Genomic DNA, 56,174 nt, shown 5'->3' with positions numbered 1-56,174 from the left:
TCCTCGGCGAGGCCCGGGCCGCCGTGCTGCACCACCACGAGCGGCTGGACGGGAGCGGGTACCCCTACGGCCTGGTCGGCGGTCAGATCCCCGAGTTCGCCCGGATCGTCGCGGTCGCCGACGCCTTCGACGCCATGACCTCCACCCGCTCCTACCGCCGGGCCCGCCCCGTCGCCGCCGCCCTCGCCGAACTGCGGCGCTGCGCGGGCGCCCAGTTCGACCCCGCCATGGTGTCGGCACTGATCCGCGCCCTCACCCGCCACGGCTGGACCCCGACCGTCACCGCGACCCCCAGCGGAAACGTCCCGCCGGGTGGGGCGCCGGGGGCGGCGGGGCCGGGGGAGGAGGTGCGGGGGCCGGGCGCGGGGACGGCGGAGGTGGCCGGGGGGATGGAGACCGGCCCTCGGGAGGACGGTGCGCAGGCGGATCTCGCTCCGGCGGACGATGGGCGGGCACGGGGCCGTGGTGGTGAGGGGCGGGTGTCGTGAGGCTGCTCCTAGGGTTTCGCTGTCTCGCCGGGGGCCTTGCTCTGCCGGCCCTCGGGCACACCCTCTGGCACGGTCTCGACGACCCCGGTGTCGCACTCGCGTTCGGGGTGCTTGTGGGCGCGGGGGAGCTGTCGCGGTGGCGCGGGGCGGAGGGGCGTGATGTGGCGCCGCTCGGGGCGGCCGGGGCGCTGGCGTACGCGCTGCTGGGGGAGAACGCCGGGCGGCCGACGGGGCACGGAGTGCCCCAGGTCGTCGCCGTCGTCGTCGCGGCCGCGCTGCTGGGATGCGTCCCGCATGTGGCCCTGGGGCACGGGTCGACCGTCGATCACCTCACCCGGCGCGTGCTCACCGTCGCCTTCGCCGCCCTCTGCTTCCAGCCGCTGCGCCACCGGGCCCTGCCGCCGGAGTGGAGCGGCCCCTCGTACGCCCTGCTGCTCGCCCTGCTGCTCGTCCTGACCGCGCTGTGCGACGCCGTGCTGGCGGCGGCCATGGCGCACGCACGGACCCGGTGGCCGTTCGGCCCGCTGCTGAGGGACGAGCTGCGGGCGCTGCCCGGCATAGGGTCGGCGGTGTGCGCGACGGGGGCCGTCATGGCCCTCGCGATCGGTGTGGCCGGGCTGTGGGCGCTGCCGGTCTTCTCGCTGCCGCTGCTGCTCACCCAGCTGTCGCTGCGGCGGTACGCCCATGTCCGTGCCACCTACCGGCAGACCATCGCCTCCCTCGCCCGCGCCACGGAGATCGCCGGGTACACCCCGGCCGGGCACGCCCGGCGGGTGGCTCTGCTGAGCCGCGAAGTGGGCCGTGAGCTGGGGCTCGGCGAGTCCCAGCTGACCGTCGTCGAGTACGCGGCCCTGATGCACGACATCGGCCAGCTGAGCCTCGTCGACCCCGTCCCCGCCGGAGCCACCGCCGGGCTCCCGGCGGCCGAGCAGCGCCGGATCGCGCTGCTGGGCGGTGCCGTCGTACGGCAGACCGGGGTGGACGCCCAGGTCGCCGTGGTGGTGGAACGGCAGGCGGATCCGTACCGTGAGCAGCCGGTCGGCGCGCGAATCGTGCGTGCCGTGAACGCATACGAGGAGAAGGTCCGGGAAGCAGGGCCCGAAGGACCGCTCAGGGCGCTGGAGGAGCTGCGGCTGGGCACGGCTCGGGACTATCACCCGGAGGTGGTGGAGTCGCTCGCGCGGGTACTGTCGAGAGACTGTCTGACCTTGCCCGCGGTGGGGTAACCCATGGGTAATGAGCGGCCCTCCATCCGGTCGTGGTTGGATGCGAGGGAGAGGGTGTACCGGGGGCGACGGCCAGCCCACTCCGACGGAACTGGCAGGCGGGAACCGTAACTGGCAGGCGGGAATCGTGAGGATCTTCGGCAAGGGACGGCATCGGCCCTCCGCCTCCTGGCGGCAGGCCACCGATCGTGCGTTCACGCTGATCGGCGACGGTCGGTACGAGGACGCGGGGGCGCTGCTGACACGTGCCGCGGACCTGGAGCCGTGGCTGTCCGAGTCCTGGTTCAACCTGGCGCTGCTGCACAAGTTCCGGCACGACTGGGAGCAGGCGAGAGCGGCCGGCCTCAGGGCCGTCGCGCTGCTCGACCGGGAGACCGGCGCACCGGACTGGTGGAACGTCGGCATCGCCGCGACCGCCCTCCAGGACTGGCCGCTGGCCCGCCGGGCCTGGCAGGCGTACGGACTGCGGGTGCCCGGGGGCGCGTCCCGGCCGAAACCCGGAAGCGGACCCGGCGACTCCGGTGAGCCGGTGGGCATGGACCTCGGCAGCGCGGCCGTACGGCTCTCACCCGAAGGCGAGGCCGAGGTGGTCTGGGGGCGGCGGCTCGACCCCGCCCGGATCGAGGTGCTCTCCATCCCGTTGCCGTCCTCCGGCCGGCGCTGGGGCGAGGTCGTCCTGCACGACGGGGTGCCGCACGGCGAGCGGACCACGGCCGCGGGGCACGCGTATCCGGTGTTCGACGAGATCGAGTTGTGGGCGCCGTCCCCCGTGCCGACCTGGGTGGTGCTGCTGGAGGCCGCGACCGAGGCGGACCGGGACGCGCTGGAGCGGCTCGCGGCGGACGCGGGGTTCGCGGCGGAGGACTGGTCGTCGTCGGTGCGGTTGCTGTGCCGGCTGTGCTCGGAGTCGCGGATGCCGTCCGACGAGGGCGACGGCGAGCATCTCGATCCGCACGATCACAGCGAGCCGGGGCATCCCGGGCCGCTCGGGCACGTGACGGACGGGCAGCTGTGGGCGCCGGAGCGGGAGTGCGGGGTGGCCGCGCCGGCCTCGCTGGTTCGGGGGCTGCTGGACGGGTGGGTCGCGGACAGTCCGGATTCCCGTGATTGGCGGGATCTGGAAGAGGTTTGTTAGGGGGCTCGCGGTTCTCTTCCGGCCGCCGGCTCGTCGTGGTCGCTCGCGCAGTTCCCCGCGCCCCTTACGGGGGCCCGATCCCCGTACCCTGTATCAGCAACTTCATCGCTTGTTGTTTTGAGGAAGGCGTACGTCTGTCATGGCCCAGCAGGACACCGATCAGCAGCACGTGGGCGTGCTCCCCGTCGATGACGAGGGGTTCGTCATCGACACGGAGGACTGCGAGGAGCGCGAGCAGGCCTACCGCGAGCGCGGCACGTCGTTGCCGATCACCGTGGTCGGGAACCCGGTGCTGCACAAGGAGTGCAAGGACGTCACGGAGTTCGGCGACGAGCTGGCCAAGCTGGTGGACGACATGTTCGCCAGCCAGCACACCGCCGAGGGCGTGGGCCTGGCCGCGAACCAGGTCGGCGTCGACCTGAAGGTGTTCGTGTACGACTGCCCGGACGACGAGGGCAAGCGCCACACCGGTGTCGTCTGCAACCCGAAGCTGGTCGAACTGCCCGCCGAGAAGCGCCGGTTGGACGACAGCAACGAGGGCTGCCTGTCCGTGCCGACGGCGTACATGCCGCTCGCCCGCCCCGACTACGCCGAGGTCACCGGGCAGGACGAGAAGGGCAACCCGATCAAGGTCCGCGGCACCGGCTACTTCGCGCGCTGCCTCCAGCACGAGACCGACCACCTGTACGGCTACCTCTACATCGATCGGCTCTCCAAGCGCGACCGCAAGGACGCCCTGCGGCAGATGGCCGAGAACGAGCCCCGCTACCCCGTGGTCGCCAACGACTGAGCCGGGTCCCCGCCGCCCTCAGGCGGCCTCCGGGCCCCGGAACGTCCGGCGGTAGGCCTGCGGGGTCGTGCCCAGCGACCGGACGAACTGATGACGCAGGGCGGCGGCGGTGCCGAAGCCGGTGCGCCAGGCGATGGCGTCCACCGTCTCGTCCGTCGCCTCCAGCAACCGCTGGGCCAGCAGTACCCGTTGGCGCAGGATCCAGCGGTACGGCGTGGTCCCGGTCTCCTGCTGGAAGCGGCGCGCGAAGGTGCGCGGGGACATGTGCGCGCGGGCGGCGAGCTGCTCGACGGTGACCTCCTCGTCGAGATGCCGTTCCATCCACACGAGCACCTCGCCGACCGTGTCGCACTGCGAGCGCGGCAGCGGCCGGTCGATGTACTGGGCCTGGCCGCCGTCGCGGTGCGGCGGCACCACCATCCGCCGGGCGATCCTGTTCGCCACCTCCGGCCCCTGCTCCTTGCGGACGATGTGCAGGCAGGCGTCGATACCGGCCGCCGTGCCCGCCGAGGTGATCACCGGGTCAGCGTCCACGTACAGCACGTCCGGCTCGACCATCGCGCGCGGATACTGCCGGGCCAGTTCCTCGGCGTGCCGCCAGTGGACCGTGCACGGCCGGCCGTCCAGCAGCCCGGCGGCGCCGAGCACGAAGACGCCCGAGCACACGCTCAGCACCCGGGCGCCCCGGTCCGCGGCCCGGCGCAGCGCGTCGAGCAGCTCGGCCGGGTAGGTCCGGTGCACATAGCTGTCGCCCGCCGGTACGACCACCAGGTCGGCCTCTTCGAGGCGGTCCAGGCCGTACGGCGTGGAGACGGTGAACCCCGCGTGCGTCCCCAGGGTCGGGCCCTCCGCCGACGCGACCGCGAAGTCGTACACCGGCAGGCCCTCGTCGCTGCGGTCGAGCCCGAAGACCTCGCAGACGACGCCCAGTTCGAAGGGATGCACCCCGTCCATGAGGATGGCGGCCACGTTCTTCAGCATGCTGCCAGTGTGCCTCCTCAGTGGCAGGAATTCGAGGGGGTGCGGCAGTCCTGCCACTGTTTGTCAGGAGCGTTCGGCGCGACAGTAATGTCCATGGATACGACACAGCTGCAAGGACTCATCGGAACACTGGCCGTCCTCGGACTCCTCGCCCTGGTGGTGCTGCCCGCGGTCGTCGGCGTCGTGCACGACCGACGCGTCGACCGGCAGCTCAAGCGGGCGGAGGAGCGGCGGGCCTCGCACCGCGTCGCCCGCCCCGCCTGACCAGGGGCGCCCACGCCGAGGGCAGGGGGACGTCGGCGCACGGTCGAGGGCCCCGGTGCCTCCCGCTAGAAGTCCTCGTCCAGGTCGACGGTGCCCTCCACCGCGACCTGGTACGCGGACGGGCGCCGCTCGAAGAAGTTGGTCAGCTCCTGGACGCCCTGCAACTCCATGAAGGAGAAGGGGTTCTCCGAGCCGTACACCGGGGCGAAGCCGAGGCGGGTCAGGCGCTGGTCGGCCACGCACTCCAGGTACTGCCGCATCGACTCGGTGTTCATGCCCGGGAGGCCGTCACCGCACAGGTCGCGCCCGAACTGCAGCTCGGCCTCGACGGCCTCCCTCAGCATGTCCGTGACCTGCTGCTGGAGCTGGTCGTCGAAGAGCTCCGGCTCCTCCTTGCGGACGGTGTCCACCACCTCGAAGGCGAAGGACATGTGCATCGTCTCGTCGCGGAACACCCAGTTGGTGCCGGTGGCCAGACCGTGCAGCAGACCCCGGCTGCGGAACCAGTAGACGTACGCGAAGGCGCCGTAGAAGAACAGGCCCTCGATGCACGCCGCGAAGCAGATCAGGTTGAGCAGGAAGCGGCGGCGATCCGCCTGGGACTCCAGCCGGTCCAGCTTCTCCACCGAGTCCATCCACCGGAAGCAGAACTCAGCCTTCTCCCGGATGGAGGGGATGTTCTCCACCGCCGCGAAGGCCGCCACCCGGTCCTCGGGGTCAGGGAGGTAGGTGTCCAGCAGCGTCAGATAGAACTGGACGTGCACGGCCTCCTCGAAGAGCTGGCGGCTCAGATAGAGCCGCGCCTCAGGGGAGTTGATGTGCTTGTAGAGGGTCAGCACGAGGTTGTTCGCCACGATCGAGTCGCCCGTCGCGAAGAACGCGACCAGACGGCCGATCAGGTGCTGCTCCGCGGGGGAGAGCTTCGCGAGGTCGGCGACGTCCGAGTGGAGGTCGACCTCCTCCACGGTCCAGGTGTTCTTGATCGCGTCCCGGTAGCGCTCGTAGAAGTCCGGGTAGCGCATCGGGCGGAGAGTCAGCTCGAAGCCGGGGTCGAGGAGATTCTGGTTGCTGGGCATCACTGACAGGCCTCGCAGGACTCGGGGTTCTCAAGGGAGCAGGCGACGGCATCCGGGTCGGCCGCCTGCTGTGCGGCTGACGCCGTCACTTCGTCGACGGGGATGGTCTTCTCGGGCTGCTGAGCCCGGCCCTGGCCCTGCGCCGCGCGGGCGATGCGGGTCGCCGGGCGGGAGCGCAGGTAGTACGTGGTCTTCAGGCCCGACTTCCAGGCGTACGCGTACATCGAGGAGAGCTTGCCGATGGTCGGCGTCTCCAGGAACAGGTTGAGCGACTGCGCCTGGTCCAGATACGGCGTGCGGGCGGCGGCCATGTCGATCAGGCCACGCTGCGGGATCTCCCAGGCCGTGCGGTACAGCGCCCGGACCTCGGCCGGGATCCACGCGAAGTCCTGCACCGAGCCGCCTGACTCGCGCAGCGCCTCACGGGTGCGGGCGTCCCAGACGCCCAGCTCCTTCAGGTCGTTCACCAGATACGAGTTGACCTGGAGGAACTCGCCGGACAGCGTCTCGCGCTTGAACAGGTTGGACACCTGCGGCTCGATGCACTCGTACACACCGGCGATCGAGGCGATGGTGGCCGTCGGCGCGATGGCGAGGAGCAGGGAGTTGCGCAGGCCCGTCCTCGCGACGCGCTCACGCAGGGCCGCCCAGCGCTCCGGCCAGGTGAACTCGACACCGTAGTGGTCGGGGTGCAGCACACCGCGCGCCGTGCGCGTCTTCTCCCAGGCCGGCAGCGGGCCCGTGCGCTCGGCGAGGTCGGCGGAGGCCTCGTACGCGGCGAGCATGACGCGCTCGGCGATCCGTGTGGACAGGGCCTTCGCCGCCGGGGAGTCGAAGGGCAGCCGCAGCTGGAAGAAGACGTCCTGGAGACCCATCGCGCCGAGCCCGACCGGACGCCACTTGGCGTTGGAGCGGCCCGCCTGCTCGGTCGGGTAGAAGTTGATGTCGACCACGCGGTCGAGGAAGGTGACGGCGGTGCGGACGGTCGCGTCCAGCCGCGCCCAGTCCATGTCGCCCGTCGCCCGGTCGACGAACGCGCCGAGGTTCACCGAGCCCAGGTTGCAGACCGCGGTCTCCTCGTCGTTGGTGACCTCCAGGATCTCCGTGCAGAGGTTGGAGGAGTGGATGACGTGGCCCGGCTCGGCCGTCTGGTTCGCCGTGCGGTTGGCCGCGTCCTTGAAGGTCATCCAGCCGTTGCCGGTCTGCGCGAGGGTGCGCATCATCCGGCCGTACAGGTCACGGGCGGCGATGGTCTTCTTCGCGAGGCCCTCCGCCTCCGCCCTGCGGTACGCGGCCTCGAACTCCTCGCCCCACAGGTCGACCAGCTCGGGCACGTCGGACGGGGAGAACAACGACCACTGCTCGTCGGCGTCGACCCGGCGCATGAACTCGTCCGGGATCCAGTGCGCCAGGTTCAGGTTGTGTGTACGCCGGGCGTCCTCGCCGGTGTTGTCGCGCAGCTCCAGGAACTCCTCGATGTCGGAGTGCCAGGTCTCCAGGTAGACCGCGGCCGCGCCCTTGCGCCGGCCGCCCTGGTTCACGGCGGCGACCGAGGCGTCCAGCGTCTTCAGGAACGGCACGATGCCGTTGGAGTGCCCGTTGGTGCCCCGGATCAGCGAACCGCGCGAGCGGATGCGGGAGTACGACAGGCCGATGCCGCCTGCGTGCTTCGAGAGGCGGGCCACCTGGTGGTAGCGGTCGTAGAGGGAGTCCAGCTCGTCCAGCGGGGAGTCGAGGAGGTAGCAGGACGACATCTGGGGGTGTCGCGTACCGGAGTTGAAGAGCGTGGGGGAGGAGGGGAGGTAGTCGAGGCGGCTCATGAGCCCGTAGAGCGCGGCGACCTCGTCGAGGGCGCGGACGCCCGCCTGCTCGTCGGCCCCCGTCTCCTCGGCGAGGCCGGCGGCGACCCGCAGCATGAAGTGCTGGGGCGTCTCGAGGACCTTGCGGGTGAGGGGGTGCCGGAGCAGATAGCGGCTGTACAGGGTGCGCAGGCCGAAGTAGCCGAAGCGGTCGTCGCCCGCCGGGTCGATCAGGGCGTCGAGGCGGTCGGCGTGGGTGCGGGTGAACTCGGCCGTGCGGTCGGCGACGAGGCCCTCACGGTGCCCCACGGCGATGGACTCGGTGAACGTCGTGACGCCCTGCGAGGCCGCCTCGGCACGGATGCCGATGGCCAGCAGCCGGGCGGCCAGTCTCGAGTAGGCGGGGTCCTCGGAGATGAGACCCGCGGCCGCCTCCGTGGCCAGCTCGCGCAGCTCCGCGACCATCTCGGCGGAGGACGCGCGCACCGACCGGCCGCGCAGCGCGGCGGCGGCGACCCGACCGGGGTCGGCGTCGGGGAGGTCGGCGGTCAGCTCGGTCAGGGTCCGCAGCAACGCGGTACCGGGAGCGTCGGTCTCCGTCGCCGGGGCGGCCGGCACCGGCTCGGCTGGAACCGGCTCGGCTGCAGCCAGGTCGGCTGACACCGGATCGGCTGGCGCGATGGTCACGTGGGGCTCTCCCTCGCTCGGCTGGAGGCCCTGCGGAGGGCAGGCGGCAGCACACGAGCGCACGGGGGCGTCGCGTCCACCGGCCCATTCCACGAGGCCCGGACGTCAGGGCACCCGGACCGGACGGCCGGGCGCACTGTCGGCAGGTGTTCGGACTGAACAGGCGTGCGCACATGGTGAGGTGTGCACGCAAGTACACCGTTGCGGGACAGTTCCGGATTCACACCGGATTCCCCTGCGGCGACAGCGAGCATGAGCATACATCTAGTGCTGGGGCGCGATGTCACCCCCACATGTTGTGTCGCCTACGGCTTCGCATGGTGTCAGAGCGTCAGCTCATGAGCGGCTCTCCTGATCGTGATGTCCATGCGTCGCAGTGTGCACGAGCGGCGGCTCGGCGCGGCGGCGGTTGTCCACAGGGGGGTGCCGCCGGTCGGACAATCGGATCTCGTCAGGCTGTCGCCGGCCACCTGGGCAGCGTCGCCACGAAGTCCTGGGTGAAGTCCCGCGTGCCCGGGCCCAGCGCGACCCGGCCGGTGGCGCGCAGGCGGGCGGTCAGGCCGGGGGACTCGGAGTAGTAGACGCGTCGGGCGGCGGTCGGCACGAACACGGTCTGGCCGCGGGTGAGTTCGCTCGTGCACTCCACGACGACGGCCCCGTCGGCGGCCTCGACGAACGCCTCGTCGCCGCAGACACCCACCGCCAGCGGGTCGTGCAGTGGGCAGGTGCCGTCGCCGCCGTGGCGGGCGTAGGCGTCCATGTAGGTGCGCATCAGCCGGGCGGCGAGGGCCGTGCCGGGGCCCGCGGCCTCCAGCGCGGCGAGGTCCGCCGGGCGGAACAGCCAGCGGTGCGAGGCGTCCAGGTCGACCATGGTGAACGGGATGCCGGAGGAGAGCACGATCTCGGCGGCGTCCGGGTCGGCCCAGATGTTGAACTCGGCGACCGGGGTGAAGTTGCCCGGCACCTGGGCCGCGCCGCCCATGAACACGAACTTGCGGACCCGGTGGGCGAAGTGCGGGTCCTCCAGGAGGGCGATGGCCACGTTGGTGAGGGGGCCGGTGGCGCAGACCGTCAGCTCGCCCTCGTGCTGCCTCGACAGGCGGAGCAGGGCCTGGGCGGACGACTCCGTCGGGTGGGGGGCCGTCGAGTCGGGGAGGGTCTCGTCGCCGAGGCCCGCGGGGCCGTGGAAGGCGGATGCCTCGCGGTAGGGGAGGCGGGAGAGGGGGCGGCCGGCGCCTCTGTGGACCGGGATGTGGGGGTCGATGCGGAGGGCTCTCGCCAGGGCGCGGGCGTTGGCGTACGTCGCCTCGGCGGGGAGGTTGCCGCCGGTGGAGGTGTACGCCTTGAGGTCCCACAGGCCGGTTCCCAGCAGGTACTGGAGGGCTACGGCGTCGTCGATACCGGGGTCGCTGTCCAGGACGATCGGGGGGCGAACGGTCACCGCTTCAGCGTAGCCGGACGTTTTCCGCCCCCGCCGCCCCTACCCGTCCCATCCCCAGGGGCTGCGCCCCTTCGACCCCAGGCGTCCGTCCGGTGGGGCTTCTCGCGCAGTTCCCCGCGCCCCTTAAGAAGTCATCTCATTTGGTGTTCGCGGGTGGGCTGTTGGTCGTGGTGGGGATCGTTGAGCGGCTGGTGCCAGACGAGTTGTGGGTGCTGTTCCAGCGGGTGGTGCCGGAGGCGCCGTCGCGGCCTCAGGGCGGTGGGCCATGAGTTTGCTGAGCTCCGCCACCGCCTGGTCGCGCTCGACCCCGTCCAGGTCCTCCAGCGGTGTCTCGATCCGGCTCTGCCAGACGGCCTCGTGCCGCACCCGGAGCCGCTCCACCTAGTCCTGGCCGGCCGTCGACAGTTCGGACGCGCTGCGGCCCAGCCGCTCCAGCTCACGGCTCTCCCGCACCGCGTCCCCACGCCCGAACCACTCGGCGACCCGGCCCCGAAAACCGTTCCACAGGTCAGTCCCCGCTGCCTGGACCACTGCCAGATCCGCCCGCCGCCGCTGCCGCCGATACCAACTCGTCCAGCATGGCGCCTCTTTCAACTCCCGTGGCCCTGCGGGCATTACGACCCTGGCGCGCGAAGGGCGCCCGCGGAGGGAACTCGCACCTGGTCGGTGCCCGGCAAGGTCGACGCCTCGATGGCGTCAGCCGCTGCGGTACGGAGCAGCCCAGCGCCGCGTGGGACCACCTCGCCTCGGTAGTCCCCTGAGCCGGTCCCCGCCCCGTCTCCCGGCCCTCTCCGCCGCGTTGGGTACGTCCTGCTTGCTTTGTGGGCTCACCTCGACCTAATATCGTCATCGTGACGATAACCGCTCAGTGGTCCCCGCTCCCTGCAGGCATCGACTCCAGGGGCTTCGAGTCCCTCCGCGGACTCGAAGCGCGCAAGTACGTGGCCCGCGGCCCCGCCGTCCACCTCAATGCGCTGCCCGCGGCCGTTCCGGGCTGTGGGGCCCACGGCCACGTTGGGATCGGCGACGGCCTCAGCACGGAGAAGTGATCATGTTCGAAATGCCGGTAAATCCCTTTGAGCTCTCCGAAGAAGCGCTGAGCCGAATATCTGCCGATGACTCATGGACCCCGATCGAATTGGAGATCCCAAAGGCCAACGCCAAGGTGATTCGCCATTTCCTCACTCCGGCCGAAGTGGAGGTGTTCGCGACCGAACTGGCCGCCCAGCGCTTTGCCCCGGTGGGCCGAGACGGCATTGCCGCCAACTATGCAGAGGGAGATCCGGTCGCTCATCTCCGCGCCACGGCCGAATCCACATCCCTGGCGGCAGAATTCTACCGCAGGCTGCGGACGCTTCTATCGCTTGAAGTGGGATCGGACGATCCGACGGATTCGGACGGAAGGCCCTGGAGGCCGGCGGCCGTCAATCCGCGTATGCGCTTCATCACGTACGAACACGGCGGATTCATTGTCCCGCACTACGATTCGCCCTATTTCGCTCCAGACGGAAGGCGCACTCTCCTGACGGTCGTCGTCTACCTGTCGTATGAGGCCGTGGGCGGAGAAACGCGGTTCATCGCCGATAAGCAGAACGATCTTCCCTTTGCGCAACGTGACTTCTCTGACTGGCCGCGGCTCGCGAAGCCTGAGGAAATAGTGAGTGCCCACCGCCCCGAACCGGGCGATGCGCTCCTCTTCTGGCATCGGACGCTTCACGACTCGGCCCCGCTTCTTGAGGGTACGAAAACAATACTCAGAACCGACGTGCTCTACGAGCCCGTAGATGTGCCTTGAGCAGCGGTAAGGCCACCGTCGCGTTGTCCCTCACCCCGGAGACCGACGTCCGGCACGCCGTGATCGCCCACCTCCGAGCCGGGCGGCATCGGGCCGTGCCCGCGGCCGGACATCGAATCCACTCGCACCGAACGGCAGGGAGAGCAGCATGACCAACGGGAGGATCCACACCGACTGGGTGGAGACGGTGTCTCAGGACGGCCTGCACCTGATGCAGACGCGCTTGGAGGTGAGAGTTCCTACGTCCGAGGGTCGCAAGTTCATCACCTGCGGTCTGGCCCGGAAGACGTACGTGGTGAAAGACGGTATTGCCCATCGGGTTTCGTCCTACGCACTCGGCCGCGACCTGGGCAGCCCGGGCAACTACGACTTCGAGATCGTTTCTGCGACGGGGGGCCCTCCGATCCGGAGGTTCTTCTACCGGGACGGCGTGCCGGGCGAGATGTGCGAGGGCGCTGTGTTCGACGCGCATGAGGGGCTTGACGATGGCGAGTACATCGTCCGGATCGCGGCGGGAATGACGACCAGCTGGGACAGCGGGACGGGACAGAGCATCGAGCTCCATGTCCCGTGCCACGAGCTCGCATTCGTCGTGGTGGGATCCGCACCGCAGGAGGTGCGCGCGAGTACCGGCGGCCCGTGGACGGCGCGGCCCTCCGTGGAGATCCCCGTGGTCGATTGGCGCGATCAGCCCACGGCGGAGGCGGCATGGGAGGCCTACCTGAACGGGAGAAGAATCAGTCGGGATGCCTACGGGATCTTCTCCCCGCAGCATCTGATGAGGAATCAACGGGATACCGCTCTGAAGATTCTCCGGAGCGAGGGCTACGCCATACCGCGAACCCCGGAACCCGCCGGGACGCCTGGGACCTGGCGCCGCTGGGGTGGGGCATGGATGCCGGCCGATGTGCTCGCGGCCCTTCACACCGTGCCGGACGACACCGCGCAACGTGCGTGGTGTCAGGGAGCGAAGGAATCCCTGGACATCGCATGGGATATGCACCTCCTGTGGACCACCGACGTGTTCTGACCGGGCCCGCGCTCCGTCCACGACCACCGTGGCGGGCCGTCGGCAGTCACCCGGCACCGAGGTACCGAGTACCGGCCGCGGCCCGGGCGCCTCCGGCCTGACTGCCGGTCGCGGCCCGGGCGAGGATGTACGGCAGCACCAGAAGGTGCGCCCGCGAGGTTGCGCCAGCGCGGCATCTGCCACCGCATCGCCCGCAGGGGAATCGAGTCCTCGCAGCGGCTCGGACGCCACCGCTGGACCATAGAACGACCATGGCCTGGCTCGCCGGCTACCGCCGACTCCACCGCCGCGACGAACGCAAGGCCGAACGCTTCCTCACCTTCACCAGCCCGGCCCGCACTCTCATCTGCTACCGCAGACTCGCCACATGAGATGACCTCTAAGGGCCTGCGGCCCTTTCGGGGCGAAAAAGCAGGGGCGCCGCCCCGCTTTTTCAGGGGTGCGGGGAACTGCGCGATCAGCCCCACGGAGGCACCGCACGGCTAGGAGTTGTCGTCAAATGTCACGCCCACATCAGCAGGGCTGCGAGGGTGACGGCTGCTTGGTAGGACTCGGCGGTCTTGTCGTAGCGGGTGGCGATGCCGCGCCACTGCTTGAGGCGGTTGAAGCACCGCTCGACGACGTTGCGCCGCTTGTAGACCTGCTTGTCGAAGGCCGGCGGACGGCCGCCACGGCTGCCGCGCCGGAGCCGGTTGCGGATCTGGTCGGACCGTTCCGGGATGGTGTGCCGGATGTTCCGCCGTCGCAGCCAGCCGCGTATGGCTTTGGAGCTGTAGCCCTTGTCGCCGATGACGTGGTCGGGGCGGACCCGGGGCCGTCCCGGCCCCAGCCGGGGCACCCGGATCGCCTTCATCACGGCGGTGAACTGCGTGCAGTCGTTGGTGTTCCCGCCGGTGACGGTGAAGGCGAGCGGTCGCCCCACAGCGTCGCAGGCCAGGTGGATCTTGCTGGTCAGGCCGCCTCTGGACCGGCCGAGTCCCGGGGTGCGGAGCCCCCTTTTCGCGCTCCGGCCGCGTGCTGGTGGGCTCGGACGATCGTGGAGTCGACCGACACGAGCCACTCGATGTCCCCGGCCGCGTCGGCCTTGGCCTGGGCGGCCCGGAGCATGCGCTCGAAGGTGCCGTCCTTGGCCCACCGGCGGAAGCGGGTGTGCAGCGTGGCCCAGGAGCCGTACCGCTCGGGCACGTCCCGCCAAGCGGTCCCGGTACGGAACTTCCACACGATCCCGTTGAGCGCGGTCGTCCAACCGCTTCCTGCCCCGCAGCGACTCGGGCAGCAACGGCCGGACGAACTCCCACTCGGCATCCGACAGTTCATGGCGACGTATCACCCGACCATGATCCCCGACCGAAGATCATTTGACGACAGACCCTAGTGGCTGGTTCCTGCCGTCGCCGGAGGCAGTTCCACCTGGACGCCCGGGTCGCCGGCGTCCGCCGTGTAGTCCTGGGGGCTGGTCTCGTCGATGCCGTCGGGCGCCTTGGCGGCCCGCAGGACGAAGGTGAGGATCACCGTGACCAGGAGGTTCAGGACGAAGGCCGTGAGACCGATGTAGCCGATCTCGCCGATACCGGGGATCTCGGCGGACGAGCCGCCGAAGTGCTTCTGGGTCGGCGAGGCCACGCCGTACGCGGCGATCGTCCCGTACAGCATGCCGACCGCCCAGCCGGCGATGAGGGCCCAGCGGTGGAACCAGCGGGTGAAGAGGCCGCCAACGAGGGCCGGGAAGGTCTGGAGGATCCAGATGCCGCCCAGGAGCTGGAAGTTGATGGCGACGGTCTTGTCCATGGTGAGGACGAAGGCCAGCGCGCCCACCTTCACCAGCAGGGACACCAGCTTGGAGACCTTGGTCTCCTGCGCGGGCGTGGCGTCCGGCTTGATGAAGTCCTTGTAGATGTTGCGGGTGAAGAGGTTCGCCGCCGCGATGGACATGATCGCCGCGGGCACCAGGGCGCCGATGCCGATGGCGGCGAAGGCCACGCCCGCGAACCAGTCGGGGAACATCGTCTCGAACAGCTGCGGGATCGCCAGCTGCCCGTTCTGCACCTGGATGCCGGCCGCGATCGCCATGAAGCCCAGCAGGGCCAGCAGGCCCAGCATCAGGGAGTACAGCGGCAGGATCGTGGTGTTGCGGCGGATGACCTCACGGCTCCTGGACGACAGCGTCGCCGTGATCGAGTGCGGGTACATGAAGAGCGCCAGTGCCGAGCCGAGGGCCAGCGTCGCGTACGTCCACTGGTTGGCGTCGCCCGGGACGAGCGCGCCGCGCGGCTTGTCCGTCGCCGGATTGGTCTGGCTGTAGGCCTCGCCCGCCTTGGCGAAGATGTCGTCGAAGCCGCCGAGCTTGATCGGGATGTAGATGACCGCCACCGCGATGACGATGTAGATCAGGGTGTCCTTCACGAACGCGATCAGCGCCGGGGCCCGCAGGCCGGAGGAGTAGGTGTAGGCCGCCAGGACACCGAACGCGATCAGCAGCGGCAGGTCCTTGATGAACCAGTTGGTGTCCGCACCGCCGCCGACGCCCATCACGTCCAGAACGGCCTGGATGCCGACGAGTTGCAGGGCGATGTAGGGCATCGTGGCGAGGATGCCGGTCAGCGCGACCGCCAGCGACAGGCCCTTCGAGCCGAAGCGGCCGCGTACGAAGTCCGAGGTCGTCACATAGCCGTGCTTGTGGGAGACCGACCACAGCCGGGGCAGGAACGTGAAGATCAGCGGGTAGATCAGGATCGTGTAGGGCACCGCGAAGAAACCGGCCGCGCCCGCCGCGTAGATCGCCGCCGGCACGGCGACGAAGGTGTACGCGGTGTAGAGGTCGCCGCCCAGCAGGAACCAGGTGACCCAGGTGCCGAACGAGCGGCCGCCGAGGCCCCATTCGTCGAGGCTGTGCTCGTTGTCGGCCTTGCGCCAGCGCGCGGCCAGGAAGCCCATGACCGTGACGGCCAGGAAGAAGAAGATGAAGACGGCGAGTGCCACGCCGTTCACGCCGTCCTTCACTTCGCGACACCCCCGCCCTGTGTCTTGGACCTGCGGGCGCGCTGGTCGCGCTGCCACAGCACGTAGGCGGTGGCGGTGAGCGCGGTGGAGATGAGCACCCAGGCCATCTGGTACCAGTAGAAGAACGGGATGCCGACGAACGCCGGGTCCGTCTTGGCGTACGAGCCGACCCAGAGCATCGCCACGAACGGGGCGATCAGACACACGGCGATGACCACCCTGACAGGTGTCACCACCGGTGCCCCCGGTGGTCTCACTTCAGGTGCTTCTGACATGTCCGACTCCGTCCCCTCGCTGGTCACCTGCTGAGCGCGCAGGAAATCTAAGGGACGTGTTCCGTCGTACGGAACCCCCAGTCCGGGTATCGGATGCGGAGGTTGTGTGGAGTGGCGGGTGTTCGACGCAGGAGGGCTCCAGGTGGCTCAGTCCTGTGGCCGCTTGAGACGGGCCACGAACTTGTACCGGTCGCCCCGGTACACCGACCGCACCCACTCCACCGGCCGGCCTTCCTTGTCCAGCGAGTGCCGGGAGAGCATCAGCATCGGCAGGCCCACGTCCGTGCCCAGCAGCCCCGCCTCGCGGGGGGTTGCCAGCGAGGTCTCGATGGTCTCCTCGGCCTCGGCGAGCCGGACGTCGTACACCTCGGCGAGCGCGGTGTAGAGCGACGTGTACTTCACCAGCGACCTGCGCAGGGCGGGGAAGCGCTTGGCGCTCAGATGGGTCGTCTCGATCGCCATCGGCTCACCGTTCGCCATGCGGAGGCGCTCGATGCGCAGTACCCGGCCGCCCGCGGTGATGTCGAGCTGGCCCGCGAGCCTGTCGTCGGCCGTGATGTAGCCGATGTCCAGCAGCTGGGACGTGGGTTCCAGTCCCTGGGCGCGCATGTCCTCGGTGTACGAGGTGAGTTGCAGCGCCTGGGAGACCTTCGGCTTGGCCACGAACGTGCCCTTGCCCTGGATGCGCTCCAGCCGCCCCTCGACCACCAGCTCCTGCAGCGCCTGGCGCACGGTCGTCCGGGAGGTGTCGAACTCGGCGGCCAGGGTGCGCTCGGGCGGTACCGGGGTGCCGGGCGGAAGCGTCTCGGTCATGTCGAGCAGGTGCTTCTTCAGGCGGTAGTACTTGGGCACGCGTGCGGTACGGACGGTCGCCCCGTTCTCGTTCTCCGCACTGCTGACGTCGGTGCTCATGCTCCGCCTTCCCGGCTCCTCGTGGCGTGATCCCTCTGTATACCTCTGCGCGCCCCGCTGGTCTAGTCCACGGAGGAGTCTCCGCCGGTCCACCTCGGGAGGGTGCAGTGGTCTACCCGAAGAGTGTGGCTCAACCGCGCGGTTTTCGCTGGCTTATTACATAAAGGTTCCTGCATATGTAGGTCGCATAACGGCTGGTGGGAGGGGGTTCGAGCACCCTTGACACAGCGAATGGTCTGAGCCAAGCTCCGGCGTACTGGTCTACACCATTGGTCCAGGTCCTGGCCCCATGGGCGGTACGTCTGTCACCGCGGGGAGCAGGGGGGTTTGTGGCATCCCTGAGCAATGGCATCCCTGAGGAGGGTGGCGTGAAGAGGAAGCTGACGACCGCGATCTGTGTCGCGGGCATGATGGTCTCCATCGCGGCGTGCGGGGGCGGCGAGGACAAGAGCGCGGACACGGGGGCGGACACCAAGGAGCTGACGGTCTGGCTCACGGTCGACGCGCAGAACAACTGGCCGGAGCTGGTCAAGGCCGCCGACGCGGCGATCGAGAAGAAGCACCCCGGCATCACGATCACGCACGAGTACTACGGCTGGCCCGACAAGAACGCCAAGCTCGACGCCGTCCTCGCCACCGACAAGGCCCCCGACGTGGTCGAGATGGGCAACACGGAGATGCTCGCCTACATGGTCAAGGGCGCCTTCGCCCCCCTCGACCAGGCGAAGTTCGACAACGCTGACGCCTGGCTGGACGGCCTCAAGGCCTCCGTCACCTACGAGGGCAAGACCTACGGCGTCCCGTACTACGCCGGTGGCCGCGTCGCCAACTGGCGCAAGGATGTCTTCGCCGCCGCGGGCGTCAAGTCCCCGCCGAAGACGTACGACGAGCTGACCGCCGCCCTCGACAAGGTGCAGAAGAAGCAGGGCGACAAGTTCAGCGCCTGGTACCAGCCCACCCGCGACTGGTACGCGGCCATGTCCTTCGTCTACGACGCCGGCGGCTCCATAGCCGTCGAGTCCGGCGGCAAGTGGAAGGCCGACCTCTCCTCGCCGGAGTCCGTCAAGGGCCTGAAGGAGTTCAAGAAGGTCGTCGACAGGTACATGCACGGCGACAAGACCAAGGACGAGTCCGACCGGTACATCGTCTACGGCCAGGGCAAGTCCGGCATGATCTTCGCCCCCGCATGGGAGGGCGCGACCGCCGCGGCCAAGGAGAACGACAAGACCGGCAAGCTCGAGGGCAACGTCGAGAACTTCGTGATGCCCGGCCCGTCCGGCAAGAACCTGCCCGTCTTCCTCGGCGGCAGCGACCTGGCCGTCCCGGTGAAGTCCGACGCGCAGACCGTCGCCGCCGAGTGGATCAACGCTTTCACCGGGCCCGCCGGGCAGAAGGGGTTGATGGAGAAGGGCAACCTGCCCAACAACAAGACCGACCTCGCCACGCTGAAGGACGACCCGGCGACGGCGGTCCCGGCCACCGCGGCGGAGTCCAACTGGTTCGTGCCGATGGCACCGGGCTGGGGCCAGGTCGAGAAGGCGCAGATCCTGCAGACGATGCTGCAGTCCATCGGCACCGGCAAGCAGTCGGTCGAGGACGCCGCGAAGAAAGCGGACGCGGCGATCGACAAGGTCATCAACAACGAGTGAGGTGACCCGCCGACCGGGCCCGGCCGTGGTGGCCGGGCCCGACGGGGGTGCCGCATCGGCTCGGCCGGTGGGGCCCCGGGTCCGGCCGGTGAGTGCCACAGGGCCGGCCGGTGGGCGATTGACGAAAGTGCCGCGATGGGGTGTCGGGTTCGGTGCCGGTACGTCGTGGCTGGTCGCGCGGTTCCCCGCGCCCCTTCGGGGCGCTTGCTGCCGACCCCTCCTTCATCTGCTTAGGAGTGCGCGATGAGTGCCGCAGACACGACTGCCCCCGCGAAGGTGCCGCCCGCGCGGCCGGGGCCACCGCCACCGTCGGCGGCCCCTGAACGGCCCGCCAAGAAGCGGACGTCCAGCGGAGCCGCTGTGCCCTGGGCCCTGCTGGCCCCCTGTCTGCTGATCCTCGCCCTCGTCCTCGGCTACCCGCTCGTCCGGCTGGCCACCCTGTCCTTCCAGGAGTTCGGCCAGTCCCAGCTCTGGGGGTTCAAGCCGGCGGAGTCCGTCGGCTTCGGCAACTTCGCCCAGGTGCTCGGCGACGGCGAGTTCTGGGCGGTCGTCGTCCGCACCATCGTCTTCGCCGCCGCCTGCGTCGTCTTCACGATGGTCATCGGCATGGCGATCGCCCTGCTGCTCCAGCGGGTCTCCGGCTGGGTGAAGACGCTCATCAACATCGCGCTCGTGGCGAGCTGGGGCATGCCGATCATCGTGGCCACCACCGTCTTCAAGTGGCTGTTCGACTCCGACTACGGCATCTTCAACGCGCTCCTCAGCAAGCTCCCCGGCGTCGACATGATCGGCCACAACTGGTTCGCCAGCGGACCCGAGGGCCTGGCCGTCATCACGCTGCTGGTCGTCTGGGGCGCGGTGCCGTTCGTCGTCATCACCCTCAGCGCCGGACTCACCCAGGTCCCCAAGGAGTTGGAGGAGGCCGCCCGCCTCGACGGCGCCGGTTCCTGGGGCGTCTTCCGCTATGTCACCCTCCCCATCCTCAAGCCCATCATCGTGATGCTCACGACCCTCTCCGTCATCTGGGACATGGGCGTCTTCCCCCAGGTCTTCGTGATGCGCAACGGCCACCCGGAGGCCGAGTTCCAGTTGCTCACGACCTACTCGTACGACAAGGCGTTCGTGGTCAACGACTACGCGCAGGGCTCCGCGATCGCCCTGCTCACCGTGCTGCTGCTGCTCGGCGTGATCGGCGTCTACATGCGCCAGATGCTGAAGATCGGAGAGGTCGAATGAGGACTGCCCCCGTCTCCGGTCCCCGGAGGTCCAAGCTCGGCTGGAACCTCCTCGGTCTGTTCGTCTTCGTCACGGCCGGCTTCCCCGTCTACTGGATGCTCAACACGGCGTTCAAACCGGCGAAGGACGCGATCGACCCGGACCCGAGCCTGCTGCCGACGTCGATCACCTTCGCCAACTTCGGCCGGGCGCTGGACATCGCCGACTTCTGGGGCCCGGTCGGCCGCAGCCTCGTCGTCTCCCTCACGGTCGTCGTGATCGGCATCGCCGTCGGCATGCTGGCCGCCCTGGCCATCTCCCGCTTCGCCTTCCGCGGCCGCAAGGTCGTCATCGTCGGCATCCTGGCGGTGCAGATGGTCCCGCTGGTCGCCATGATCATCCCGGTCTTCCTGCTGCTGAACGACCTCGGCCAGTACGACCGTCTGACCGGCCTGATCATCACCTACCTGACCTTCATCCTCCCGTTCACGGTGTGGACCCTGCGCGGCTTCATCGTCAACATCCCGCGCGAGCTGGAGGAGGCGGCCATGGTCGACGGCTGTTCCCGCACCACCGCCTTCATCCGCGTGGTGTTCCCCCTGCTGGCCCCCGGCATGGTGGCGACCTCGGTCTACGGCTTCATCCAGGCCTGGAACGAGTATCTGTACGCCCTGATGCTGATGAGCCAGCAGAACCAGACCGCGACCGTCTGGCTCGGCAACTTCACCACCAAGCACGGCACCGAATACGCCCCGATGATGGCCGGCTCCACCATGATGGCCGTGCCGATCGTCGTCCTCTTCCTCCTCGTCCAGCGCAAGATGGCCGCGGGCCTCACCGCGGGCGCCGTGAAGGGATAACCGACCCTGATGTCACCGACGACGTTCGCCACCGGCTCGCCCGGTTCCCCGTCCGGACAGGACGGGCTCACACGGGACGCGCTGACGGTCCTCCAGCCCGGTTTCACCGGCACCACCGCCCCAGACTGGCTGCTGCGCCGCCTCGGCGAGGGACTCGCCTCCGTCGGTCTCTTCGGCCGCAACATCGTCTCGCCCGGACAACTCGCCGCCCTCACCGCACAGTTGCGCGCCGAGCACGAGGACGTCCTGGTCGCGATCGACGAGGAGGGCGGCGACGTCACCCGCCTGGAGGTCCGCACCGGCTCCTCCTTCCCGGGCAACCACGCCCTGGGCGCCGTCGACGACGTGGACCTCACCCGGCAGGTCGCTCACGCCCTGGGCCGCCGTCTGGCGGAGTGCGGCGTCAACTTCAACTGGGCCCCGTCGGCCGACGTGAACGCCAACCCGTCCAACCCCGTCATCGGGGTCCGCTCCTTCGGCGCCGACCCCGGCCTGGTCGCCCGCCACACGGCCGCCTACGTCACCGGTCTCCAGGCAGCGGGCGTCGCCGCCTGCACCAAGCACTTCCCGGGGCACGGCGACACCGCCGTCGACTCCCATCTCTCCCTGCCCCGCATCGACGCGGACCGCTCGCTCGTGGACACCCGGGACCTGGCCCCCTTCCGGGCCGCCATCGCCGCCGGGTCGCGCGCCATGATGAGCGCCCACATCCTGGTCCCGGCCCTCGACCCTGAGCTACCGGCAACGTTGTCCGGCCCCATCCTCACCGGCCTCCTCCGCGACGAACTGGGCTACGACGGCCTCATCGTCACCGACGGCATGGAGATGCAGGCCATCGCCGGCACCTACGGCATCGAACACGGCAGCGTCCTCGCGCTCGCGGCCGGGGCCGACGCGATCTGCGTCGGCGGCGGCCTCGCCGACGACGAGACCGTCCGCCGTCTCCGCGACGCCCTCGTCACCGCCGTCCGCACCGGCGAACTCCCCGAGGAACGCCTCGCCGACGCGGCGAACCGGGTCCGGGCACTGGCACGGTGGACACGATCGGCCGCTGGGGGAGCGGACGGCTCCGACGGGACGCCGCCCGAGCCCCTCGGGGAGACCGAGATCGCCGGGGGCATCGGCCTCGTGGCGGCCCGCCGCGCCCTGACGACGACCTACGCGGAGCCCTACGACCCGCCCACCCAGCCCGTGTACGTCGCGGCCTTCACCCCGGTGGCGAACATCGCCGTGGGCGACGAGACCCCCTGGGGCGTCGGCGCGGAACTGGCCCGCCTCCTCCCCGGCACCGAGACGGGCACCTTCGCCGGCGACAGCGCCGGCGCCTCCGCTCTCGCGGTCGCGGGCACCCGTCGGATCGTCGCCGTCGTCCGCGACGAACACCGCCACCCCTGGATGACGGCCGCCCTGGACGTCCTCCTCGCCACCCGCCCGGACACGGTCGTCGTGGAGATGGGCGTCCCCCAGTCCCCACCCCGAGCCGCCCTCCACATCGCCACGCACGGCGCGGCCAGGGTCTGCGGCAGAGCGGCCGCGGAGATCATCGCGGGGGCGCGCTAGCGACGGGGGCGCGAGCGGCGCACGACTCGAGTCGTGCCGGTACGGACGCACGCCCGACACCGGCGGCGCCGAAGCGGCGCGGCCTCGGCAGAGCCTCCGGAGCCTCCGGAGCCTCCGGTACGGCGGCGGGTCCCCCCGGCCACCACCCGCGACGGCCCGCCCCCACCCCCACACATACATCGGCGCCACAGCCCAGCTCACCGGGCCGTGGCGCCGATGGCGCGCTCCTGGCCGACTAGATCCCCTGCCAGTCGGGCTTGTTGGCGTACGTGTGCCGGAAGTAGTGCGCCAGCTTCAGCTTCGATGCGGCGCCCTCGTCCACCACGACGGTCGCGTGGCGGTGGAGCTGCAACGCCGACGCCGGGCACACCGCCGCCACCGGCCCCTCCACGGTCGCCGCGACGGCGTCCGCCTTGCCCTCGCCCGTGGCGAGCAGCACCAGGTGCCGGGCCTCCAGGATCGTGCCGATGCCCTGGGTGATCACATGGTGCGGCACCTGGTCGATGTCGCCGTCGAAGAAGCGCGCGTTGTCGATCCGGGTCTGCTCGGTGAGCGTCTTGATCCGCGTCCGGGAGGCGAGGGACGAGCACGGTTCGTTGAAGCCGATGTGCCCGTCGGTCCCGATCCCGAGCAGTTGCAGATCCACACCCCCCGCCTCGGCCAGCGCCCTGTCGTACGCCTCGCACGCCCCCGCCACGTCCTCGGCGGTGCCGTCGGGCCCCATGAAGGCGTCCATCCCGAGCCCCAGGGGGTCCAGCACTTCCCGCCGCAGGACCGAGCGGTACGACTCGGGATGCTCGGCCGGCAGCCCCACGTACTCGTCGAGCTGGGCGACCCGGGCCCGGGAGACGTCCACGGCACCGGAGCGCGCCTTCTGGGCCAGCGCCTGGTAGATGGGCAGCGGGGTCGACCCCGTGGCCACTCCGAGCAGCGCCTCGGGCTTGCGTCGGAGCAACTCCGCCATCGCCTCGGCTATGAGCTCGCCACCCGCCTTGGCATCCGGAACGATGACAACTTCCACGCTGGGCCTGCCGATCTGGAAAGTAAGGACGCAAGAGGACTCGACCGGAACCTGCGGGGTCAAGCACCTTTCATGTGGTGTAGACCAATCTAGCAGGGGTCGCTCCTTCTCCACAGAGGTCTGTGCGGGAGGCGGCGGCCGTGCGTGAGGCCGGTCACCGGGGCGGTGACGGTGTTCCCGGCCCGCGCCCGGGCGAAGCGGGCTACGCTGCCAGTGGGCCGTCCGTGGATGTCGGACGAGGAAGCAACAACAAACATCCGCCAACGCATGGACACAGGCAGTGGTCTAGTCAACAATGCGTGGTAGTGCATGTGATCGATCAGCGGCCAGCCGCCGGTGATCGCGCACCACGACAAGCCTCCGTCTTCCCCGCACAGGAAGGCGGACCGAGGACCCGGCGCTCTCTGCCCTGACTGCTCCGGATCCTCATCCTTCGGCCGACCGGGACCGCACACCCCACGGCCGTTGTTGCTCCGGGCTGCGGTGCCGGGAGGGCTGAGGGTCCCTCTCAGGCGCCGCGGCCCGCGGGTGTCTCCGGGCCCGTATCGGCCACACCTCCACCGTTTCGGGTCAAGTCCGTACCGCCAGGTACGCTCGCACACGTGCCCTCCATGAACGAACTCGTCCGCCAGCACACCGCCCTCAGCGACTCCGACCTGGAGTGGCTGCATCTGCTGGTGTCGGAGTGGCAGCTGTTGTCCGACCTCTCCTTCGCCGACCTGGTCCTCTGGGTCCCCACGCGCGACGGCACCCGCTATGTCTCCGTGGCCCAGATGCGCCCCAACACCGGCCCCACCTCCTACCAGGACGACATGGTCGGCCACCTGGTCCCGCGCGGCCGCCGGCCCCTGCTCGACGCCGCGCACGACGAGGGCCGGATCGTCCGCGAGGGCGATCCGGAGTGGCGCGAGGAGGTGCCCGTACGGGTCGAGTCCATCCCCGTGCGCAGGGAGGGGCGCGTGCTCGGCGTCATCGCGCGCAACACCAATCTGCTGACCGTGCGGACCCCGAGCCGCCTGGAGCTGACGTATCTCCAGAGCGCCTCCGACCTGGCCCAGATGATCGCCGCGGGTGCGTTCCCCTTCCCCGACCAGCAGGTCGACATGGACGCCTCACCGCGCGTCGGCGACGGGCTGATCAGGCTCGACGCCGACGGCATCGTCCAGTACGCCTCCCCGAACGCCCTCTCCGCCTACCACCGCCTCGGCCTCGCCGCCGACCTGGTGGGCTGCCACCTCGGCCGTACGACCGCCGAACTCGCCCCTTCTCGGGGGCCGGTGGACGAGGCGCTCGCGAAGCTGGCGAGCGGGTGGGCGCCGCGCGAGTTCGAGATCGAGTCCGGCGACGGGGTGATCCAGTTCCGCGCGATCCCGCTCAAGCCCAAGGGGCCGCGCATCGGTTCGCTGGTGCTGCTGCGGGACGTGACCGAACTGCGGCGCCGCGAGCGCGAGTTGATCACCAAGGACGCGACCATCCGGGAGATCCACCACCGGGTGAAGAACAACCTCCAGACCGTGGCCGCGCTGCTGCGACTCCAGGCCCGGCGCATCGAGTCCGAACGCGGCCGGGAGGCCCTCGAAGAGGCCGTACGGCGGGTCGGGTCGATCGCGATCGTGCATGAGACGCTGTCCCAGAATCTGGACGAGCGGGTGGAGTTCGACGAGATCGCCGACCGCGTGCTGGCGATGGTCGCCGAGATCTCACCGGGCAAGGTCGCCGGCCGGCGCACCGGACGGTTCGGCATCCTGGACGCGGAGGTCGCCACCCCCCTCTCCATGGTCCTCACCGAGATCCTGCAGAACGCCCTCGAACACGGTTTCCGCGAGGGCGACACCGGCACGGTCGAGGTCTCGGCCGTGCGCGGCGGCACCACCACCAAGGACACCCGGCTGCTCGTCACCGTGCAGGACGACGGCGTCGGCCTCCCCGAGGGCTTCGACCCGCACCGCTCGGGCAACCTCGGCCTGCAGATCGTACGGACGCTGGTGGAGGGGGAGTTGGGCGGCACCTTCGACATGGTCCCGGCGCCGGAGCGGGGCACCCAGGTGATCCTGGACATCCCGGTGCGGGCCCAGAAGTAGCGGGAGTACGGCGATCGCGCCGGCCGGGACACCACGGCCGGCGTACGGGAATCGACACCCAGCCTCTTCGCGCCGGCAACGTCACGAGGGCCTTCGTGCCGGAGACAGCGCCGAGCCCCGGACCATCGTGTGGTCCGGGGCTCGGGCTCGTGGCTGATTAAGCGCACCGGGGGCACTGCGCGCTGCGGCTCGGGGGCGGGAGAAGCGCACTCGCTGTGCGCGCCGCCAAGCTCAGGCTATTGCTGGGTGGGATATCAGGCGGATGCCTGACGGGCCCGGTTGCGGGCGGCGCGGCGCTTCATGGCGCGGCGCTCGTCCTCGCTGAGACCACCCCAGACGCCGGAGTCCTGGCCGGACTCAAGCGCCCACTGCAGACACTGCTCGATAACCGGGCAGCGACGGCAGACAGCCTTGGCTTCCTCGATCTGCAGCAGCGCAGGACCGGTGTTGCCGATGGGGAAGAAGAGCTCGGGGTCTTCCTCGCGGCAAACGGCGTTGTGACGCCAGTCCATGGCTGCTACCTCTCCTTGGTATTACATGCACGTTAGCTTGTGAATGTGAACGCTTTCACGAATCCCTCAACAAGTGAAGGGCCGATCACCAGACGGACTGGTGTGGTCCTGTGGATTGAGGAGGGGTTCTGGCGCTTGCTTGAGCCGGTGTTGCGGGCTGTCCCGAGCGCCACGTAGAGACTCGCAAACCTCAGCGGCGGATACAACCCCTTCCGGAAAGTTTTTTTTGATTCCTCGGTGTCGACTGTGTCACAGCCGTACTTCCATGGGGTGGATCCTGGCCTAAACGTTCGAGTGGAAGGACTTTTGCCCGTTCCGCTCACACAATCACACGCAGTGCACGGCGTACGCCTGTGAACGTCACGCTCGTACGCAGCCCGAGGTGGTCGCCGTCCATCTGGAGGGGGAGGGGGGCCTTCGAATGCAAGGTGAAGTCGGTCAGGTCATGCAGGGTGGTGGCGTGCTTACCCTGGGGTCCGCGCTCGGGGGACGAAGTGAGCAACTGTGTGCCATATCGGGCGAGCGCGGGCGTCGACATGCGGCTGAGACCGAGCACGTCGAGACCTTTATCGAACGAGGCCTTAGGCGACGCGTACACCGGGCGATTGCCGAGAAACGTCCACGGGGACGTGTTGCAGACTATGGACAGCACAAGATCGGAAATCGGGTTCTCGCCGGCCCGCTCCAAAGTGATCGTGCCGAGCCTGCGGTGGGGCTCTTCCAGAAACTGCCGGAAAGCCTGACGCAGGTAAAGGGCGTGTGTGGATTTCCGTCCGCGTTCCCGCTGTTGCTCGACCCGGCCGATCACACCCGCGTCGAATCCCAGGCCGGCGCAGAACGTGAACCAGCGGGACGGCACCGCCTCGTCCTCCGTGCCCGGGGTGCCCGAGGCCATGCCCAGGCCGACCGTGCGCTCCCGGCTCTCGCGCAGTGCGTCGAGCAGGACGCCGGTCGCCTCCACGGCGTCGTTGGGCAGGCCGAGGGCGCGGGCGAAGACATTGGTGGAGCCGCCGGGGACCACGGCGAGACGGGGGAGGCGGTCGGGGTCCGGGCCGTGGTGCAGCAGGCCGTTCACAACCTCGTTGACCGTGCCGTCGCCGCCGAGCGCGACGACCAGTTCGATGTCGCCCTTGCCCTCCGCGGCCTGGCGGGCGAGGTCGCGGGCGTGCCCCCGGTACTCGGTGGTCACCGCCTCCAGCTTCATCTCGCTCGCCAGAGCGTGGATCAGCACATCGCGCGTACGTGCGCTTGTGGTGGTTGCCGCCGGGTTGACCACGAGAAGTGCACGCATGAGTTGCAGGGTACCTACTGGGTGGTACCCGGCCCATACCGAGGTGCGGATCAAGGGGGAGATCAGGTAGTGACGATGAGCACGTGGGGGCGCGCGGACGCGGGGTGCGTGCCCGGCACCGGGGGCGGAGGGGGCGAAAGGGCGAGGGCTACCCTTCAGGGGTGAGCCCTGAGCAGACCCCCATGCCGGACACCTCCGACGCCGAGCACCGCCCCGGGCGGCTGACCGCCGCGGCCGCGCTGGCCGCGCTGGAGGGGGTGGCTCTGCTGGTGGGCGGCGGGGCCATGCTCGTCGTCGGCCTCACCGGTGACTCGGACGACCTGAGCACCGGCGTCACCGGCGGCATCACCCTCATCGCGCTGGCCCTGCTGCCGCTGATCGCCGCGCGCGGCCTGCTGCTGCGGCGGAGCTGGAGCCGGGGCCCCGCCGTCATCACCCAGATCATGGCGCTGCCGGTGGCCTACAACCTGCTGCGCGCCGACAGCGTGGCGATCCCGGCGGGCATCGCCCTGGCGGTGATCGCGGTCTCCGCCCTGGTCCTGCTGATCAACCCCGCCACGACCCGGGCCCTCGACATCCAGGGCCCCGGTCACACCCAGGAACCGAAGGGGTAACGGCCGGACGGTCACGGAGGTGCCCGGCCACCCCCGGGAACCGAGGAGTCCGGGCGCCGGCGGGTTCGCTCCCGGCCGCTCCCCGCTACTCCTCGACCAGCAGCTTCTCCCGCAGTTGGGCCAGGGTCCTCGCCAGCAGTCGGGAGACGTGCATCTGGGAGATGCCGACCTCCTGGGCGATCTGCGACTGGGTCATGTTGCCGAAGAACCGGAGCAGCAGGATCCGCTTCTCGCGCGGCGGGAGATCCTCCAGCAGCGGCTTCAGCGACTCCCGGTACTCGACGCCCTCCAGCGCCTCGTCCTCCGCGCCGAGCGTGTCCGCGACGGCCGGGGACTCGTCGTCGGTGTCGGGGACGTCCAGCGAGAGCGTGGAGTACGCGTTGGCCGACTCCAGGCCCTCCAGGACCTCCTCCTCGGAGATGGCCAGCTTCTCGGCCAGCTCGTGCACCGTCGGGGAGCGTCCGTGCTGCTGGGACAGCTCGGCCGTGGCCGTGGTGAGCGCGAGCCGCAGCTCCTGAAGCCGGCGCGGCACCCGCACCGCCCAGCCCTTGTCGCGGAAGTGCCGCTTGATCTCGCCGACGACCGTCGGGGTCGCGTACGTGGAGAACTCCACCCCACGGTCCGGATCGAAACGGTCCACCGACTTGATCAGGCCGATGGTGGCGACCTGGGTCAGGTCGTCCAGCGGCTCGCCGCGGTTGCGGAACCGGCGCGCGAGGTGCTCCACGAGCGGCAGATGCATCCGGACGAGCCGGTTGCGCAGCTCCGCGTACTCCGCACTGCCGTCCGGCAGGGCGCGCAGCTCCACGAACAGGGCGCGCGCCCCGGTGCGGTCGTGCTGTGCGCTGCGCACGCTCTGCGCGCCCGCCTCGTCGTGTCGCTCGTGCTCGCTCATAGTCCCGCCCGCCGTCACCGTTCCCCCAGCCCTCGACTGTGCTCGAGCGGGGGAGGCCCCAGTCCGTCCTCGTGAGGACGTGGTGCTCCGTAGGGCACCCTCCGGATCCCGTTGCCCGTCGGAGGGTGCCTCGTCGTCGGACGGCTCCGCCCACCGAGACGCTCCGGCCGCCGCCGAGGACTCGTCCTCCGGGTGCGGCCGGGCCTGCTCGGGGATGCCGTCGACGCCGTCCGCCAGATGCGCCGGCCCACTCGGACCGCCGTCGTCCTCCGCGGGAAGTTCCCGTGTGCCGCGTTCTTCGTCCCGCACCGGCCCGTCCCCGTTCCTCACGCCGGCCCGGGTCCCGCGCCGCGCTGTTTGTAGAGGCTGATCGAAACGGTTTTGTCGTCGGCCACCGCGGAGGAGACCTTGCCCGCCAGGGCCGACAGCACGGTCCAGGCGAAGGTGTCGCGCGAGGGGGCGTGGCCGTCCGTGGTGGGGGCCGAGACCGTGACCTCCAGCGAATCGTCGACCAGACGGAAGACACAGCTGAGCACCGAGCCGGGCACGGCCTGCTGAAGCAGGATCGCGCAGGCCTCGTCGACCGCGATGCGCAGGTCCTCGATTTCGTCGAGGGTGAAGTCCAAACGGGCCGCGAGGCCGGCCGTCGCCGTACGCAGCACCGACAGGTAGGCACCCGCGGCCGGCAGCCGGACTTCCACGAAGTCCTGGGTCCCGGGCTCGCCTGCGATCTGGGACACCCTCACCTCCAAGGTGGTACAAGCTTTTTCGGGGGCCGAGGGTCGCCCCCCGGGGTAACGCGCTACGTGGTTCAGCGGTGACGCTATCGCGCTACCGAGCGCCGTGTCCTCGGGGTCCCGAGGACCCCACCCCATGCTGTCACTCATAGTAAGCCTATGAATACGCTCGGTGGCTAGAGGTCTGCGGGCCTCAAATAGGAAGAGCGCGCGCCGGATTGACGTACCCAGGCGCCGGACCGCCGAACCGTGTCACACGAGTACGTCGACGTGTCACGGGGTGACATGGTTCCGTCGTACGACGTCTCGGTCGTGTTCGTCAAACCAGTACATGGTCCACGAAGCACCAGCGCCAGGTCTCGCCGGGCTCGAACGTGCGCATGATGGGATGGCCGCTCTCCTTGTGGTGCCTGGTGGCGTGGCGCATCGGGGAGGAGTCGCAGCACCCCACGTGCCCGCACTCCAGGCACATCCGCAACTGCACCGGGTGGCTCCCGGCGGCCAGGCACTCCGGGCAGGTGTCGCTCAGCGGTTCGGGCTCGGGGTGCGGCAGCGCGTCCGTGTGCGTGCACTGTTTCATGATTGCCAGGTTACGACGGGCGCGCGGAACCTCGCGCGGAAACGAAGGCGGCGGAAGCGATGCACTTTTTGCCCTTGCTGTTGCTGGTCGCAGGGAGTGCGACGGTAGCCGGGGCCGCCCGGCGTACGCCGGTGCCCGCCCCGCTGCTGCTGGTCGCGGCGGGGCTCGTGGTGTCGTACCTGCCCGGAGTGCCCCACTACGAACTCGACCCCGAGATCGTCCTGCCGCTGATCCTTCCCCCGCTGCTGTACACCGCCGCCAGCGACAGCTCCTACCTCGACCTGCGGGCCCAACTGCGGCCCGTGGCCCTGCTGTCGGTCGGATACGTCCTCTTCGCGACCCTCGCCGTGGGCTGGGCCGCGTACCTGATCGTGCCCGGGATGCCGCTGACCGCCGCGCTGGTGCTCGGCGCGGTCGTGGCGCCGCCGGACGCGGTCGCGGCCACGGCGGTCGCCCGGCGGGTGGGGCTGCCGTCGCGGATCACCACGATCCTGCAAGGTGAGTCCCTGGTGAACGACGCGACCGCGATCACCGCCTACCGGGTGGCCCTCGCGGCCACCATCGGCGAGGGCGCGAGCTGGACCGGCGGGATCGTGGAGTTCCTGGTGGCGGCGGTCGGCGGCGTCGCGGTGGGACTGCTGCTGATGGTGCCCATCCACTGGCTGCGCACGCACCTCAAGGAGGCGCTGCTGCAGAACACCCTCTCCCTGCTGATCCCGTTCGTCGCCTACGGGCTGGCCGAGTGGGTGCACGCCTCCGGGGTGCTCGCCGTGGTCGTCGTCGGCCTCTACCTCGGCCACCGCAACTGGCAGGTCGACTTCGCCACCCGCCTCCAGGAGGAGGCCGTCTGGAAGATGGTCGCCTTCCTGCTCGAATCCGCCGTGTTCGCCCTCATCGGACTCCAGCTCCCGTTCGTCCTCGAAGGGCTCGGCGAGTACGAGGGGGCCCGCGCCACCTGGTACGCCGTGGCCGTCTTCCTCGTGGTGGTGGCGACCCGCTTCGTCTGGGTCTATCCGGCGACCTTCCTGCCGCGCATGGTGTCGCGACGCATCCGGGAACGGGAGGTCGACCCCACCTGGAAAGGACCGTTCGTCGTCGCCTGGGCCGGCATGCGCGGCGTCGTCTCACTGGCCATCGCCTTCTCGATCCCGCTCACCGTGCACGGCGGGGAGGACTTCCCCGAGCGGAACCTGATCCTCTTCCTGACCTTCACGACGGTCATCGGGACGCTCGTCATCCAGGGGCTGACCCTGCCGCCGCTGATCCGCTTCCTGAAGCTGCCGGGCCGCGACCAGCAGGCGGAGACCCTCGCCGAGGCCAATGCCCAGGCCCAGGCGTCCCGAGCGGCCGAGGCGCGGCTGGACGAACTCCTCGCGAACGAGAGCAACGAACTCCCGCCCCCGCTCGTCGAACGCCTTCGCACGGTCCTCGAGCGGCGGCGCAACGCCGTCTGGGAGCGTCTCGGCGCCGTGAACCCGGTGACCGGCGAGAGCGTCGACGACACCTACAGCCGCCTCTCCCGCGAGATGATCGGCGCCGAACGGGAGGTCTTCGTCAAGCTGCGGGACGGCAGGTACATCGACGACGAGATGCTGCGCACCCTGCTGCGAAGGCTGGACCTGGAGGAGGCGGCGGTCTACCGCGAGGCCTCCTAGGGAGTGTCCGGCGGGTCCTCGGGCGCGCGCTCCGGGAACGGGCGGCCCGTGATCACCGCCGCGAGTGTCGTCCCGCGCGGGAAGGCGCCCTCTCCCGCCAGGGTGACAAGTCCGTAGAGCAACTTGGCGACATAGAGATGCTCCATCGGGAGCACATGGCAGGTCTCGAAGTCGTCCGCGAAGGCGTCCAGTTCGGGCGAGGTCCGGGCGTAACCGCCGAAGTGGAAGCGGTCGTCGAGGCTCCAATTGCCGCGCGGACCGCCGAACGCCTTCTCCTGAAGCTGCCGTATCTCCTCGTCGAGGAAGCCGCCCTTGAGAACCGGAATACCGAGGGCGCGCTGGTCGGGGGCGAGTCCCGCGGCCAGTCCGGCGAGGGTGCCGCCGGTGCCGCAGGCGAGGGCCACCACGTCGGCCCGGCCGCGCAGCTCCGCGCCGAGGTCCTGACAGCCCCGCACGGCGAGGCTGTTGCTGCCGCCCTCGGGGACCACGTACGCGTCCTCCGCGTCGGCGGCCCTGAGCACGGCCGCCAGGGTGGCCGGGTCGGACTTGTGGCGATACGTCGATCTGTCGACGAAGTGCAGCCGCATGCCGTCCGCCGCACAGCGGGCCAGCGACGGGTTGAGGGGGCGGTCGGCCAGTTCCTGGCCGCGCACCACGCCCACGGTGGGCAGGCCCAGGAGGTGGCCGGCGGCGGCCGTGGCGCGCAGATGGTTCGAGTAGGCACCGCCGAAGGTGAGCAGTGGGCGGCCCGCCGCCGCGCGCAGGTTCGGGGCCAGTTTGCGCCACTTGTTGCCGACGAGCCGCGGGTGGATCAGGTCGTCGCGCTTGAGCAGCAGCCGCAGTCCGTGGCGCGCGAAGCGCTCGTCCGCGACCTCCTGGAGAGGCGACGGCAGCCTGGGGTCCAGGGCGGCGGTGGGGTCGTCCGAGGGGGAGGGCTGGCCGGTCACGTGCCCATTGTCGGACACATGACCGGTCGGCGTCGGGTGCGGCGTGGGCGGGCCTCATGTGAGGCGGTCCCGCACCCGCTCTCTCATGTGGGCCATGGTGAAGCCCCGCGGGTCGACCTTGCCGGGCTGCCATTCGAGGTGGCCGATCACGGACCGCTGGTTCCAGCCGTGATGGCGGCAGACAGCCGCGGAGACCCGCTCGATGGCGTCGAGCTGTGCCGCCGGCCAGGGGTCCTCGCCGTCGCCGAGGTTCTCGCACTCGAAGCCGTAGAAGTGACGGTTGCCGTCGGTGTTGGCCTCGTTGTCCTTGGGCAGCGCCTTCTCGGCGATCACGGCCCGCAGGACGTCGTCGTCGCCCAGACCGGCGTGGTTGGCCCGGCCGTAGCCGACGAGGTGCACCCGGCCGTCCTTGGTGATCACACCGTGGCACAACGGGCCGGGCAGGCCCGAGTACCCGTCACGGCAGATACGGACGGTGCGTTCGCTGCCGGATGTGACGGTGTGGTGGATCATCACGCCGTGGACGGGCCCCCACGGGCCCACATGGTTGCGGTTGTGATGTTCCCAGTCGCCGACCTCGACGACCCGGACGCCCTCGTTCCTGAGGACGGTGAGAAACCTGCTCGCGGACATGGGTGGGGCCATGGCCGACTCCTTCGTGCCGTGCGACGGCCGCTGGTCGTGGCCGCCTCGTAGGCACGCTTGTACCCCTGACTCCTGACAGGAGCCAGTCATCCGCGGGCTGTGCGAACCGATCCGGTCAGATTCGGCGAGGGCCCCGACGGGCGCACGCGTGGTCGACACATCCCGCGGAGATGCCCAGTCTTCAAAGATCCATTCCCGCTCTTTCGGGTAATAGCATCAGCACGCTCCGTGATGCAAGGCTGGATCGCGAGATCGGTGACCGCGATCAGTGCTGTCAGTGCATACCCGGAGGGGAATCCGAATGTCGGTAGGCGAAGAGGTTCGCTCGCAGCAGGACAGGCCGCAGCAGAGTCTCGGCACGGCCGCTGCCCGGAACCTGGCCACCACCACGAAGTCCACGCCCCAGATGCAGGAGATCAGCTCCCGCTGGCTGCTGCGCACCCTGCCATGGGTGAACGTGCAGGGCGGCACGTACCGGGTGAACAGGCGGCTCACCTACGCGGTCGGCGACGGCCGCGTCACCTTTGTGAAGACCGGCGACCGCGTCACCGTCATCCCCGCCGAGCTCGGCGAACTGCCGGCCCTGCGGACCTACGAGGACATCGACGTCCTGGGCGAACTGGCCCAGCGGTGCGAGCAGCGGGAGTTCGCGCCCGGCGACGTCCTGGCCGAATTCGGCAGCCAGGCGCAGGAGGTGTTCCTGCTCGCGCACGGCAAGGTCGAGAAGATCGGCACCGGCCCCTACGGCGACGACGCGGTCCTCGGCGTACTGGCCGACGGCGCCTACTTCGGCGAGCAGTCCCTGCTCGACCCCGACGCGATCTGGGAGTACACGGCCCGCGCGGTCACCGCGTGCACGGTGCTCGTCCTGCCGCGCCAGGCCGTCGAGCAACTCGCCGAGCGCGCCGAGACGCTGAGCGAGCACCTTCAGGAGCAGCGCTCGATCCCGTCGCAGCGCACCAACAAGTACGGCGAGAAGGAGATCGACCTCGCCGCCGGCCACAGCGGTGAGCCGGACATCCCGCACACCTTCGTCGACTACGAGGCCGCGCCGCGCGAGTACGAACTCAGCGTCGCCCAGACCGTCCTGCGCATCCACACGCGTGTGGCCGACCTCTACAACCAGCCGATGAACCAGACCGAGCAGCAGATCAGGCTGACGGTAGAGGCGTTGAAGGAACGCCAGGAGCACGAGCTCGTCAACAACCGGGAGTTCGGCCTCCTCCACAACTGCGAGTACGACCAGCGGCTCCAGCCGCACGACGGCGTGCCCAGCCCGGACGACCTGGACGAACTGCTCTCCCGGCGCCGGGGCACCAGGCTGCTGCTCGCCCACCCGCGCGCGATCTCCGCGTTCGGCCGCGAGCTGAACAAGCGCGGACTGGTCCCGGAGACCGTCGACATCGCCGGCAACCGCATCCCCACCTGGCGCGGCGTGCCCATCTACCCGTGCAACAAGATCCCGGTGACCGAGGCCAGGACCACGTCGATCATCGCCATGCGTACCGGCGAGGAGGACCAGGGTGTCATCGGTCTGCGGGCCGCGAGCATCCCCGACGAGATCGAGCCCAGCCTGTCGGTGCGGTTCATGGGCATCAACGAACAGGCGATCATCAAGTACCTCGTGACGGCCTACTACTCGGCCGCGGTCCTGGTGCCCGACGCGCTCGGCGTGCTGGAGAACGTCGAGATCGGCCGCTGGCGGTGACCCTGTCCGACCGGACGCCGTGTCCCCGCCCGCCAGGGCGGGGGCGCCCCGCGCGCACCCGCGCCCACCCGGCGGAACCACCACCGTCCGCGGCCTCCCCGGGGCGATCCCATGAGTGAGTCCGTGACGGAGACGAAGCGGAGCCCCACCGGCTCGGTTCCGAGGCCCGCAGTGGTCGTCGAGCGGAATCGGAGGGGAACTCTGGAGCCGGAAGGGGAGACGGAACCGGAGAAGGACCTGCCCGCCGCCGGTGCCGACGGACCGGCCGGCCGGGTGGGCGCGGCGAGCGGCCTCGACGGACACGAGGCGGCGGGAATCCTGGAACGGGCGCGGACATCGGTCGATCCCGAACTGCGCCGCGCCGTCGGGTCGTTACCCGGTTCGCTGCGCCGCGTCGCGCGCTACCACTTCGGCTGGGAGGACGCGGACGGCACCTCCGTCACGGGGAACGCCGGCAAGGCGATACGCCCGGCGCTGGTGCTGGCCGCCGTCGCCGCGCTCGGCGGGCGCGAGACCGCCGCCGTGCAGGCCGCCGCCGCGGTGGAGCTGGTGCACAACTTCACGCTGCTGCACGACGACGTGATGGACCGGGACATCACACGCAGACACAGGGCCACCGCGTGGACCGTGTTCGGGATCCCCGACGCGATCCTGGCCGGGGACGCGCTCCAGGCCCTGGCCCAGCGACTGCTCGCCGAGGATCCGCACCCGGCGTCGGCCGCGGCCTCCGCCCGGCTCGCGGCCTGTGTCGTCGAACTGTGCGCGGGCCAGCAGACCGACACCGAGATGGAGGGACGCCGGCCGGAGGAGGTCACTCTCGACGAGGTGCTCGTCATGGCCGAGGCCAAGACGGGCGCGCTGCTCGGCTGCGCCTGCGCGGTGGGCGCTCTGTACGCGGGCGCCGGCGAGGAGGACGTCGAGGCCCTCGACGCGTTCGGGCGGGAGGCCGGGCTGGCCTTCCAGCTCATCGACGACGTGATCGGCATCTGGGGCGACCCGAGTCACACCGGCAAGCCGGCCGGGGCGGATCTCATGGTCCGCAAGAAGTCCCTCCCGGTGGTCGCCGCGCTGGCCTCGGGCACCCCGGAGGCCGCCGAACTCGCCGAGCTGTACGGACTGCCGTTCGCGGAGGGGGACCTGGAGCGTACGGCGTCGGTCGTGGAGCGGGCCGGCGGGCGCGACTGGGCGCAGATCCAGGCCGCCGACCGCATGGCCAGGGCCATGCGCGAACTCTCGCGCGCGGTCCCGGACCCGGAGTCGGCCGGAGGACTCCTCGCCCTGGCCGAGTTCGTGACGCGCCGCAGCAGCTGAGGTCGGCCGAGGGGCGCTCGATGCTCCGGAGGCGTCGTGCCGTGCGGACCTGACCCCGCACGGCGGCGGTGCCTTCGGGTGGCCGGCGGGTCCCGCACATCCCCACGGTGTGCGGGGCCCGCCGGTTCTTCGTCGCTAGGGGACGAGCAGGAAGCGCTGAGCGTCGGCTCCGCGAAGATTGCCGGTGCACGGCGGGGAGCGCACCGATCGCGTCGGCCATACCCTGGGCACATGGGCATCGACGAGCATGTCTGCCCGGTCTGCGGACAGCCTGTGGCCACGGTCGTACGGCGACACAAGACGCTGGGCGCGTGGGTACCCGTGTGGGGTCCGAGTCCGTGCAGGAATCACGAGTGCGCGGCGTACGTCGACGAGGCCGTCGAGGCCGCGGAGGCCGCCGCGGAGAAGCCCCGGGCGGTGGCCCGGCGGACGCACGGGAGCCATGGCGTGCACGGCGGTCACGGTGGTCGTGCGGGTCAGGCCGGTCACGGGGGTCACGCCGGGCGTGAGGAGCCCCCGGAGGAAGCCGGGGCGGTGGCGGCCGAGTCTGCCGAGTCGGCCGGGGTGACGGAGTCGTCCCCGGCTGCCGCGGCGGCTCCGGCCGAGGCGAGGACCGAGGCAAGGACCGAGGAGAAGGCCTGACCGGGCGGTCCGGACTCGGCCCCGGCTCAGGCCTGCGGCAGACGAAGGAGCGGACTCATGAAGTTCCTGATGATGGTCCAGGGCACGCAGGCGGACTACGAGGGCATGCGGGGCACTGCCTCCGAGCACTCTCCCGCCTGGACGCAGGAACAGTTGCGGGCCATGTACGCCTATATGAGCGCGATCAACGACGACCTCACCGAGACCGGGGAGATGCTCGACGGCCAGGGGCTGGCCGAGCCGGCGAGCACCCGGTTCGTCACGGCGGACGCCGACGGCAAACCGGTGGTCACGGACGGGCCGTACCCGGACACCGCCGAACTGCTCGCCGGCTACTGGCTCCTCGACTGCGCCGACCTGGACCGGGTCACGGAGATCGCGGCCCGCGTCGCCCAGTGCCCCGGCCCCGAGGGGCTCAAGGAGTACCCGGTGGTCATCCGCCCGGTGCTGGAAGGGGCGGAGGACATCTGAACGGCGGGTGTGCGCCCCGAGCCCCAGCCCGGGCCCCACGCGCCCGGGGCTTCGCTCTCACCCCGCTGTCGGAGGCAGTCCGCCCGTCTCCGGGTCCCGGCCCGTCAGGCAGTACGTGCCGCCCGCCGGGTCGCGCATCACGGTCCAGCGGGGCTGGTGGGACACACAGGTGGCGCCGAGGGACTCATGGTGGGCCCGGACGGTGTCGACGTCGGCGCAGGCGACGTCGAGGTGGGCGGAGGTCGGGCGCGGGGAGTCGAGGCGCTGGAGGAGGATGCGCAGGGGGAGGCCGGTCGGCGGGCGCAGTACATGGAACTCCGGGCGGGAACCCGGACGGGAGTCCCACCCCGTCAGGGCCGTCCAGAAGGTGACCTCGGCCTCGAAGGCGGCCGGCGTCACGTCGACGCACACCTGGTCCAGCCGGCTGCCGTCGACCACCGGCTGCCGTTCGGCCTCCCCGTGCCAGGGCACCACGCAGAAGAGCTGCCCGGCGGGTGAGCGCAGCACCGCCCAGTCGTCGTGCGGGGCGACGACCTCGGCGCCGAGGTCGACCGCCCGGTCGACGAGCGCGTGGACGTCCTCGACCAGGAGATCCAGGTGGGCGCCGCCGTCGCCCGACTCGACCCCCTGCGCCTTCACGCACGAGTCGCCCTTCTCCGGCAGCAGCGTGACGAACTCGCCCTGATCGCCCCGCGGCGCGGACAGCCGCGTCGCGGTGACCGCCGTCCAGAAGGCACAGGCCCGCTCGAACACGGCCGCCGGCCGGTCGACGAACGCGTACGTCCACCGAATCGGCCCACCGGCCCCACCGGCCCCACCGGCCCCGCGCGCCGAGCCGCCGCCCGAGCCGTCGTCCCCGAGGCCACTGCCGCCACTGCCGTTCCGGCCCACTCCACCCACAGCGCCGCTCCCTGTCGTACGGTCCAACCCCACGGCTGGACGACTCGTACCGTCCCCCGCCGCCCCGCTGCGCGCAACGCGGTTTCGACGCCGGGCGGCGGCCGGAGCGCCCGGGTGATCAGTCCCGGCGCTGCATGAAGCGCAGCATGTTGCCCGCGGGGTCGCGGAACGCGCAGTCGCGGACACCGTACGGCTGGTCCGTGGGTGCCTGGAGGACGTCGGCACCGGAGGCTTCGACACGGGCGTAGAGGGCGTCGCAGTCGGTGGTGGTGAAGTTGACGCCACGCAGGACGCCCTTGGCGAGGAGGGTGGCGATGGTCTCGCGGTCGGCGGGGGAGATGTCGGGGTCGGCGGCGGGCGGCTCCAGGACGATCTCGACGTCCGGTTGGAGCGGGGAGCCCACGGTGACCCAGCGCATGCCCTCGAAGCCGACGTCGCCGCGGACCTCCATGCCCAGCACGTCGCGGTAGAAAGCGAGCGCCTTGTCATGGTCGTCGACCGCGAGGAAGCACTGGGCGAGCTTCACGTCCGGGGCGGGGAGGCCGTGCGCGGTGTTCGGATCGTTCGTAGCCATGTCCTCACACTAGGTCGTGTCCGCACAGTCCCGTCCGGGCACGGCCTAGGACGCCTTGCCCGGTTCCGCCGTGCGTATGCGGTGGCGGGTCGGCCGGGTCAGGCGCTTCGCCACACATGCGGGGACGGCCGCGCCCTCCTCGTGCGAGCGGGCCCGGTACGCGCTCGGGGTCTCGCCGACCAGCTCGGTGAAGCGGGAGCTGAAGGACCCGAGCGACGTACACCCGACGGCCATGCACACCTCGGTCACCGTGAGGTCGCCGCGGCGCAGCAATGCCTTGGCGCGCTCTGTCCGGCGGGTCATGAGATAGCCGTACGGGGTCTCGCCGAAGGCCGCGCGGAAGCTGCGCTGGAAGTGTCCGGGGGACATCAGCGCGGTGCGGGCGAGCGCGGTCACGTCCAGCGGCTCGGCGTACTCGCGGTCCATGCGGTCCCGCGCCCGCCGCAGCCGCACCAGATCGTCCCGGTTCATGCCCACAGCATCGCACCACCCACTGACAACCGCTTCACCCCTTCACCGCCGAGCTGGCCACCCCCTGGACGAACCACCGCTGGAAGAAGGCGAAGACGATCAGTACCGGCAGGACGAGGAGGACGCCGAAGGCGAGGATCTGGCCCCAGTCCGGGGGCTGCTGGCCCTGGAAGACGCTCATCTCCAGCGGCAGCGGACGTACCGACGGGTCGGAGACCATCAGCACCGGCCACAGGAACGACCCCCACTGGGTGAGGAAGGTCAGGATGGCGACCGAGGCGAAGGCCGGCTTCGACATCGGGACGATGATCGCGAAGAAGGTGCGCCAGGGGCCCGCGCCGTCCAGCCGGGCCGCCTCCTCGATGCTCGGCGGGATCGAGCGGAAGAACGTGTGGAACTGGTAGACCGAGAAGGCGTTGGCGACGAACGGGAGCGCCTGGACGAAGAGCGTGTTGCGCTGGTCGTTGAACATGTAGAACAGCGGCACGGCCACCGACTCGAACGGCACCAGCATCAGCAGCAGGACCAGGGTGAAGACTGCCTCCCGGCCCCGCCACCTGAGCCGCGAGAGCCCGTACGCCGCCATCGAGTTGACGAAGAGACCGCCGGTCACCACCACGAACGCCAGCAGCAGCGAGACGCCCATGAACTGCCAGAAGTAGCCCGTGCTGTCGGAGTTCAGGCTGTCGAGGACGGCGGCGTAGTTGTCGAAGGACAGCTGGGTGGGGAGGAAGCCGGACAGCCCGTTCAGGACCTCGTCGGACGGCTTGAGGCTGCCGAGGAGGAGGTAGAGGACGGGCAGCGCGAAGACGAACGCCAGGACGGAGAGGACGGCGTAGTCGAGGAAGCGGCGCAGCCGTCCGCGGGACGGGCCGCCGCTCGTGGCCGCGCCCCTGCCCACGCCCGTGCCCACGCCGGTGTGCGTGCTCGTGGTCGTGCTCATGGTCAGTCCTCGTTGTCGGGCCGGACGACGCGGCGCTGGATCAGGGTCAGGGCGACGACGATCAGGAAGAACACGACGGTGATCGCGGACGCCTGGCCGATGTTGTTCTGGTCGAAGGCGGTGGTGACGGCCTGGTACATCACCGTGCGGGCCGCGTCCTCGTCGAGCCCGCCGCCCTTCACCAGGACGTACACCTGGTCGAAGACGCGGAAGGACAGCACCGAGGTGAGCATCACGACGAAGACGAGCGTGGAGCGGATGCCGGGCAGGGTGACGTGCCGGAACTGCTGCCACCGCGAGGCCCGGTCGAGCTGGGCGGCCTCGTAGAGCTCGCCCGGTATCTGCTGGAGCCCGGCGAGCAGGATGACCATCTGGAACCCCACGCCCTGCCAGACGGAGAGGACGATGATCGACGCCATGGCGGTCAGGCCGTCGCCGAGCCAGTCGAACGCGCCCCAGTTGCCGAGACTCACCGCGTCCAGCGCCGAGTTGAGCATGCCCTGGTCGCTGCGGGCGAGGATCAGCCGCCAGATCACCGCGACCAGGGCCATCGGGAAGACGACCGGCATGAAGAACACCGACCGGAAGATCCCGATCGCCTTCAGCTTGCGGTTCAGCAGGATCGCCAGGCCCAGCGCGAGGCCGGTCTGGAGGGGGACGACGACCACGGCGAAGGTCAGGTTGTTGAGCAGCGCCCGCAGGAACGGGCCGGAGAGGTCGGGGTCGGTGAACAGCCGTCGGTACTGCTCGACCCCGAAGAAGGTGGGTTCCAGCGGGGAGCCGAGGCGCACGTTGTAGAAGGAGAGCACGACGGCGTAGCAGAAGGGGATGCCGACGAAGGCGATCAGTCCGGCGACGGCGGGGGCGGACATGAGCAGTCCGGGCAGCCATTCACGGTCGCGGCGTGACGGCCGCCGGGCCGGTGTGCCGGGGGCTGCGGCCTGCTGCCGGCCTGGGGCCGCCGCGGGCGCGGGTTCCACGGTTTTCACGGAGGGGTCCTCTTCCCGGAGGGGCGGACGGACACGGTGTGCGCGCCCGCCCCGGCCGATGGGTTCGGCTGAACCCGTTGAGTTCGACTGGACCGATGGGTGCGATGCGGCCGACCGGGCGCGTCGCTACGGGATCTCGTAACCGGCGTTGTCCGAGAAGTCCCGGTCGATGGCGCGGGCGGCCTTCGCCAGGGCCTCCTTCGGGTCGGCGCCGCCGTAGATCGAGTTCACGGCCTCGCTGAACTTCGCGGTGACCACGGGGTATCCGGCGGTCACCGGCCGGGTGACGGCGACGCACGACGCGCTGATCTCACTGTCGCCGCAGGGCTTGGCGAGCTGGTCGGCGAAGAGCTGGAGCGGGCCGCCCTGCTTGTAGAGGGGGCTCGCGGCGAGCGCGGACTTGGTGGCCGGCGGCGCGCCGTTGGCCTTCGTCATGGCGCCGACGTTGGTGTCGTCGAGCAGGAAGTCCAGGAAGGCGCCCGCGGCCTTGGCGTTCTTGCTGTTCGCGCCGACTCCCCAGGCCCAGGAGCCCTGGCCGGTCTTCGGGCCGTCGCCGAAGTCGGGCAGCGGCAGCACGACCAGGTCGTCGCCGAGCGCCTCGCTGTAGGCGGGGTACATCCAGTGCCCGACCCAGCTCAGGGCGACCCGGCCCTTGGCGAAGGCGTTGCCGTCGGTGTTGGCGTCCGTCGCGGCCTTCCAGGACTGGAAGGTCTTCATGGCCGACACCACGGCGGGGGTGTCGAGGGCGCCCTCCGCCTTGCCGTCCTTGAGCAGGGAGCCGCCGGCCGACCAGATGATCGGGGCGAATCCGTAGGTCCCCCACTCGTTGGCGTAGCCGTTGCCCTCCTGGAGGTCGATGACCTTGCCGTCGGAGTCCTTCGCCTTGAGCGCCTTGAGCGCGGCGTCGAACTCCTGCGCGGTCCAGGCGTCGTCCAGGCCCTTCGGATACGTCACACCGGCCGCATCCAGCAGCTTCTTGCTGCCGTACATGCCGAGCCCGGAGTCGAACATGCCCAGGCCGTAGTGCTTTCCGTCGATCTCGCCCTGCGCCTTGCTGGCGTCGGTCGCGTTGGCGAGGGTCTCGGCGGAGACGTGGTCGTCGATCGGGGCGAGCTTCTTGTTGTAGACGAAGTTCGCCATCGTCGGGCCGTCGAACTCCATGACGTCCGGCAGTTCGCCGGCGTCCGTCGCGGTGATCGTCTTGGTGTAGTCGGTCTCCGGTATCAGCTTCAGTTCGACCTTGACCTTCTTCTGCGAGGAGTTGAACGACTTCACCGCGTTCTGTAGCGCCTCCGCCTCGCTCTTCTGCCCCTGGTGGGCCCAGACGCTGATCGTCCCCTCACCGCTGCCGGCCTCGGCGGACGTGTCGCCCCCACCGCCTCCGCCGCAGGCGGCCAGCACCGCCAGGGGAAGGGTCAGGGCCACTCCCGTACGGGCGGCGCGGCGGAACCTTCTGCTGGTCGAGCCGGTGGTCGGATTCATGGTGTGTGCCTCCGTGCGGGATGAGGGTGCGAGGTGCGGGGGGCTCTCGGGTGCTGGGGCGGCCGGGCCCGACGGCGTTCGGCGGGCGGGGACTTGAGGCCGTACGGGCCGTGCGGGCCGTGCGGGGTGTACGGGTCGTGCGGGTGTACGGGTCGTCCGGGACGTCACTGGGGACCGCGCGGGCGCGGCGGTGCCGTCGTCTCGCGCAGGACGAGCCGGATCGGCATCTCCACCCGTCCTGGCGGCTGTTCGGCGCCCGGCTCGTCCAGTTGCCGCAGCAGCAGCCGGGCGGCCTCCGCGCCCTGACCGGCGACCGGCTGGGCGACGGTGGTCAGCCCGACCACATCGGCGAGTTCGTGATCGTCGAAGCCGACCACCGACACGTCGTCCGGCACCCGGAGCCGATGCCGTCTGAGCGCGCGCAACGCGCCCATCGCCATCTCGTCGGACTGGGCGAACACGGCGGTCGGCGGCCGGGACGCGGCCAGCAGCTCGGTCATCGCCCGCTCGCCGCCGTCCACGGTGTAGTCGCCGTCTGCCACCAGCGCCGGATCGTGCTCGATCCCGGCCTCGGCGAGGACGGCCAGATAGGCGGCGCGACGGTCGACGGGGGTGGTCCAGTGCAGCGGCCCGCTGGCCCCGGAGATCATGCCGATCCGACGGTGGCCGAGGTTCACCAGATGCCGTACGGCGCTCTCCGCGCCCGCCCGGTCGTCGATGCCCACCACCGTGAAGCCGGGTCGCGCGCCGCCGACCGTGGAGGCCAGCGGCACCCCGAGGGAGCGCAACGCGGCGGACTCGTCCTCGTCCGGGATGAGCAGCGACAGCACCGCGTCGACCCGCTTGCGCACCGGCAGCTTGGTGAAGAACCGCTTGCGCGCCTCGGCCGAGCCCAGGTTGTAGAGCAGCACGTCGTAACCGGCGGCGCTGAACACCTGCTCGGCCGCGTCCAGCACGGTCCCGAAGAACCAGCGGCCGATGTACGGGGCGACGACCCCGATCGTGTACGTGCGCCCGCTGGCCAGGCTGGACGCCGAACGGGAGGCGGTGTAGCCGAGTTGTGCGGCGACGGCCGCGATCTGGGTGCGCACCTCGTCCGAGACGCCCGGTCGGCCCCGCAGTGCGCGGGACACGGTGGACGCCGAGACGCCGGCGGCGCGGGCGACATCGGTGATGCTGACCGTCACGGCGGATTTCTCCCGTCGGGTTCACGTCGGTGTGTGTCTGGGGGTGACGTGACCGTAAACCCGGCCTCCTTGTTGCGCAAGCGTTTGCGTTCAGTTTTACTTGCGCTGATTCTCAAGCGATATCTCTCCGAACCATGGTCAGCGCACGCGTTTGGGCGCTACGAGCCGACAGGACTGCTGCGCATGCGATACGCCCCGCCCGGCCTCTGCGTGAACGACTTCGCCCTGCTCCGCGAGGACGACGGCACCTACACGGTGCTGCATCTCCAGGGCCCCTGGACCGCCGAGTTCGACCATCTGCGGATGGAGACCTCCTACGGTCGGGCGACCTCGGTCGACCTGGTCGGCTGGCGGCCCGCGGGCACCGCCTTCGGCAACGGTCTGCCCGGCCGCTTCGACCAGCAGGCGGTGTGGACGATGCACCCCATCCGCCTCGGCACGGGGAGCGCGATGTTCTACACGGGGGTGAGCGGGCTGACTCCGGAGGGCTGGCCCCTTCAGTCCGTCGGGCTCGCCCGGTCCGACCGCACGGACGGCACGGGCTGGCGGCGCCACGGCACCGGGCCGGTCGTCGAGGCCGACGCCCGCTGGTACCGCACCGGCGACCGCATGGGCTGGCGCGACCCGTTCGTCGTCCCCGACGACGAGGGCGACGGCTGGGTCATGGTGATCTGCGCGAGCGACGCCTCGCTCCCCGTGGAGGTCAGCGGCTGCGTGGCCCTCGCCACCTCACCGGACCTGGAGCACTGGACCGTCCACCCGCCGCTGGTGTCCCCGGGTGACGTGGACGAGCTGGAGTGCCCCGTCCTGGAGCGCCTCGACGACGGCACCTGGCTCCTGCTGGGCTCGATCGGCGCGACGCGCGGCTTCGACGCCTGGACCGCCCCCCGTCTGCGCGGCCCCTGGACCCGGCACGGCGGGCTCGGCCCCACCGGGGCGTACGCCCCCCGCGTCACAACCGACCCGGACGGCGCCCGAGTCGTGCTGCACACGACCCCGCGCCGGGTCGGCCTCACCGATGCCGGCGACACCTGCCGGGGCATGCTCGCCCAGCCCAAGTCCCTGGTCGTACCGGACGGTTCGGACCCGTACCTGGCCTGGTGGCCGGGCCTGGACGCCTGGCTCGGCGAGCCGACGACCGCCCCGGCCCTCCACGCGGTCGGCGACATCGCCCTCTCCGGCCGCCCCGTCGAGATCGCCCTGCGCACCGATACCGCCGACCCCGCCCGCCCGGCCCTCACCGTCATCTGCGACGGCAAAAAGCTCCACGTCACGGGCCCCGCCGGCGCCCTGTTCGCCGAGACGGTCCTGCGTGAACCCCCCACGTCCCTGCGCATCCTGACAGTCGGCGAGTACGTCGAGGTCTACGCGGACGGTGTCTTCGCCCTGACCGCCCTCGGCTACTCCGGCCGCCCCGCCTCCTGGACGGCCACCACCGATGGCCGCACCACCCCCGTCCCCGTCCGCCCCGTCCGCCTCCCGGACCCCGACCGCGACGACGCGTCGGCGATCTGGCCCGGCCCCGACCCGGCCCCCTGACTCCGACCGGGCGAACGGCCCCCGAACACGACCGCACCCGGCCCGTCACACCGTCGTTCGGGACGGCGGCATGCGGACCGGGTGCGGACGAGAGCAGGCCGGGTCCACCCCGTTTTGCAGAATTCGGACTTCCTGACGAGGCACGTACGCTCTGGAGTGCCCCTGTCCTCCACTACGACCGGAGCTTGGGTGCGGTGGGGGAACCGGTAACGGCCACATCGGCATCGACGGCCTTGCCCAGTACTTCGCCGAAGCCTCCCTGCTCCTGTGGGGCGACGATGGTCAGATGCTCCTCGGCACGGCTCGCAGCCAGATAGAACTGGGAGTACAGAGCCCGCATTGCGCTGGTTCCATGTCCGTACTCGTGGTTCCCGCTCGTGCCCCCGACCACCACGACATGCGAAAACTGGAGGCCGGCGGCATACTCGGCCGCCGTCACGATGAGGGCACGCCGGGAGTAGCGCAGCCGTTCGATCTCGTCCCTTCCGTCGATCAGGACGTACGAGGCCGAGGAGTGCCCCGTGTCCTTGAGGACCTCTCGGATTTCCTCCAGCTCGCTGTTCCCTATTCCGATGAGGGCCACCCGCTGTTCCTGAGTGCTCGCGGCGTGCAGGGCGAAAGCGTCTGCGACGCCGGTCTGGGCCAACTGGTGACGGCTGACGAATCGTGCTCTGGGCAGCTCTCGGCCGGTCTTGCCGGAGTCGGGGATCGCGTCGTACACCCAGTCGTGTCCGAGCTCCACCACGTTCGGCATCTGTGTGTGCAAATAGTGCAGGAAATTGAAGATGGGCTCGGTGAATCGATGAGTCGTCTTCAAATCGATCGACTTCGTCTGCCCGCGCTGGATCATGGCGCTGGTAGTGCGGCTGATATCGGTCTCGGCAAGTCCGGTGAGCAGCAGGAAAACGGACTGGCTCGGGTCCATGGCCATGACCAGGCGCGGTGGCTTCTCCGCTTCACGCGTGAGTAAATGCAGGAGGTAGCGCTCGGGGTCGCTGAAGAGATGAAACTCATCGACGAAGACGATGTCGTAGCCACGGCCGGCTCGGACGGCGTTCCACTCGTATTTCTCGAGATCCCTCCTCAGATCGTCCACTACCTGGTCGGTGGTGACCAGGCCCTCCTCCACCAACTGTCGGACGTAGTACTTGTAGACGCGGAACGAGAGTTCTCGGTCTGCATTCGTTTCGAGTGGTACCATCCACGATTCCCGAGGGAGATCGATGTACTTCTGCAGTGCGTTGGGGAGGGTCTTGATCTCGCGCGAGTCGAAGACTTCAGCGAATTCACGCAGCAACGCCCAGCACAGACGGAGTCGATCAGCGTCGTCCCGGTCGGCGTCGACACCCCGCTGTACCCAGTCACTGACATTCGCCTTGTAGCTCGTCCAAATGCTGGACTTGATGTGCTCGACAGCCTCGCTGATGAGGCGCATCTGCTGCTGCTTGCCGTCCAGGCTGTCCTCACCGAGGACCTCGACCTCTGAGGACAAGGGGCCTTGGAGCCACTCCTTCAGGTAGAGGAGCGGCATGACGTCGATCCTGGAGGAGAGCCCACGCTCGTCGAGGCGTCTGAACGCCTCCTCGACCTGCTCCGCCATGGACCAGCTGTGCGTGAGGAACAGGATCCTCGGCAGGGCTGCGCCGCCGGTCGCCGGGCTCTGGGCGTTGCTCTCCGCCGGAGAAGACTTGTACAGCTCGTGCAGCGCCTTCAATTGAAGGGTGAGGGTTTTGCCCGAGCCGGCGACACCCCGGATCTTCAGCGGGTCGGCCAATGCATTGTCGAGAATGTCCCGCTGGGCGTCCGTCAGCTGCGGAAGCCACTCCGAGTACGAGCGTTCCCGGGCGACGGATCCCGCACCCACCCGCATCAGGTCGATGGAGGGCTGCAACAGTTGGGGCTTTGCCTTGACGCCGCTGAATGCCTGGACGGCCGCCTCCAGCACCTGGCGGTAGCCGTAGATCGCATCGCTGACGGGCGCGTGGTCGATGGTGAAGCTCTGAAGGGGTTTCGGATCGCTCCGGTCGGTGAGCCACCAGAAAGCCGCATGTCCTCCTGGGAGGGCTTCGGCGACCCATCGCAGCGAGTCATGGTTGATGTTGCGGGGCAGTGCGAAGAAGGCCAGGAAATTTTCGTACGAGAACTTGCTCCACTGGTGCGGAAGGGAGACGGGCGGATGCGCCATTGCGCGGGATGCCCGGTCGATGCGTTCCAGAAAACGGGTGGCCGTCTCCGTGGAGTTGTCGTCTGTGATCAGGTCCCAGCACCAGTCGTTCACCAGGATCAATCGACTGTCCTGGTCGTCCTCGCGGCGTACGAAGAAGCGGCAGTCCATCGTCTCGGACAGGAACAGGTTGTCTCCCAGCAGCCCTGGCCCGGGATTCGACTGGAAACCTTCGACACGGCCGTGCTCGATGTATTCAGGAAGGCTGCTGCTTGTAAAGACGATCAACGTCACTTGCCCCAACTTTCAACGTATTCATCAAGGTGGGAGTCCCGTGCTTCCTCGTAGTCGGTGGGCAAGCCGATGTCGGTGAAAACCTGGGCCATCTGCTGGACGACACGGTGACAATAGAGGGTCTTGAGACGGGCGATACGTCGTGCTCGATGTTCCCCCGGGGAGTGGTATTCATCGGCCGGACGCAGAGCTACCGAGGAATCCTCGATGCTGCGGATGAGGCGCAACATCACGACGTAGCCACCTGAATAGCCGGGACCGGGCTCGGACAGGTAGAGGGTGTCGCCAGGGAAGCTTCTGAGTCTGCTTCTTATTTCCTTGCGAAGCATCTCCTTGCTGCTCGTCTTGGGCTTGCGCAGTTTGTCGAGATCAGTGCTGAGTGCCTCAAGGTGGTGCCAGTACTCCGAAGAGTCCGTGCACTGCTTCAGGGTGGCCTGAGCGGTCCAGCAAAGCTTGAAGGTCTGGAGTGCGGTCTCAAAGCGTGGGTGCTCGTTGCTGTCCGGGGGCAGCAGCACCGAAATTTCCTCCATCGGGTAGCCGAGGTGCAGCATCTCCAGGGCGCGTTCCACGGAATCAGTTGCCACCTCTTGGGCGAACAGGCCGTGCAGTGCTTTCTCTGTCTTTGTGCATTCCGTGGTGATGATCTTCGGAATAATGAATTGCTGGACGTAGACGTCGAACGGGATCGCCGGCACATAGGTGACTGTTCCCCAGTGTTTCCCGAAGGACAAGTCGCAGTTCGCGGTCACAACAATGGCAATCGTGTCGCGCCAACCAACCGGAAATTCCTCCTCCTTGAGGAATTCCAGTACATCGCCCTGCCGTAGGGGCTGCTCGCTCAAGCCGGTCTCGTACTCGCGGAAAGGTGCTGATGTGGCGTCCATCACGTCTGGATGCTACAGCCCGGCCTTCACCTTTCGTAGCCGCTTGCAGGTTCAACTGCCCTGCCTTCCACGGCCCTTGACCTCATCGTCGGCGGGGCGAGCGTCAAGCAGGCCCAACTCGTCCTTGGGCTACGCGTCCGCCGTCATCATGCTGCGGATCTACGCCCACCTGTCGCCGGGAACAAGACCGCACCCGGGCCGTCATGGACGCCGTGTCGGCGACATGCGGACCGGGTGCGGACCGGTTGACCTGGCGATCAAGGAAATCGCAGGTCACGTGGCGTGATCAAAGATCAGGCCTTCTTGGTCTCCCAGAAGATCTTGTCGATCTGGGCGATGTAGTCGAGCGCCTTCTGGCCCGTCGCCGGGTCGGTCGAGCCCTTGGCGGCCGAGAGGGCCTTGAGGGTGTCGTTGACCAGCTGGTGCAGCTCCGGGTACTTCTCGAAGTGCGGGGGCTTGAAGTAGTCGCTCCAGAGGACCGACACATGGTGCTTGGCGAGCTCGGCGCGCTGCTCCTTGATGACGGTCGCGCGAGCCTGGAAGTGCGGGTCGTCGTTGGCGGCCATCTTCTCCTGCACGGCCTTCACCGACTCCGCCTCGATGCGGGCCTGGGCCGGGTCGTACACACCGCAGGGCAGGTCGCAGTGGGCGCTGACCTTGACCTTGGGGGCAAACAGGCGGGAAAGCATGGAGCATTCCTTCCTCGTGATCGTCTTCTCAGGTGGGACATTACTCCCTACGAGAGAGGTTTTCGCGAGTGCCCCCATGGGCTTAGGACAAAAGTCCGGGGTCAGACTGGGACTGGTGGAGGAACGGACCGGGGAGGTGCCGGGGATGCCGGAACTGTCGCAGGAGAGCGAGCGGGGCAGGGCCCTCCTGCCCTTCGGAGTGGCCGAGGTCACGGGACCCTCCATGGTTCCCACGCTGCGCCACGGTGACCAACTGCTCGTCCACTACGGGGCCCGCCTGCGGGTCGGAGACGTCCTCGTGCTGCGCCATCCCTTCCAGCAGGACCTGCTCGTCGTCAAACGGATCGCCGAGCGGCGCGACGACGGGTGGTGGGTGCTCGGGGACAACGCGTACGCGGGCGGGGACAGCACGGACTACGGGGTCGTCCCCGACGAACTGGTGCTGGGGAGGGTGCGGTTCCGCTACCGGCCGAGGCCCGCGGGTCAGCGTTCGCCGTTCGCGCTCGCCCGCTGGGCGTTCTCGGCGGCCCGGCCCGTGTTCGGCGATCGGTCCGCCTCCAGGCGTTTGCGGGCCCGGTAGGCCGCCACGTTGGCGCGGGTCGCGCAGCGGTCCGAGCAGTAGCGCCGGGAGCGGTTGGTGGAGGTGTCGAGGTAGGCGTTGCGGCAGGGTGCCGCCTCGCACAGGCCGAGCCGGTCCACGCCGTACTCGGTGAGGTGGAAGGCCAGGCCCATCGCGGCGATCGCGGTATAGCCCGCCGTCGCGTTGGACGGGTGGTCCGCGAGGTGCATGTGCCACAGCGGGCGGCCGTCGTCGTCCCGGAAGTCGTGCCCCGAGATCTGCGGGCTCACCGGGAACTCCAGCAGCAGCGAGTTCAGCAGGTCCACGGCGAGGGTCTCGTCGCCGTCGTTCGCCGCCTCGAAGACCGAGCGCAGCCGGGCCCGCACCGACCGGAACCGGGTGACGTCGGCGTCCGTCGCCCGCCGGGCCGCCTGCCGACTGGGCCCGAAGAGATCGCGGACGGCCTCGACCGAGGTGAGCGTGTCCTTGCCCCGGGCCGGCTCCTCGGTGTTGACGAGGCGTACGGCGTAGTCCGAGTAATGGGCCAGTTCCACTTGTAGTCCTTACGAGGGCGTTCTAATGTCGTGGTGCGGGTCAAGTAATGACTGCTCGTGCTTACAGGGTATTACGTATGGGTCGGAAGCAGCGGTACAAGCGGTACACCGAGGAAGGGGACCTCATGACCACCACGGCCGGAACCGACTGGCACGCCTGGCAGAAGAGCTGGGACCGGCAGCAGGAGCTGTATCTGCCGGACCGTGAGGAGCGGTTCCGGGTGATGCTCGACATGGTCGAGGCCTTCACCGGCCCCGAACCCCGCGTGCTCGACCTCGCCTGCGGTACGGGTTCCATCACGTCCAGGCTGTTCGCGCGGTTCCCGAACGCCGTCAGCACCGGCGTGGACCTCGACCCGGCCCTCCTCGCCATCGCCGAGGGCACCTTCGAGGGCGACCGGCGGGTCACCTTCGTCACCGCCGACCTCACCGGCCCCGACTGGCCGGACCGGCTGCCGTACGACTCGTACGACGCCGTCCTGACGGCCACAGCCCTGCACTGGCTGCACAGCGAACCCCTCGCCGCCCTCTACGGTCGGGTCGCGGAACTCCTCCGCGACGGCGGTGTCTTCATGAACGCGGACCACATGATCGACCAGTCGACGCCCCGGATCAACGCGGCGGAGCGCGCGCACCGGCACGCGGGTATGGAACAAGCCACGGCGGACGGTGCCCTCGACTGGGCCGCATGGTGGCAGCTCGCCGCCCAGGACCCGGTGCTCGCCGCGCCGACCGCCCGCCGCTTCGAGATCTACGGCGAGCACGCCGACGGCGACTTCCAGAGCGTCGACTGGCACGCCCGCGTCCTGCGTGAGCAGGGCTTCGCCGAGGCCCGCGCGGTGTGGTGCTCGCCCTCGGACTCGATGGTGCTGGCGGTGAAGTAGCCCGATGCGGCTGGTTCGGCGATGCGGCGGACCGGCGGGCGCGACGGCTGCCCCGTGACACGAGTGAGGGGCGGTACGGGATGTCCGTACCGCCCCTGTTCGCTCGTGTGTCCGGTCGGTCAGAGGACCTTGGACAGGAACGACTGCGTCCGCTCTTCCTGCGGGTTCGTCAGCACGTCACGGGGGTTGCCGGACTCGACCACCACACCGCCGTCCATGAAGACCAGGCTGTCGCCGACCTCGCGGGCGAAGCCCATCTCGTGGGTGACGACGACCATCGTCATCCCGGACTCGGCCAGGTCGCGCATGACGTCGAGGACGTCGCCGACCAGCTCCGGGTCGAGTGCCGAGGTCGGCTCGTCGAAGAGCATCAGCTTCGGTTCCATGGCCAGGGCCCGGGCGATGGCCACCCGCTGCTGCTGACCGCCGGAGAGCTGAGAGGGGTAGTTGCCCGCCTTGTCGCCGAGACCGACGCGCTCCAGCAGCTCACGGGCGCGGTCGCGGGCCTGGGCCCGGCTGACGCCCTTGACCTGGACCGGCGCCTCCATGACGTTCTCGGCGGCCGTCATGTGCGGGAACAGGTTGAAGCGCTGGAAGACCATGCCGATGTCACGGCGCTTGAGCGCGACCTCGCTGTCCTTCAGCTCGTACAGCTTGTCGCCCTTCTGGCGGTAGCCGACCAGCTCGCCGTCGACGTACAGCCGGCCGGCGTTGATCTTCTCAAGGTGGTTGATGCACCTGAGGAACGTGCTCTTGCCGGAGCCGGACGGACCGATGAGGCAGAAGACCTCGCCCGTCTGCACCTCCAGATCGATGCCCTTGAGGACCTCGACGGGGCCGAACGACTTGTGGATGCCCTCGGCCTTCACCATGGCGGTCATGCCGGGACTCCCTTCGTACGGCGCACCGGCAGCACGGCCGTCTTGAAACGCTGCATCGGTGTCGGCGGCAGGGACCGGGAGGACCCCTTCGCGTAGTGCCTCTCCAGGTAGTACTGGCCGACGCTGAAGATGCTGGTCAGGATCAGGTACCAGGCGGCGGCGAGGAACAGCATCTCCACCGTGGAACCGGAGCCCTGGCCGATGTCCTGGGCCGCCTTGAGCAGATCCACGTACTGCACCGTCGAGACGAGCGACGTGGTCTTCAGCATGTTGATGACCTCGTTGCCCGTGGGCGGCACGATCACGCGCATCGCCTGCGGGATCACGATCCGCCGCAGCGTCCTCGCGTGGCTCATGCCGAGCGCGTGCGACGCCTCGGTCTGGCCCTCGTCGACCGAGAGCAGACCGGCGCGGCAGATCTCCGCCATGTACGCGGCCTCGTTGAGACCGAGGCCGAGCAGCGCCGTCAGCAGCGGCGTCATGAAGGACGACCAGTAGTCCTTGTAGATCGGCCCGAGGTTGATGTACTCGAAGACCAGGCCCAGGTTGAACCAGACGAAGAGCTGGACCAGGACCGGGGTGCCGCGGAAGAACCAGATGTAGAACCACGCCACCGACGAGGTCACCGGGTTCTTGGACAGCCGCATCACGGCGAGCAGGATGCCGCCGACGATGCCGATCACCATGGACAGCACGGTGAGCAGCAGGGTGTTCAGGACGCCTTCGATGATGCGGTCGTCGAAGAAGTAGTCGGGGACCGCACCCCAGTTGATCTTCTTGGCCTGCGCGAACGCGTAGACGATCGAACCGAGGAGGGCGAGTGCGATGGCCGCGGACACATAGCGCCCCGGGTGCCGGACCGGAATGGCCTTGAGGGCCTCCGGGCCGGCGGGGGGCGTGTCCGAGGGACCGTCCGTCTTGCTGACGTCAACAGTCACGGGTGGAGCCTTTCAGAACCGAGCCGAGAATCAGGAACCGCGGTGATCAGGAGCCGCCGTTGACCTTGGCCTCGGTGACGGCGCCGTCCTCGACGCCCCACTTCTTGATGATCTTCTCGTACTCGCCGCTGTCGATGATCGCCTGGACGGCGGCCTGGAGCGCGTCACGCAGCTCGGTGTTGTCCTTCGCCACGGCGATGCCGTAGGGGCCGGCCTCGACCTGGTCGCCGACGATCTGGAAGTAGTCGCCGCCGCCCGAGGTCTTCACCGAGTACGCCGCCACCGGGTAGTCGGCGGAGACGACGTCCGCGCCCTTGGAGCGCATCCGGGTCTCGGCCTCGGGGTTGGTGGCGAAGTCCTCGATCTTGAGCGCCTTCTTCTTGTCGTCCTTGCACTTCTTCGCCTGGTCCTTGGCGAGATCGTGCGAGAACGTGTTGCGCTGCACGGCGATCGTCTTGCCGCACAGGTCGTCCCAGGTCTTGATGCCCTGGTCGTCGCCCTTGTTGGTGTACAGCGAGACACCCGCGGTGAAGTAGTCGACGAAGTCCACCCCGGCGCCGACCTTCTTGCCGGTGTCGGCGTCGATGCCCTCCTGGCGGTCCTTGGTGTCGGTCATGGCCGACATCGCGATGTCGTACCGCTTGGCGGCCAGACCACCGATGAGGGTGTCGAAGGTGGCGTTCTGGAACTTGAAGTCCACACCGAGCTGCTTGCCCATCGCCGCGGCGATGTCGAGGTCGATGCCGACGACCTTGCCGGACTCGTCCTTGTACTCGACCGGGGCGTAGGCGATGTCGGAACCGACGTTGATGACGCCCTTGTCCCGGACGGAGGCGGGGAGCTTGTCCGCCAGCGGCGCCGCGCTGGTGGAGGCGCTCTCGGAGCCGCCCTCCTTCTTGGTCTGGTCACCGCAGCCGGTGAGCAGCAGGGTGCCCGCGACCGCGATCGCTCCGACCGCGGCTGTACGGGAACGCAGGCCGGTCGTACGACGGGTGGTGCTTGCGGTCATGGTGGGTTCCTCCGGCGGGGGTGGTGTGGAGTTGCCGACAGGTCGACGATTAACACGCGTCTTCGAGTGTGGCGACCTCGTGTGATTACGGCATCTTGCCATTCGGGCATGTGCAATCAGATGACCAGCCATGTCAAAATCGGATAACGGGTGACCCCCGAATGATCTACGAACCGCTGCGGACCAGGTGATCACGCCGGACCATCTGCGGGATCCCCCTCTTCCGACCGGAAGATCTTCGGCGCATCTCAGGATGCGGTCGGCCATGAACCCCGCACACGTGGCCGTACTGGACTTGTCGTGATGTGACCCGACGTGTCCTGTCATCCGCCGATGAGTCGAATCGACCATGATCGTCTTCAAATTACCGTCGAGTTGTGACCTTCGAGGTATGAAGACGTATGGACTCGTCGTCGGCGCCGTCCGTCCGGTAAGAAGGTTCCTTACACCCCTCATCCGGGGCCCAGGGCGCGTGTGCGGCGCGCCCGTCGCGTCTGAGCCCGCAGGCGTCGCCGTACGTACCGGTGACCTGGGCCTTACGCGGTGCCCGCCCGCCTCCGAACCGGGAGCGGTCACCCTCAAACCATGCAGACCTAAGGGGTACACAAAGTGGCAGCGGAGATTGTCAATCCTCGCACCGACAACGGCGACGGCAGTACGGGCCAGGAAGGCGGCGGGGAGCCCCTCAATTCCCTCGACTCCTTCGACCCGGCGTTCGCCCTGCACCGCGGCGGCAAGATGGCCGTGCAGGCCACCGTGCCGATCCGGGACAGGGACGACCTGTCCCTCGCCTACACGCCCGGCGTCGCGCGGGTGTGCACCGCCATCGCCGAGCAGCCGGACCTGGTCAACGACTACACCTGGAAGTCGTCGGTCGTCGCCGTCGTGACGGACGGTACGGCGGTCCTCGGCCTCGGCGACATCGGCCCCGAGGCCTCCCTCCCCGTGATGGAGGGCAAGGCGATCCTGTTCAAGCAGTTCGGCGGCGTCGACGCGGTGCCGATCGCGCTCGCCTGCACGGACGTCGACGAGATCATCGAGACCGTGGTCCGCCTCGCTCCCTCCTTCGGCGGCGTGAACCTGGAGGACATCTCCGCGCCGCGCTGCTTCGAGATCGAGAAGCGGCTCCAGGAGCGCCTGGACATCCCGGTCTTCCACGACGACCAGCACGGTACGGCGGTCGTGACGCTGGCGGCCCTGCGGAACGCGGCGAAGCTGACCGGGCGCGGTCTGGGTGACCTGCGCGCCGTCATCTCCGGTGCGGGCGCGGCGGGTGTCGCCATCGCCAAGATGCTGCTGGAGGCCGGTCTCGGCGACGTCGCGGTCACCGACCGCAAGGGCATCGTCTCCGTGGACCGCGAGGACCTCACGCCGGTCAAGCGGGAACTCGCCGAACTCACCAACCGGGCTGGGCTGTCGGGCTCCCTGGAGGACGCCCTCGCGGGCGCGGACGTCTTCATCGGCGTCTCCGGCGGTACGGTCCCGGAGGAGGCGGTGGCCTCCATGGCGGAGAACGCGTTCGTGTTCGCCATGGCCAACCCCAACCCCGAGGTGCACCCGGACGTCGCCCACAAGTACGCGGCGGTCGTCGCGACCGGGCGCTCCGACTACCCGAACCAGATCAACAACGTCCTCGCGTTCCCGGGGATCTTCGCGGGGGCCCTTCAGGTGCGGGCCTCCCGGATCACCGAGGGGATGAAGATCGCGGCGGCGGAGGCGTTGGCGTCGGTGGTCGGTGACGATCTTGCGGCGGACTACGTCATTCCGTCGCCGTTCGACGAGCGGGTTGCTCCTGCTGTGACCGCGGCGGTGGCTGCGGCGGCTCGGGCGGAGGGTGTGGCTCGGCGTTGAGCCGTGGGGGTGGTGGGGGTGCGTTCTTCGCCCCCGCCGCCCCTACCCGTCCCATCCTCAAGGGGCTGCGCCCCTTTGACCCCCAGCGT

53 protein-coding genes, 1 pseudogene and 1 riboswitch (1 of these 55 only partly in view) are annotated in these 56,174 nt (G+C 69.7%); of the genes and pseudogenes, 23 read left to right on the top strand and 31 right to left on the bottom strand.

Annotated features, from left to right (window positions below):
* The 4 genes from ACZ52C_RS05820 to def form a co-directional block, all read left to right on the top strand.
* On the top strand, positions 1-488 hold the 3' end of the coding sequence (locus tag ACZ52C_RS05820) for an HD-GYP domain-containing protein (RefSeq protein WP_469073586.1). Its footprint begins 979 nt before the window's first position; the window shows 488 of its 1,467 coding nt (coding positions 980-1,467); the start codon falls outside the window, past its left edge; the stop codon is at positions 486-488.
* Entirely contained in the window at positions 485-1,714 is a 1,230-nt protein-coding gene (locus ACZ52C_RS05815) for an HD-GYP domain-containing protein (protein ID WP_469073585.1), read from the top strand. The genes ACZ52C_RS05820 and ACZ52C_RS05815 overlap by 4 nt, the downstream gene beginning before the upstream one ends.
* 127 nt (positions 1,715-1,841) lie before the next feature.
* Positions 1,842-2,849 (top strand): tetratricopeptide repeat protein, encoded by a 1,008-nt coding sequence (locus tag ACZ52C_RS05810; RefSeq protein ID WP_045559036.1) that lies wholly within the window; start codon positions 1,842-1,844, stop codon positions 2,847-2,849.
* Positions 2,850-2,988: 139 nt separating this feature from the next.
* Positions 2,989-3,639, top strand: coding sequence for a peptide deformylase (gene def / locus ACZ52C_RS05805; protein WP_319107567.1), 651 nt, complete (start codon positions 2,989-2,991; stop codon positions 3,637-3,639).
* A gap of 18 nt (positions 3,640-3,657) precedes the next feature.
* On the opposite strand, the gene ACZ52C_RS05800 is transcribed toward def, so the two are convergent.
* The gene (locus ACZ52C_RS05800; protein WP_469073584.1) at positions 3,658-4,620 is read right to left on the bottom strand and encodes a GlxA family transcriptional regulator; all 963 of its coding nucleotides are present in this window, start codon (positions 4,618-4,620) and stop codon (positions 3,658-3,660) included.
* A 93-nt stretch (positions 4,621-4,713) separates the two neighbouring features.
* On the opposite strand from ACZ52C_RS05800, the gene ACZ52C_RS05795 reads away from it, so the two are divergent.
* Positions 4,714-4,884 (top strand): hypothetical protein, encoded by a 171-nt coding sequence (locus tag ACZ52C_RS05795; RefSeq protein WP_469073583.1) that lies wholly within the window; start codon positions 4,714-4,716, stop codon positions 4,882-4,884.
* Positions 4,885-4,949: 65 nt separating this feature from the next.
* Here ACZ52C_RS05795 and ACZ52C_RS05790 read toward each other — a convergent pair whose 3' ends face one another.
* From ACZ52C_RS05790 to ACZ52C_RS05775, 4 genes are all read right to left on the bottom strand, one after another.
* Positions 4,950-5,960 (bottom strand): ribonucleotide-diphosphate reductase subunit beta, encoded by a 1,011-nt coding sequence (locus tag ACZ52C_RS05790; protein ID WP_469073582.1) that lies wholly within the window; start codon positions 5,958-5,960, stop codon positions 4,950-4,952.
* On the bottom strand, positions 5,960-8,446 hold the full coding sequence (locus ACZ52C_RS05785; protein ID WP_469073581.1) for a ribonucleoside-diphosphate reductase subunit alpha: 2,487 nt from the start codon (positions 8,444-8,446) through the stop codon (positions 5,960-5,962). The genes ACZ52C_RS05790 and ACZ52C_RS05785 overlap by 1 nt, the downstream gene beginning before the upstream one ends.
* Positions 8,447-8,570: 124 nt before the next feature.
* Positions 8,571-8,706: riboswitch (cobalamin riboswitch) on the bottom strand.
* A gap of 191 nt (positions 8,707-8,897) precedes the next feature.
* Positions 8,898-9,887 carry a nucleoside hydrolase gene (locus tag ACZ52C_RS05780; protein ID WP_469073580.1) on the bottom strand — a complete coding sequence of 330 codons (990 nt, stop codon included), beginning with the start codon at positions 9,885-9,887 and terminating at the stop codon, positions 8,898-8,900.
* Between the two features lie 381 nt (positions 9,888-10,268).
* Positions 10,269-10,418 (bottom strand): hypothetical protein, encoded by a 150-nt coding sequence (locus tag ACZ52C_RS05775; protein ID WP_469073579.1) that lies wholly within the window; start codon positions 10,416-10,418, stop codon positions 10,269-10,271.
* A gap of 320 nt (positions 10,419-10,738) precedes the next feature.
* On the opposite strand from ACZ52C_RS05775, the gene ACZ52C_RS05770 reads away from it, so the two are divergent.
* From ACZ52C_RS05770 to ACZ52C_RS05760, 3 genes are all read left to right on the top strand, one after another.
* The gene (locus tag ACZ52C_RS05770) at positions 10,739-10,936 is read left to right on the top strand and encodes a hypothetical protein (protein ID WP_469073578.1); all 198 of its coding nucleotides are present in this window, start codon (positions 10,739-10,741) and stop codon (positions 10,934-10,936) included.
* 2 nt (positions 10,937-10,938) lie between these two features.
* Positions 10,939-11,682 (top strand): 2OG-Fe(II) oxygenase, encoded by a 744-nt coding sequence (locus ACZ52C_RS05765; protein ID WP_469073577.1) that lies wholly within the window; start codon positions 10,939-10,941, stop codon positions 11,680-11,682.
* A gap of 148 nt (positions 11,683-11,830) precedes the next feature.
* Complete coding sequence (locus tag ACZ52C_RS05760) at positions 11,831-12,712, top strand: hypothetical protein (protein WP_469073576.1); 882 nt, start codon at positions 11,831-11,833, stop codon at positions 12,710-12,712.
* A 502-nt stretch (positions 12,713-13,214) separates the two neighbouring features.
* On the opposite strand, the pseudogene ACZ52C_RS05755 reads toward ACZ52C_RS05760, so the two are convergent.
* From ACZ52C_RS05755 to ACZ52C_RS05740, 4 genes and pseudogenes are all read right to left on the bottom strand, one after another.
* A pseudogene (locus ACZ52C_RS05755) lies at positions 13,215-14,039 on the bottom strand (IS5 family transposase).
* Between the two features lie 44 nt (positions 14,040-14,083).
* Entirely contained in the window at positions 14,084-15,712 is a 1,629-nt protein-coding gene (gene mctP, locus ACZ52C_RS05750; protein ID WP_469073575.1) for a monocarboxylate uptake permease MctP, read from the bottom strand.
* Positions 15,709-15,987: a DUF3311 domain-containing protein gene (locus ACZ52C_RS05745; RefSeq protein ID WP_469073574.1), complete on the bottom strand. Its 279-nt coding sequence runs from the start codon at positions 15,985-15,987 to the stop codon at positions 15,709-15,711. The genes mctP and ACZ52C_RS05745 overlap by 4 nt, the downstream gene beginning before the upstream one ends.
* 147 nt (positions 15,988-16,134) lie before the next feature.
* Positions 16,135-16,899 carry a GntR family transcriptional regulator gene (locus tag ACZ52C_RS05740; protein ID WP_469073573.1) on the bottom strand — a complete coding sequence of 255 codons (765 nt, stop codon included), beginning with the start codon at positions 16,897-16,899 and terminating at the stop codon, positions 16,135-16,137.
* Positions 16,900-17,267: 368 nt separating this feature from the next.
* On the opposite strand from ACZ52C_RS05740, the gene ACZ52C_RS05735 reads away from it, so the two are divergent.
* The 4 genes from ACZ52C_RS05735 (at position 17,268) to ACZ52C_RS05720 (ending at position 22,183) form a co-directional block, all read left to right on the top strand.
* Positions 17,268-18,548, top strand: a complete 1,281-nt coding sequence (locus ACZ52C_RS05735; protein WP_469073572.1) for an extracellular solute-binding protein — start codon at positions 17,268-17,270, stop codon at positions 18,546-18,548.
* A gap of 243 nt (positions 18,549-18,791) precedes the next feature.
* Positions 18,792-19,784, top strand: a complete 993-nt coding sequence (locus tag ACZ52C_RS05730; RefSeq protein ID WP_469073571.1) for a carbohydrate ABC transporter permease — start codon at positions 18,792-18,794, stop codon at positions 19,782-19,784.
* Positions 19,781-20,623 carry a carbohydrate ABC transporter permease gene (locus tag ACZ52C_RS05725; RefSeq protein WP_469073570.1) on the top strand — a complete coding sequence of 281 codons (843 nt, stop codon included), beginning with the start codon at positions 19,781-19,783 and terminating at the stop codon, positions 20,621-20,623. The genes ACZ52C_RS05730 and ACZ52C_RS05725 overlap by 4 nt, the downstream gene beginning before the upstream one ends.
* A 9-nt stretch (positions 20,624-20,632) precedes the next feature.
* Positions 20,633-22,183: a glycoside hydrolase family 3 protein gene (locus tag ACZ52C_RS05720; RefSeq protein ID WP_469073569.1), complete on the top strand. Its 1,551-nt coding sequence runs from the start codon at positions 20,633-20,635 to the stop codon at positions 22,181-22,183.
* Between the two features lie 235 nt (positions 22,184-22,418).
* On the opposite strand, the gene nagB is transcribed toward ACZ52C_RS05720, so the two are convergent.
* On the bottom strand, positions 22,419-23,204 hold the full coding sequence (gene nagB / locus ACZ52C_RS05715; RefSeq protein ID WP_469073568.1) for a glucosamine-6-phosphate deaminase: 786 nt from the start codon (positions 23,202-23,204) through the stop codon (positions 22,419-22,421).
* A gap of 602 nt (positions 23,205-23,806) precedes the next feature.
* Here nagB and ACZ52C_RS05710 point away from each other — a divergent pair.
* Positions 23,807-25,285 (top strand): sensor histidine kinase, encoded by a 1,479-nt coding sequence (locus ACZ52C_RS05710; RefSeq protein WP_469073567.1) that lies wholly within the window; start codon positions 23,807-23,809, stop codon positions 25,283-25,285.
* A gap of 254 nt (positions 25,286-25,539) precedes the next feature.
* On the opposite strand, the gene ACZ52C_RS05705 is transcribed toward ACZ52C_RS05710, so the two are convergent.
* Positions 25,540-25,797 carry a WhiB family transcriptional regulator gene (locus ACZ52C_RS05705; RefSeq protein WP_003992873.1) on the bottom strand — a complete coding sequence of 86 codons (258 nt, stop codon included), beginning with the start codon at positions 25,795-25,797 and terminating at the stop codon, positions 25,540-25,542.
* Positions 25,798-26,116: 319 nt separating this feature from the next.
* The gene (locus ACZ52C_RS05700; protein WP_469074150.1) at positions 26,117-27,088 is read right to left on the bottom strand and encodes a diacylglycerol/lipid kinase family protein; all 972 of its coding nucleotides are present in this window, start codon (positions 27,086-27,088) and stop codon (positions 26,117-26,119) included.
* Between the two features lie 161 nt (positions 27,089-27,249).
* On the opposite strand from ACZ52C_RS05700, the gene ACZ52C_RS05695 reads away from it, so the two are divergent.
* Complete coding sequence (locus tag ACZ52C_RS05695) at positions 27,250-27,702, top strand: hypothetical protein (RefSeq protein ID WP_469073566.1); 453 nt, start codon at positions 27,250-27,252, stop codon at positions 27,700-27,702.
* Positions 27,703-27,787: 85 nt separating this feature from the next.
* Here ACZ52C_RS05695 and ACZ52C_RS05690 read toward each other — a convergent pair whose 3' ends face one another.
* The 3 genes from ACZ52C_RS05690 to ACZ52C_RS05680 form a co-directional block, all read right to left on the bottom strand.
* Complete coding sequence (locus ACZ52C_RS05690; RefSeq protein ID WP_469073565.1) at positions 27,788-28,927, bottom strand: RNA polymerase sigma factor SigF; 1,140 nt, start codon at positions 28,925-28,927, stop codon at positions 27,788-27,790.
* Positions 28,924-29,337 (bottom strand): ATP-binding protein, encoded by a 414-nt coding sequence (locus ACZ52C_RS05685; protein ID WP_033525425.1) that lies wholly within the window; start codon positions 29,335-29,337, stop codon positions 28,924-28,926. Before ACZ52C_RS05685 ends, ACZ52C_RS05690 begins: the two co-directional genes overlap by 4 nt.
* A gap of 316 nt (positions 29,338-29,653) precedes the next feature.
* Positions 29,654-29,914, bottom strand: coding sequence for a UBP-type zinc finger domain-containing protein (locus ACZ52C_RS05680; RefSeq protein WP_469073564.1), 261 nt, complete (start codon positions 29,912-29,914; stop codon positions 29,654-29,656).
* Positions 29,915-29,973: 59 nt separating this feature from the next.
* Between ACZ52C_RS05680 and ACZ52C_RS05675 the strand changes: the two genes are divergently transcribed.
* Positions 29,974-31,569, top strand: a complete 1,596-nt coding sequence (locus ACZ52C_RS05675) for a Na+/H+ antiporter (RefSeq protein ID WP_469073563.1) — start codon at positions 29,974-29,976, stop codon at positions 31,567-31,569.
* On the opposite strand, the gene ACZ52C_RS05670 is transcribed toward ACZ52C_RS05675, so the two are convergent.
* Positions 31,566-32,516, bottom strand: a complete 951-nt coding sequence (locus ACZ52C_RS05670; protein WP_469073562.1) for a 1-aminocyclopropane-1-carboxylate deaminase/D-cysteine desulfhydrase — start codon at positions 32,514-32,516, stop codon at positions 31,566-31,568. The two genes, ACZ52C_RS05675 and ACZ52C_RS05670, sit on opposite strands and share 4 nt — an antisense overlap.
* 54 nt (positions 32,517-32,570) lie before the next feature.
* Positions 32,571-33,161: an N-acetylmuramoyl-L-alanine amidase gene (locus ACZ52C_RS05665; RefSeq protein ID WP_469073561.1), complete on the bottom strand. Its 591-nt coding sequence runs from the start codon at positions 33,159-33,161 to the stop codon at positions 32,571-32,573.
* A gap of 301 nt (positions 33,162-33,462) precedes the next feature.
* On the opposite strand from ACZ52C_RS05665, the gene ACZ52C_RS05660 reads away from it, so the two are divergent.
* The 4 genes from ACZ52C_RS05660 (at position 33,463) to ACZ52C_RS05645 (ending at position 37,293) form a co-directional block, all read left to right on the top strand.
* Positions 33,463-34,869: a family 2B encapsulin nanocompartment shell protein gene (locus tag ACZ52C_RS05660; protein ID WP_469073560.1), complete on the top strand. Its 1,407-nt coding sequence runs from the start codon at positions 33,463-33,465 to the stop codon at positions 34,867-34,869.
* 111 nt (positions 34,870-34,980) lie between these two features.
* A complete protein-coding gene (locus tag ACZ52C_RS05655) occupies positions 34,981-36,180 on the top strand; it encodes a family 2 encapsulin nanocompartment cargo protein polyprenyl transferase (RefSeq protein ID WP_469073559.1) in 1,200 nt (399 codons plus the stop codon).
* A gap of 231 nt (positions 36,181-36,411) precedes the next feature.
* Positions 36,412-36,822 carry a hypothetical protein gene (locus ACZ52C_RS05650; RefSeq protein WP_469073558.1) on the top strand — a complete coding sequence of 137 codons (411 nt, stop codon included), beginning with the start codon at positions 36,412-36,414 and terminating at the stop codon, positions 36,820-36,822.
* A 57-nt stretch (positions 36,823-36,879) separates the two neighbouring features.
* Positions 36,880-37,293, top strand: a complete 414-nt coding sequence (locus tag ACZ52C_RS05645; protein WP_469073557.1) for a YciI family protein — start codon at positions 36,880-36,882, stop codon at positions 37,291-37,293.
* Positions 37,294-37,350: 57 nt separating this feature from the next.
* Here ACZ52C_RS05645 and ACZ52C_RS05640 read toward each other — a convergent pair whose 3' ends face one another.
* From ACZ52C_RS05640 to ACZ52C_RS05610, 7 genes are all read right to left on the bottom strand, one after another.
* Positions 37,351-38,193 (bottom strand): VOC family protein, encoded by an 843-nt coding sequence (locus ACZ52C_RS05640; RefSeq protein WP_469073556.1) that lies wholly within the window; start codon positions 38,191-38,193, stop codon positions 37,351-37,353.
* Positions 38,194-38,311: 118 nt separating this feature from the next.
* Complete coding sequence (locus ACZ52C_RS05635) at positions 38,312-38,767, bottom strand: VOC family protein (protein ID WP_060883334.1); 456 nt, start codon at positions 38,765-38,767, stop codon at positions 38,312-38,314.
* Positions 38,768-38,812: 45 nt separating this feature from the next.
* Positions 38,813-39,238 (bottom strand): helix-turn-helix transcriptional regulator, encoded by a 426-nt coding sequence (locus ACZ52C_RS05630; RefSeq protein WP_469073555.1) that lies wholly within the window; start codon positions 39,236-39,238, stop codon positions 38,813-38,815.
* A gap of 34 nt (positions 39,239-39,272) precedes the next feature.
* The gene (locus ACZ52C_RS05625; RefSeq protein WP_469073554.1) at positions 39,273-40,181 is read right to left on the bottom strand and encodes a carbohydrate ABC transporter permease; all 909 of its coding nucleotides are present in this window, start codon (positions 40,179-40,181) and stop codon (positions 39,273-39,275) included.
* Positions 40,182-40,183: 2 nt separating this feature from the next.
* Entirely contained in the window at positions 40,184-41,170 is a 987-nt protein-coding gene (locus tag ACZ52C_RS05620; RefSeq protein ID WP_469073553.1) for a carbohydrate ABC transporter permease, read from the bottom strand.
* A gap of 126 nt (positions 41,171-41,296) precedes the next feature.
* Positions 41,297-42,652, bottom strand: a complete 1,356-nt coding sequence (locus tag ACZ52C_RS05615; RefSeq protein ID WP_469073552.1) for an ABC transporter substrate-binding protein — start codon at positions 42,650-42,652, stop codon at positions 41,297-41,299.
* 164 nt (positions 42,653-42,816) lie between these two features.
* Positions 42,817-43,839 carry a LacI family DNA-binding transcriptional regulator gene (locus ACZ52C_RS05610; protein WP_469073551.1) on the bottom strand — a complete coding sequence of 341 codons (1,023 nt, stop codon included), beginning with the start codon at positions 43,837-43,839 and terminating at the stop codon, positions 42,817-42,819.
* 183 nt (positions 43,840-44,022) lie between these two features.
* On the opposite strand from ACZ52C_RS05610, the gene ACZ52C_RS05605 reads away from it, so the two are divergent.
* Entirely contained in the window at positions 44,023-45,378 is a 1,356-nt protein-coding gene (locus tag ACZ52C_RS05605) for a glycoside hydrolase family protein (RefSeq protein WP_469073550.1), read from the top strand.
* Positions 45,379-45,550: 172 nt separating this feature from the next.
* On the opposite strand, the gene ACZ52C_RS05600 is transcribed toward ACZ52C_RS05605, so the two are convergent.
* The 3 genes from ACZ52C_RS05600 to sodN all read right to left on the bottom strand — a co-directional run bounded on the left by ACZ52C_RS05600 (position 45,551) and on the right by sodN (position 49,409).
* Positions 45,551-47,836, bottom strand: a complete 2,286-nt coding sequence (locus ACZ52C_RS05600) for a UvrD-helicase domain-containing protein (protein WP_469073549.1) — start codon at positions 47,834-47,836, stop codon at positions 45,551-45,553.
* Positions 47,833-48,723, bottom strand: coding sequence for a hypothetical protein (locus ACZ52C_RS05595; RefSeq protein ID WP_469073548.1), 891 nt, complete (start codon positions 48,721-48,723; stop codon positions 47,833-47,835). Before ACZ52C_RS05595 ends, ACZ52C_RS05600 begins: the two co-directional genes overlap by 4 nt.
* Before the next feature lie 290 nt (positions 48,724-49,013).
* On the bottom strand, positions 49,014-49,409 hold the full coding sequence (sodN, locus tag ACZ52C_RS05590) for a superoxide dismutase, Ni (RefSeq protein ID WP_031140564.1): 396 nt from the start codon (positions 49,407-49,409) through the stop codon (positions 49,014-49,016).
* Between the two features lie 145 nt (positions 49,410-49,554).
* Here sodN and sodX point away from each other — a divergent pair, with 145 nt between their 5' ends.
* Positions 49,555-49,989, top strand: coding sequence for a nickel-type superoxide dismutase maturation protease (gene sodX / locus ACZ52C_RS05585; RefSeq protein ID WP_469074149.1), 435 nt, complete (start codon positions 49,555-49,557; stop codon positions 49,987-49,989).
* Here the strand turns inward: sodX and ACZ52C_RS05580 are convergent.
* The gene (locus ACZ52C_RS05580) at positions 49,893-50,522 is read right to left on the bottom strand and encodes a CGNR zinc finger domain-containing protein (protein ID WP_469073547.1); all 630 of its coding nucleotides are present in this window, start codon (positions 50,520-50,522) and stop codon (positions 49,893-49,895) included. The genes sodX and ACZ52C_RS05580 overlap by 97 nt on opposite strands.
* 125 nt (positions 50,523-50,647) lie before the next feature.
* On the opposite strand from ACZ52C_RS05580, the gene ACZ52C_RS05575 reads away from it, so the two are divergent.
* The gene (locus tag ACZ52C_RS05575; RefSeq protein ID WP_469074148.1) at positions 50,648-51,406 is read left to right on the top strand and encodes a class I SAM-dependent methyltransferase; all 759 of its coding nucleotides are present in this window, start codon (positions 50,648-50,650) and stop codon (positions 51,404-51,406) included.
* 119 nt (positions 51,407-51,525) lie between these two features.
* Here the strand turns inward: ACZ52C_RS05575 and ACZ52C_RS05570 are convergent, their stop codons facing one another.
* Genes ACZ52C_RS05570 through ACZ52C_RS05560 form a run of 3 tightly spaced genes read right to left on the bottom strand, consistent with a single transcriptional unit; the run spans position 51,526 to position 54,234 of the window.
* Positions 51,526-52,287: an amino acid ABC transporter ATP-binding protein gene (locus tag ACZ52C_RS05570; RefSeq protein ID WP_469073546.1), complete on the bottom strand. Its 762-nt coding sequence runs from the start codon at positions 52,285-52,287 to the stop codon at positions 51,526-51,528.
* Positions 52,284-53,225, bottom strand: coding sequence for an amino acid ABC transporter permease (locus ACZ52C_RS05565; protein ID WP_469073545.1), 942 nt, complete (start codon positions 53,223-53,225; stop codon positions 52,284-52,286). Before ACZ52C_RS05565 ends, ACZ52C_RS05570 begins: the two co-directional genes overlap by 4 nt.
* Positions 53,226-53,271: 46 nt before the next feature.
* Positions 53,272-54,234: an ABC transporter substrate-binding protein gene (locus ACZ52C_RS05560; RefSeq protein WP_469073544.1), complete on the bottom strand. Its 963-nt coding sequence runs from the start codon at positions 54,232-54,234 to the stop codon at positions 53,272-53,274.
* 609 nt (positions 54,235-54,843) lie between these two features.
* On the opposite strand from ACZ52C_RS05560, the gene ACZ52C_RS05555 reads away from it, so the two are divergent.
* Positions 54,844-56,085, top strand: a complete 1,242-nt coding sequence (locus tag ACZ52C_RS05555) for an NAD(P)-dependent malic enzyme (RefSeq protein ID WP_469073543.1) — start codon at positions 54,844-54,846, stop codon at positions 56,083-56,085.
* The last annotated feature ends 89 nt before the right edge of the window (positions 56,086-56,174 follow it).

Source organism: Streptomyces sp. NPDC034049 (assembly GCF_055575575.1).
Note: the sequence above shows the minus strand (reverse complement) of the source record. Positions and strands in the feature narration are given on the sequence as shown.

What these genes read in the sequence shown, in the direction of transcription:
- def (WP_319107567.1), top strand. Translation starts at nt 2,989, where the DNA reads ATGGCCCAGCAGGACACCGATCAGCAGCACGTGGGCGTGCTCCCCGTC.
- ACZ52C_RS05800 (WP_469073584.1), bottom strand. Translation starts at nt 4,620, where the DNA reads ATGCTGAAGAACGTGGCCGCCATCCTCATGGACGGGGTGCATCCCTTC.
- ACZ52C_RS05795 (WP_469073583.1), top strand. Translation starts at nt 4,714, where the DNA reads ATGGATACGACACAGCTGCAAGGACTCATCGGAACACTGGCCGTCCTC.
- ACZ52C_RS05790 (WP_469073582.1), bottom strand. Translation starts at nt 5,960, where the DNA reads ATGCCCAGCAACCAGAATCTCCTCGACCCCGGCTTCGAGCTGACTCTC.
- ACZ52C_RS05765 (WP_469073577.1), top strand. Translation starts at nt 10,939, where the DNA reads ATGTTCGAAATGCCGGTAAATCCCTTTGAGCTCTCCGAAGAAGCGCTG.
- ACZ52C_RS05760 (WP_469073576.1), top strand. Translation starts at nt 11,831, where the DNA reads ATGACCAACGGGAGGATCCACACCGACTGGGTGGAGACGGTGTCTCAG.
- ACZ52C_RS05745 (WP_469073574.1), bottom strand. Translation starts at nt 15,987, where the DNA reads ATGTCAGAAGCACCTGAAGTGAGACCACCGGGGGCACCGGTGGTGACA.
- ACZ52C_RS05740 (WP_469073573.1), bottom strand. Translation starts at nt 16,899, where the DNA reads ATGAGCACCGACGTCAGCAGTGCGGAGAACGAGAACGGGGCGACCGTC.
- ACZ52C_RS05730 (WP_469073571.1), top strand. Translation starts at nt 18,792, where the DNA reads ATGAGTGCCGCAGACACGACTGCCCCCGCGAAGGTGCCGCCCGCGCGG.
- ACZ52C_RS05725 (WP_469073570.1), top strand. Translation starts at nt 19,781, where the DNA reads ATGAGGACTGCCCCCGTCTCCGGTCCCCGGAGGTCCAAGCTCGGCTGG.
- ACZ52C_RS05720 (WP_469073569.1), top strand. Translation starts at nt 20,633, where the DNA reads ATGTCACCGACGACGTTCGCCACCGGCTCGCCCGGTTCCCCGTCCGGA.
- ACZ52C_RS05705 (WP_003992873.1), bottom strand. Translation starts at nt 25,797, where the DNA reads ATGGACTGGCGTCACAACGCCGTTTGCCGCGAGGAAGACCCCGAGCTC.
- ACZ52C_RS05700 (WP_469074150.1), bottom strand. Translation starts at nt 27,088, where the DNA reads ATGCGTGCACTTCTCGTGGTCAACCCGGCGGCAACCACCACAAGCGCA.
- ACZ52C_RS05680 (WP_469073564.1), bottom strand. Translation starts at nt 29,914, where the DNA reads ATGAAACAGTGCACGCACACGGACGCGCTGCCGCACCCCGAGCCCGAA.
- ACZ52C_RS05675 (WP_469073563.1), top strand. Translation starts at nt 29,974, where the DNA reads ATGCACTTTTTGCCCTTGCTGTTGCTGGTCGCAGGGAGTGCGACGGTA.
- ACZ52C_RS05665 (WP_469073561.1), bottom strand. Translation starts at nt 33,161, where the DNA reads ATGGCCCCACCCATGTCCGCGAGCAGGTTTCTCACCGTCCTCAGGAAC.
- ACZ52C_RS05660 (WP_469073560.1), top strand. Translation starts at nt 33,463, where the DNA reads ATGTCGGTAGGCGAAGAGGTTCGCTCGCAGCAGGACAGGCCGCAGCAG.
- ACZ52C_RS05655 (WP_469073559.1), top strand. Translation starts at nt 34,981, where the DNA reads ATGAGTGAGTCCGTGACGGAGACGAAGCGGAGCCCCACCGGCTCGGTT.
- ACZ52C_RS05650 (WP_469073558.1), top strand. Translation starts at nt 36,412, where the DNA reads ATGGGCATCGACGAGCATGTCTGCCCGGTCTGCGGACAGCCTGTGGCC.
- ACZ52C_RS05645 (WP_469073557.1), top strand. Translation starts at nt 36,880, where the DNA reads ATGAAGTTCCTGATGATGGTCCAGGGCACGCAGGCGGACTACGAGGGC.
- ACZ52C_RS05635 (WP_060883334.1), bottom strand. Translation starts at nt 38,767, where the DNA reads ATGGCTACGAACGATCCGAACACCGCGCACGGCCTCCCCGCCCCGGAC.
- ACZ52C_RS05630 (WP_469073555.1), bottom strand. Translation starts at nt 39,238, where the DNA reads ATGAACCGGGACGATCTGGTGCGGCTGCGGCGGGCGCGGGACCGCATG.
- ACZ52C_RS05625 (WP_469073554.1), bottom strand. Translation starts at nt 40,181, where the DNA reads ATGAGCACGACCACGAGCACGCACACCGGCGTGGGCACGGGCGTGGGC.
- ACZ52C_RS05615 (WP_469073552.1), bottom strand. Translation starts at nt 42,652, where the DNA reads ATGAATCCGACCACCGGCTCGACCAGCAGAAGGTTCCGCCGCGCCGCC.
- ACZ52C_RS05605 (WP_469073550.1), top strand. Translation starts at nt 44,023, where the DNA reads ATGCGATACGCCCCGCCCGGCCTCTGCGTGAACGACTTCGCCCTGCTC.
- sodN (WP_031140564.1), bottom strand. Translation starts at nt 49,409, where the DNA reads ATGCTTTCCCGCCTGTTTGCCCCCAAGGTCAAGGTCAGCGCCCACTGC.
- sodX (WP_469074149.1), top strand. Translation starts at nt 49,555, where the DNA reads ATGCCGGAACTGTCGCAGGAGAGCGAGCGGGGCAGGGCCCTCCTGCCC.
- ACZ52C_RS05575 (WP_469074148.1), top strand. Translation starts at nt 50,648, where the DNA reads ATGACCACCACGGCCGGAACCGACTGGCACGCCTGGCAGAAGAGCTGG.
- ACZ52C_RS05570 (WP_469073546.1), bottom strand. Translation starts at nt 52,287, where the DNA reads ATGACCGCCATGGTGAAGGCCGAGGGCATCCACAAGTCGTTCGGCCCC.
- ACZ52C_RS05560 (WP_469073544.1), bottom strand. Translation starts at nt 54,234, where the DNA reads ATGACCGCAAGCACCACCCGTCGTACGACCGGCCTGCGTTCCCGTACA.